General features: G+C 63.7%; 42 protein-coding genes, 1 tRNA gene and 4 pseudogenes. 14 read left to right on the top strand and 33 right to left on the bottom strand.

Going from position 1 to position 47,323, the window contains the following annotated elements:
- Positions 1-276: 276 nt before the first annotated feature.
- The 5 genes and pseudogenes from AC630_RS30815 to AC630_RS30795 all read right to left on the bottom strand — a co-directional run bounded on the left by AC630_RS30815 (position 277) and on the right by AC630_RS30795 (position 5,689).
- Positions 277-1,329: an ABC transporter ATP-binding protein gene (locus tag AC630_RS30815; RefSeq protein WP_074122237.1), complete on the bottom strand. Its 1,053-nt coding sequence runs from the start codon at positions 1,327-1,329 to the stop codon at positions 277-279.
- Positions 1,322-2,301: pseudogene (locus AC630_RS30810) on the bottom strand (ABC transporter ATP-binding protein). Before AC630_RS30810 ends, AC630_RS30815 begins: the two are co-directional and overlap by 8 nt.
- The gene (locus AC630_RS30805; protein WP_074122236.1) at positions 2,298-3,119 is read right to left on the bottom strand and encodes an ABC transporter permease; all 822 of its coding nucleotides are present in this window, start codon (positions 3,117-3,119) and stop codon (positions 2,298-2,300) included. The pseudogene AC630_RS30810 and the gene AC630_RS30805 overlap by 4 nt, the downstream one beginning before the upstream one ends.
- Positions 3,116-4,039, bottom strand: a complete 924-nt coding sequence (locus AC630_RS30800; RefSeq protein WP_074122235.1) for an ABC transporter permease — start codon at positions 4,037-4,039, stop codon at positions 3,116-3,118. Before AC630_RS30800 ends, AC630_RS30805 begins: the two co-directional genes overlap by 4 nt.
- A gap of 60 nt (positions 4,040-4,099) precedes the next feature.
- On the bottom strand, positions 4,100-5,689 hold the full coding sequence (locus AC630_RS30795; RefSeq protein WP_143198454.1) for an ABC transporter substrate-binding protein: 1,590 nt from the start codon (positions 5,687-5,689) through the stop codon (positions 4,100-4,102).
- Positions 5,690-6,057: 368 nt separating this feature from the next.
- On the opposite strand from AC630_RS30795, the pseudogene AC630_RS30790 reads away from it, so the two are divergent.
- Together AC630_RS30790 and AC630_RS30785 are read left to right on the top strand one after the other, a co-directional pair.
- Positions 6,058-6,312 (top strand): annotated as a pseudogene (locus AC630_RS30790) (substrate-binding domain-containing protein); the annotation flags it as partial.
- Between the two features lie 466 nt (positions 6,313-6,778).
- A complete protein-coding gene (locus AC630_RS30785) occupies positions 6,779-7,366 on the top strand; it encodes a hypothetical protein (protein ID WP_143198453.1) in 588 nt (195 codons plus the stop codon).
- A 698-nt stretch (positions 7,367-8,064) separates the two neighbouring features.
- Here the strand turns inward: AC630_RS30785 and AC630_RS30775 are convergent.
- The gene (locus tag AC630_RS30775) at positions 8,065-8,973 is read right to left on the bottom strand and encodes a LysR substrate-binding domain-containing protein (protein ID WP_074122231.1); all 909 of its coding nucleotides are present in this window, start codon (positions 8,971-8,973) and stop codon (positions 8,065-8,067) included.
- A 106-nt stretch (positions 8,974-9,079) separates the two neighbouring features.
- On the opposite strand from AC630_RS30775, the gene AC630_RS30770 reads away from it, so the two are divergent.
- Both AC630_RS30770 and AC630_RS30765 read left to right on the top strand, forming a co-directional pair.
- A complete protein-coding gene (locus AC630_RS30770; protein WP_074122230.1) occupies positions 9,080-10,456 on the top strand; it encodes an FAD-binding oxidoreductase in 1,377 nt (458 codons plus the stop codon).
- Positions 10,457-10,539: 83 nt separating this feature from the next.
- Positions 10,540-11,412 carry a GNAT family N-acetyltransferase gene (locus AC630_RS30765; protein ID WP_245330567.1) on the top strand — a complete coding sequence of 291 codons (873 nt, stop codon included), beginning with the start codon at positions 10,540-10,542 and terminating at the stop codon, positions 11,410-11,412.
- Positions 11,413-11,499: 87 nt separating this feature from the next.
- Here the strand turns inward: AC630_RS30765 and mtnK are convergent, their stop codons facing one another.
- The 26 genes and pseudogenes from mtnK to AC630_RS30640 form a co-directional block, all read right to left on the bottom strand.
- Entirely contained in the window at positions 11,500-12,786 is a 1,287-nt protein-coding gene (mtnK, locus tag AC630_RS30760; RefSeq protein ID WP_074122228.1) for an S-methyl-5-thioribose kinase, read from the bottom strand.
- Positions 12,787-12,906: 120 nt separating this feature from the next.
- On the bottom strand, positions 12,907-13,254 hold the full coding sequence (locus AC630_RS30755; protein ID WP_074122227.1) for a hypothetical protein: 348 nt from the start codon (positions 13,252-13,254) through the stop codon (positions 12,907-12,909).
- A gap of 47 nt (positions 13,255-13,301) precedes the next feature.
- Complete coding sequence (locus tag AC630_RS30750; RefSeq protein ID WP_074122226.1) at positions 13,302-13,577, bottom strand: DUF1467 family protein; 276 nt, start codon at positions 13,575-13,577, stop codon at positions 13,302-13,304.
- Between the two features lie 9 nt (positions 13,578-13,586).
- Positions 13,587-13,991, bottom strand: coding sequence for a methylmalonyl-CoA epimerase (gene mce / locus AC630_RS30745; protein ID WP_074122225.1), 405 nt, complete (start codon positions 13,989-13,991; stop codon positions 13,587-13,589).
- A 70-nt stretch (positions 13,992-14,061) separates the two neighbouring features.
- Positions 14,062-15,733 (bottom strand): annotated as a pseudogene (locus tag AC630_RS30740) (ribonuclease J).
- On the bottom strand, positions 15,733-16,539 hold the full coding sequence (locus AC630_RS30735; RefSeq protein ID WP_074122224.1) for a biotin--[acetyl-CoA-carboxylase] ligase: 807 nt from the start codon (positions 16,537-16,539) through the stop codon (positions 15,733-15,735). Before AC630_RS30735 ends, AC630_RS30740 begins: the two are co-directional and overlap by 1 nt.
- Position 16,540: 1 nt before the next feature.
- A complete protein-coding gene (gene nuoN, locus AC630_RS30730) occupies positions 16,541-17,977 on the bottom strand; it encodes an NADH-quinone oxidoreductase subunit NuoN (protein ID WP_074122223.1) in 1,437 nt (478 codons plus the stop codon).
- 22 nt (positions 17,978-17,999) lie between these two features.
- Positions 18,000-19,508: an NADH-quinone oxidoreductase subunit M gene (locus AC630_RS30725; RefSeq protein WP_074122222.1), complete on the bottom strand. Its 1,509-nt coding sequence runs from the start codon at positions 19,506-19,508 to the stop codon at positions 18,000-18,002.
- Positions 19,509-21,587: an NADH-quinone oxidoreductase subunit L gene (nuoL, locus tag AC630_RS30720; RefSeq protein WP_074122221.1), complete on the bottom strand. Its 2,079-nt coding sequence runs from the start codon at positions 21,585-21,587 to the stop codon at positions 19,509-19,511.
- An 8-nt stretch (positions 21,588-21,595) separates the two neighbouring features.
- Positions 21,596-21,904, bottom strand: coding sequence for an NADH-quinone oxidoreductase subunit NuoK (gene nuoK / locus AC630_RS30715; protein WP_074122220.1), 309 nt, complete (start codon positions 21,902-21,904; stop codon positions 21,596-21,598).
- Positions 21,901-22,539 carry an NADH-quinone oxidoreductase subunit J gene (locus AC630_RS30710; protein WP_074122219.1) on the bottom strand — a complete coding sequence of 213 codons (639 nt, stop codon included), beginning with the start codon at positions 22,537-22,539 and terminating at the stop codon, positions 21,901-21,903. Before AC630_RS30710 ends, nuoK begins: the two co-directional genes overlap by 4 nt.
- Positions 22,540-22,548: 9 nt before the next feature.
- A complete protein-coding gene (gene nuoI / locus AC630_RS30705; RefSeq protein ID WP_027529879.1) occupies positions 22,549-23,037 on the bottom strand; it encodes an NADH-quinone oxidoreductase subunit NuoI in 489 nt (162 codons plus the stop codon).
- A gap of 14 nt (positions 23,038-23,051) precedes the next feature.
- Complete coding sequence (gene nuoH, locus AC630_RS30700; RefSeq protein WP_143198452.1) at positions 23,052-24,119, bottom strand: NADH-quinone oxidoreductase subunit NuoH; 1,068 nt, start codon at positions 24,117-24,119, stop codon at positions 23,052-23,054.
- Positions 24,120-24,129: 10 nt separating this feature from the next.
- A complete protein-coding gene (nuoG, locus tag AC630_RS30695; protein ID WP_074122217.1) occupies positions 24,130-26,205 on the bottom strand; it encodes an NADH-quinone oxidoreductase subunit NuoG in 2,076 nt (691 codons plus the stop codon).
- Positions 26,206-26,210: 5 nt separating this feature from the next.
- Entirely contained in the window at positions 26,211-27,536 is a 1,326-nt protein-coding gene (gene nuoF / locus AC630_RS30690) for an NADH-quinone oxidoreductase subunit NuoF (protein WP_074122216.1), read from the bottom strand.
- 15 nt (positions 27,537-27,551) lie between these two features.
- On the bottom strand, positions 27,552-27,752 hold the full coding sequence (locus AC630_RS30685; protein WP_074122215.1) for a hypothetical protein: 201 nt from the start codon (positions 27,750-27,752) through the stop codon (positions 27,552-27,554).
- Positions 27,752-28,363, bottom strand: a complete 612-nt coding sequence (nuoE, locus tag AC630_RS30680; RefSeq protein WP_018320144.1) for an NADH-quinone oxidoreductase subunit NuoE — start codon at positions 28,361-28,363, stop codon at positions 27,752-27,754. Before nuoE ends, AC630_RS30685 begins: the two co-directional genes overlap by 1 nt.
- 10 nt (positions 28,364-28,373) lie before the next feature.
- Entirely contained in the window at positions 28,374-29,351 is a 978-nt protein-coding gene (locus AC630_RS30675) for an FkbM family methyltransferase (RefSeq protein ID WP_074122214.1), read from the bottom strand.
- A complete protein-coding gene (locus tag AC630_RS30670) occupies positions 29,351-30,547 on the bottom strand; it encodes an NADH-quinone oxidoreductase subunit D (protein ID WP_074122213.1) in 1,197 nt (398 codons plus the stop codon). The genes AC630_RS30675 and AC630_RS30670 overlap by 1 nt, the downstream gene beginning before the upstream one ends.
- A gap of 2 nt (positions 30,548-30,549) precedes the next feature.
- Complete coding sequence (locus AC630_RS30665) at positions 30,550-31,161, bottom strand: NADH-quinone oxidoreductase subunit C (protein WP_074122212.1); 612 nt, start codon at positions 31,159-31,161, stop codon at positions 30,550-30,552.
- A gap of 11 nt (positions 31,162-31,172) precedes the next feature.
- On the bottom strand, positions 31,173-31,760 hold the full coding sequence (locus tag AC630_RS30660; protein WP_074122211.1) for a NuoB/complex I 20 kDa subunit family protein: 588 nt from the start codon (positions 31,758-31,760) through the stop codon (positions 31,173-31,175).
- Positions 31,751-32,116, bottom strand: coding sequence for an NADH-quinone oxidoreductase subunit A (locus tag AC630_RS30655; RefSeq protein ID WP_008136158.1), 366 nt, complete (start codon positions 32,114-32,116; stop codon positions 31,751-31,753). The genes AC630_RS30660 and AC630_RS30655 overlap by 10 nt, the downstream gene beginning before the upstream one ends.
- A gap of 247 nt (positions 32,117-32,363) precedes the next feature.
- Positions 32,364-32,597 (bottom strand): hypothetical protein, encoded by a 234-nt coding sequence (locus AC630_RS44440; protein ID WP_143198449.1) that lies wholly within the window; start codon positions 32,595-32,597, stop codon positions 32,364-32,366.
- On the bottom strand, positions 32,594-33,730 hold the full coding sequence (locus AC630_RS30650) for a PepSY-associated TM helix domain-containing protein (protein WP_074122210.1): 1,137 nt from the start codon (positions 33,728-33,730) through the stop codon (positions 32,594-32,596). The genes AC630_RS44440 and AC630_RS30650 overlap by 4 nt, the downstream gene beginning before the upstream one ends.
- Positions 33,731-33,752: 22 nt before the next feature.
- Complete coding sequence (locus AC630_RS30645; RefSeq protein ID WP_074122209.1) at positions 33,753-36,008, bottom strand: TonB-dependent siderophore receptor; 2,256 nt, start codon at positions 36,006-36,008, stop codon at positions 33,753-33,755.
- A 186-nt stretch (positions 36,009-36,194) separates the two neighbouring features.
- The gene (locus tag AC630_RS30640) at positions 36,195-36,710 is read right to left on the bottom strand and encodes a MarR family winged helix-turn-helix transcriptional regulator (protein ID WP_074122208.1); all 516 of its coding nucleotides are present in this window, start codon (positions 36,708-36,710) and stop codon (positions 36,195-36,197) included.
- 144 nt (positions 36,711-36,854) lie between these two features.
- Between AC630_RS30640 and AC630_RS30635 the strand changes: the two genes are divergently transcribed.
- Together AC630_RS30635 and AC630_RS30630 are read left to right on the top strand one after the other, a co-directional pair.
- Positions 36,855-37,193 carry a hypothetical protein gene (locus AC630_RS30635; RefSeq protein ID WP_245330566.1) on the top strand — a complete coding sequence of 113 codons (339 nt, stop codon included), beginning with the start codon at positions 36,855-36,857 and terminating at the stop codon, positions 37,191-37,193.
- A 44-nt stretch (positions 37,194-37,237) separates the two neighbouring features.
- Positions 37,238-37,438 (top strand): hypothetical protein, encoded by a 201-nt coding sequence (locus tag AC630_RS30630; protein ID WP_074122207.1) that lies wholly within the window; start codon positions 37,238-37,240, stop codon positions 37,436-37,438.
- 127 nt (positions 37,439-37,565) lie between these two features.
- Here the strand turns inward: AC630_RS30630 and AC630_RS30625 are convergent.
- A tRNA-Asp gene (locus AC630_RS30625) sits at positions 37,566-37,642 on the bottom strand.
- Positions 37,643-37,878: 236 nt separating this feature from the next.
- Between AC630_RS30625 and AC630_RS30620 the strand changes: the two genes are divergently transcribed.
- From AC630_RS30620 to AC630_RS30585, 8 genes and pseudogenes are all read left to right on the top strand, one after another.
- Positions 37,879-38,178, top strand: a complete 300-nt coding sequence (locus AC630_RS30620; RefSeq protein WP_074122206.1) for an HU family DNA-binding protein — start codon at positions 37,879-37,881, stop codon at positions 38,176-38,178.
- Positions 38,179-38,279: 101 nt separating this feature from the next.
- Positions 38,280-39,530 carry a peptidase T gene (gene pepT, locus AC630_RS30615; RefSeq protein ID WP_074122205.1) on the top strand — a complete coding sequence of 417 codons (1,251 nt, stop codon included), beginning with the start codon at positions 38,280-38,282 and terminating at the stop codon, positions 39,528-39,530.
- A 310-nt stretch (positions 39,531-39,840) separates the two neighbouring features.
- Positions 39,841-40,071: a hypothetical protein gene (locus AC630_RS30610; protein WP_074122204.1), complete on the top strand. Its 231-nt coding sequence runs from the start codon at positions 39,841-39,843 to the stop codon at positions 40,069-40,071.
- Positions 40,072-40,191: 120 nt separating this feature from the next.
- The gene (locus AC630_RS30605; RefSeq protein ID WP_074122203.1) at positions 40,192-40,554 is read left to right on the top strand and encodes a hypothetical protein; all 363 of its coding nucleotides are present in this window, start codon (positions 40,192-40,194) and stop codon (positions 40,552-40,554) included.
- 55 nt (positions 40,555-40,609) lie between these two features.
- The gene (ihpA, locus tag AC630_RS30600) at positions 40,610-41,884 is read left to right on the top strand and encodes a divalent metal ion exporter subunit IhpA (protein WP_074122202.1); all 1,275 of its coding nucleotides are present in this window, start codon (positions 40,610-40,612) and stop codon (positions 41,882-41,884) included.
- On the top strand, positions 41,881-42,858 hold the full coding sequence (gene ihpB, locus AC630_RS30595; protein ID WP_074122201.1) for a divalent metal ion exporter adaptor subunit IhpB: 978 nt from the start codon (positions 41,881-41,883) through the stop codon (positions 42,856-42,858). Before ihpA ends, ihpB begins: the two co-directional genes overlap by 4 nt.
- A pseudogene (locus tag AC630_RS30590) lies at positions 42,851-46,061 on the top strand (efflux RND transporter permease subunit). The gene ihpB and the pseudogene AC630_RS30590 overlap by 8 nt, the downstream one beginning before the upstream one ends.
- Positions 46,062-46,063: 2 nt before the next feature.
- A complete protein-coding gene (locus AC630_RS30585; RefSeq protein WP_074122200.1) occupies positions 46,064-47,062 on the top strand; it encodes a cation diffusion facilitator family transporter in 999 nt (332 codons plus the stop codon).
- The last annotated feature ends 261 nt before the right edge of the window (positions 47,063-47,323 follow it).

Genomic DNA, 47,323 nt, shown 5'->3' with positions numbered 1-47,323 from the left:
AAACGGCTCGATTGGCCGGCCTCTAACACCTGCATTCGCCACAAGCGCTCTCCTCTACAGAGATTCGAGCCATCATATAATGTGACGAACTTGCGTTCCAGATGACTAGCACCCGACCTTGAATGTGAAGCAGCCGCAAATTGAGCTTACACTGTCGAACAAGACTGCGCTTTCCTAGACTGCCGCGGGGGATGGGTGGCAATTTGGCCAGAGCGGAGCCATTACGTTCCGTCAGAGCTTCGTCATCTATGCCCCACGCCCGATATGCCTTCCATCCTAGGGATGCCCGCCCTCGCTCGAAGCCAATGCCGCCTGACCGGCAATCTCGTCAGCGCGCCAGCACCGCACCGCGTGTCCGTCGGGACGCGTTTCGAGCGACGGTCCCGGCTCGCGACGACACACGGCTTCGGCGTAACGGCAGCGCGGGCTGAAGGCGCATCCGTTCGGCGGATTGAGCGGATTGGGAAGGTCGCCCCCTGTCGTAGCTAACGGTGCATGGCGCAAGGGATCGGGGATGGCGGAGATCAGGGCTTGCGTATACGGGTGCGCCGGCCGTTCGAAGATCTCGCGCCAGTCGCCATTCTCCACGATGCGGCCGAGATACATCACGGCGACCCTGTCGCTCATGTGCTCGACGACGCCAAGGTCGTGGCTGATCATGATGTAGGAGAGACCGAGCGTTTCCTTCAATTCCAGCAGCAGATTGATGATCTGGGCGCGGATCGAGACATCGAGCGCCGAAACGGGCTCGTCGCAGATGACGATCCTGGGATTGAGGATCAGCGCACGCGCAATGCCGATACGCTGTCGCTGGCCACCCGAGAACTCATGCGGGTAGCGGTCGGCCTGTTCGGGCCGCAAGCCCACATGCCGCAGCATCTTCGCAACGCGATCCTCGATCTCGCTTGCGGCGGTCACGCCATGCACACGCAGGGGATCTTCAAGCGTGCGACGAACGGTCTGGCGCGGATTGAGTGAGGCGTAGGGATCCTGAAAGACCATTTGCACGATGCGGGCCAACGCCTTCCGATCGCCGGATGGCCTGTTCGTCACGACCTGCCCGTCCAACACAATGCGGCCGCGCGTCGGCGCCAGGAGACCAAGGATTGAAAGTGCGACCGTCGACTTGCCGGAGCCGGACTCACCGACGAGGCCGAGGCATTCGCCTCGCTTCAGCTTGAGATCGACACCGTCGACGGCGCGCAACAGCCGCCGGCCGCGGCCCAGCAAGCCGCCGCCCAGCGGAAAATGAACCGCGAGATCCTCGATGCTGAGAATGAGATCGTCGTCCGGCCTGGCCTCACCCAACATGTTTCGCGGTTCATGCATGGTGGTGACACCTGACGAAACCGCCAGGTCCCAGCCATGTCGTGTCCGGCGCGGCGGTCCGGCAAATATCGGTCGCCTGCGTGCAACGCGGATTGAACCTGCAGCCATCAGGGAAACTCGTGATAGCTGGGACGACGCCCGCGATCTCCTTGAGCCGCGTGCGGCCAAGCGCAGCGCGACTGCCCAGCCGCGGCAACGAGGCGACCAGGCCTTGCGTATAGGGGTGCGAGGGCGTTCGAAAAATATCGGCCGAGCCGCGCTCTTCGACGATGCGGCCGGCGTACATCACAGCAACGCGGCGACAGACATTGGCGACCAGGCCGAGATCGTGGCTGATCATCAGGATTGCCGTTCCTCTCTCGGCGCATAGATTCCGCATCAGCTCGATGATTTCGGCCTGCACGGTCACGTCGAGCGCGGTTGTCGGCTCGTCGGCGATCAGAAGATCCGGACCGCATGCGAGTGCGATGGCAATCATCACGCGCTGACGCATGCCGCCCGAAAGCTGGTGCGGATAATCCTTCACGCGCCGCTCGGGCGCGGGGACACGGACACTCGCCAGAGCCTCGACCGCCAGTTGATTGGCTTCCCGCCAGCTTTTGCCCTGGTGCAGCACGAACATCTCGGCGATCTGCCGGCCGACGGGCGAGACCGGGTTCAGCGCCGTCATCGGCTCCTGGAAGATCATGGCGATGCGATTGCCGCGCAGCGCCCGCTGACCGCCGGCGGAAAGCCGCTGGATCTCCCGCCCTTCAAATCGGATGACGCCGCCGCCGATCGACAAGGGCTGCCGCAACAGGCCGATCAGGCGAGAGCCGTAATGCTCTTGCCGCAGCCGGATTCGCCGACCAGGCCGAACGTCTCGCCGCGATCGATGCGGAACGAAATGCCCTCGGCCGCCGCCACGCGCCTCGATCCGTCGTTGAGATCGATACGCAAGTCCTCGACTTCAATCAACGGCGAGCCCGTCATGTCCGCCGGCTCCGCGATTGTGGATCGAGAATGTCGCGCAGGCCGTCGCCGAGCAGGTTGAGGCCGAGCACCGTCAGGAAGATGGCGAGGCCCGGAAAGACCGAGAGCCACGGCGCCGTGGTGATCTGGTCGCGGGCATCCGACAACATGCTGCCCCAGCTTGGGAAGGGCGGGCGGACGCCGAGGCCAAGGAATGACAATGCGGCTTCGGACAAGACCGCACTGCCCATGCCGAGCGTGCCGATGACGACGATCGGTCCGAGCATGTTCGGCAGGAGCTGCGTGATCATGATCCGCAAATCTCCGTAGCCGAGCACGGTTGCCGCCTGCACATAGCCCTGGCTCTTGAGCGACAGCGCCGACGCCCGCGCGATCCGGCACGTGAAGGACCAGTTGGTCAGCCCGAGTGCGATGAGCAGGCTGGTCAGGCCAGGGCCAAGCACCGCCATGATGGCAAGCGCGAAGATCAGCGAGGGGATCGCGAGCATCAGGTTGGTCAACCCGTTGACGAAATCGTCCCACCAGCCGCCCCAATAGCCGGCGCTCAGGCCCAGCCCGACGCCGATGACGCTGTTGATGAGCTGCGAGACGATGCCGACCGTCAGCGAGATACGGGCGCCGTACACGACGCGGGAATAGATGTCGCGGCCCTGGTCGTCGGTCCCGAACCACCAGGTCCAGCTCGGGGCTTCTTCCGCGTTCAGCAGGTTGGCGTCCAGGACAGGATCCGTGTGCGCCAGCCAGGGCGCGAGCAGGCCCACCAGGATCGCGAGCGCGAACAAAGCGCCGCCGATGATGAGATTGGCGCGGAGCTTCATGCGTATCTGATCCTGGGATCGATCACGCCGTAGAGCACGTCGATCAGCAAGTTGATTGCGAAAAAGAACAGCACCACCACGAGAATGGAGCCCTGGACGGCCGGAATGTCGCGCTGCAAGACACTGTCGACCAGCAGCGAGCCGATGCCTGGCCAGGAGAACAATTTCTCGACGACGACCGCCTGCCCCATCAACGCGCCGAACTGCAGCCCAACGGTCGTGAGAATGATGACAAGCGCGTTGCGCATCACATGCCACTTCACGACCCGGGCCTCGCTCATGCCCTTCGAGCGCGCGGTGCGGACAAAATCAGCCGTCATGATCTCGAGGACAGCGGCGCGCGTCGTCCGGGCCAGCAACGCCATCGGGGAGACGCCGAGTGTCACGGCCGGCAGGATCAGGTACTTGCCCCCTCCTTCGCCATAGCCAAAACTTGGCAACCAGCCGAGCTTCAGCGCGAACAGATACATCAGCAGGAGTCCAAGCCAGAATTTGGCCATTGAAAGACCCGACACCGCCACGACCATCGAGGCCGTGTCGACGATACTGCCCGGCCGCAGTGCAGCGATGAAGCCGAGCGGCACGCCGACTACGATCGCAAATGTCATGGCTGCAAATATCAGTTGCAGCGTCGGTCCCATCCGCTTTGCGATCATGGTCGTGACCGGCTCGCGGGTCCGGAACGACGTCCCGAAATCACCGGTCGCAAGCTTTGCGATGTAGGAGCCGAAACGCAGGTAGACGGGATCGTCGAGGCCGAGCTGCTTCTTCATGCGCAGCTCGACCTGCGGATCGCTATCGTCGCTCATGCTCGAGACGATGCTGCCTGGAACGACGCTGAACAGTACAAAGACCAGCAGCACGACAGCGAGAACGGTCGGGATGGTTTGCAGGACTCGGCGGATCAGGAAGGGGAGCATCAGCACTTTTCCTCTCTCCCTCCATCATTTGCTGCGATGGAGGGAGCGCGAGAGCGCGTGTCACTTCGCAGGCGAGGTCTCGTCGACCCAGAGGTCTTCGACGTTTTGATGGGTCAGCTCCGTCGCATTGAGCTGAATTCCCTTGAGCCACGGCTGCACCGCCATGACCGCCTTGTTATAGTTGAAGAACCAGACCGGCGCCTCGTCATAGAGCAGCGCATTGGCCTTTTGCAGCAGTTGGGTACGCTTTGCAGCGTCGTCGGTCTGCCCGGCCTCATCCATCATCTTGTCGAAGTCGGCATTCTTGAAGTTCATGTAGTTGCAGGCTGGCTGTGGCGTCGACGAGTGGAAGCATTTGAGGGCGGCCTGGGGATCCGGGCCGGTCGCCTGAGAATAGATAAAGGCCTGGTAATCGCCGCTGCGTATCACCTCCGCCAGCACCGCGGTCTCGACCTGCTTGACCTTCGCCTTGATGCCGACCTTGTCCAGCATCGGGATGACGGCCGACACGATCGGCAAGCCCCAGCTTTCATTCTGGCTGGTGGTCCATTCGAATTCGAAGCCTGAGGGATAACCCGCTTCAGTGAGCAGCTGCTTGGCCTTGGCGGGATCGAACGCGTACGGCTTCATGGCCTTGTCGTAGGCGGGAGAGGTCAGCGGCAACCAGCTGGTGGCACGATAGGCCTTGCCTTTGACGAGCTTGTTGATGATCAGGTCGGTATCGATCGCGTAGTTGATCGCCTGCCGGACGCGCTTGTCGGCGAACGGCTTGAACGAGGGATTCATCCCCATGTAACGCGTGAAGACCTCCGCGACTTCGACGATGGTGCCCTTGAGGCCGGAGTCGGCCTGATAGGCAACATACTGCGCGGGCCCGAGCACCGACGTGTCGATCTCCTTGTTGCGGAAGGCGACATCGCGTGCCGCGGCCTCGGCCATGATCGACACGATGACCTTGTCGGCATAGGGCTTGCCGGGCTTGTAGAACCGGTCCCACCGCTCCAGAACGATGCGCGATCCCGGCACGTGCTCGACGAATTTGAATGGGCCAAGACCGATCGGATTCTGGATGAAGCTCTCCTTGGCGGCCTCGTCGGCGGGATAGATCGAGGTCAGCGCGGTGAAGAAGTAGAAGCCCGGATCGACTTTCTCGGTCAGCTTCATTTCGAGAGTGAAATCGTCGATCTTCTTCAGGCCGGAGATTTCCTTGGCCTGCCCCTTCTCTACCGCGGCCGCGCCCTCGATCACACGGACAAAGCGGGCACCGGGAAAGGCTTTGGTGCCATCCATGATGCGGTTGTAGGACCAGATGACGTCGTCGGCCGTCATCTTGCGGCCATTGTGAAAATAGGCATCGTCGCGCAGCTTGAAGGTGTGAACGAGACCTCCGCCCGAGACAACGTCCTCCTTGGCAAGCTCCAGAACCGGCTTGCCTTCTGCGGAATTCCAGATGTAGAGCGACCGATGCAGGGCCTTGGCGTATATCTCGTCCTGGGCGCGCTGCGTCGTATGAATGTCCAGGCTGGTGAAGCTCGAGCCGTAGGGCGCGGTCATGCGGATGGTTCCACCCTTGCGCTGCGTCTGGGCCTCCGCCGTGGCGGCGAGCGCCAGTCCCAAACCAGCGACGATCGCCACTATCCTGAACATCATGTTCCCTCCGACAATGCAGGCGTGTCCCGATCAGAGAGTTGACCATTCACGGCATGTCGAATGCAAGCTCCTTGAATAGCGCACGCGCCCTCGCCAGTTGCGAACTGCGGGCGCCAGTCGCGCAATTTTCGCGCTGCACCAGCGCCGCTTGCGCAATCGTTCATCGGAATGGTGGTTCGAGGGCGTCAGCCCAAGCCCGACATCAGCACAATGGATGCGATGCGCAGGACACTGCTCGCAGCCAAATCTATTGCCTATTCGGATAGTTCGAGCGGCATCTATCTTTCAACAATAGGCTTCAAGAAGCTCGGCGTGGCTGACCAACTCTCCGGTAAGACGCGCAAGGTGCGGGGCCCCCTTCGGGCGAGCCCGTGGCCGAAGTCGTCGCCCGTGGGGAGGCGGAAATCGGTTTCCAGCAGGTCCCCGAACTGATCCACGTATCTGGCGTCGATTTCGTGGGCACAGTGCCGTCTGAGGCTCAACCTCCGACTCCTTTTGTCGGCGCATTGCCCAAAATTTCACAACATCCCGATGCCGGGATCGACCTTTTGAAATTCCTTTCCTCTGCAGACGCCGCAGCCGTCATCGCGAAAGCCGGATTGAAGCCATTGCCGTCGCGTTGAAGTTGGCTCGCCCGGCCATCACAGCTTGAGCTTCCGGGTGATCCGGAAAATTGATATACAGGCCTCAACTTGAGGTTAACTGGCGCATTTCGATCTAACGCGGGTAGACTCGTGATCGATTGGGTACGACGTCTTGCCAGCTCTAGCTCCGCCCTGACACGACGGCTCGCCCGGAGCGCTGTCAAGAAGCCACCCCTCAAGTACTTGATCATCTCCTATCTGGTGTTGCGAGACGATCCTCCACAAGAATGGCATCGCAAAGTAAAAATCTATCGGTTTGCTTTTTGGGCCGTAGCACTTACCGCTGCGTTGGGCGCTCTTGATCCAAGAGGTTCAGCAGCATCCTGGACTGACGGATTCAAGTCGCTCTCGCCGGAACAAACCGATCAATTCATCCAAATCTTCGATCTTCGTGACGTAATGCAATACGATTCGTTTGCAAGCCGTCCTGGATATGTTCTGCGCTATGAAGATGCCATCGCGGAAATTCTGCTTCCTGGAAGCTCTTCCGCGGCAAAAAAAAATTCGACCCAAGGCAGGCTCGATCGACCCCTACCAAATTGGGGCTTACCTCGCGACGCAGAATGCTTCGCTTGGCAACGCCTTCATTGATGCGGTCGAACGCGATACCCGGACACAAAGCCTGTCAATCAAGCTGATTAATTTTGCCTCTCCGTTCATATTTCTCTTGGGTTTCCTCGTCGTGCATGGCCTTGTGGCTCCGAAGGGAGTGCCTCTCAAGGCAACGGCGCGACCATATCTCCTGGTCACGGGAGCGGCGGCCGCCCTCGTCTGGGGACCGTTCTGGTTCGGAATGGGCCTGGTGCATTACCTTCTTTCAACCGGTTCGGTTGCACTTCTTTACTTAGAACTAGCCTTGGGATGTTTCCTGCTACTGTTAATAGCCAAGAGGCAGTACGCCTATCTGGCGGTCGTGTACGAGAGATCGAAGACGCGCATCTATTCGGCGATTTTATTGTCCTATCTTGTCGTATACGTCGCGACGGTGCTGGTTGCGAATGGGCTGACCGAAGTCGTTCAAAGATTTTACTAGAGGCTTTCCACGATCAGTACCGCTCGCTTTGCCTTCGGCGCTGTCTCCGGGAAGCGCGGCCGAAAGTCGAGAAGACGATCGTGGTCATCAAGAAGCAGCCATAGGCGGCCAGCGCACCTAGTCTAGTGCGTCGATGAAATTCCGCTAAAGGTACGAATGTCCGCTCGTGTCCCCCACAGCGGACAATGCTCCGGCCTTCCGATGCGCACAGGTGGAAACTGCAAGAAAGTCGTGGACGACGCGCCTCGTACGCCGACCTAGCTTGGGTCAGTCCACGTGCGCCAGTGGGTCGGCTCGATGTCGGCGTGCCGTTGACCCGAGCGATCGACCCAATTGGTCCCGTCCTTGTGACAGGGATAAGGAATTGCATGGACAATACCGTCGAAATCCAATGCGCAGATTTCGAGATCTCGGTCACGCGGAGCTATCGAGGTGGGCTGCCATCCGGCTGTAGCTGCGTGCATGATCACCCTCCGCCAAGTACAGAAAGGCGAGCCACCATCCCTTTTGCGTGATCGCGAGCGGCAGTTGGCTGTGCCATTCCGCGGTAGGACTGGCCTACCTGTTTCCGGTCGTGTCTAGATTATAGAACCCAGACGTAACGTCGAGTGTGAACTGGATCGCATTTCCGCCGCCATAGCGTCGATCCAGGTGCCCCTTTTGTCGCACTGAGGCATTTCGAGGGCACGAGAGGTGGATCAAGTACTCGACTGCAACCACTCCGAGAAGGCCCGGATGGTTTTCTTGCGCGGATGGCTCGGCTTGCTCACCACATGGAAGCTATAGCCGGACAAGCTCAACTTGAACGCCTTCACCAGCGTGCCGGCGGCGAGCTCGTTTGCCACAAGCACATCACTGAAAATCCCGACTCCCTGCCCGGCGATCACCGCCTCGATGGCGTGCAGTTCCTCGTGGAAACTCAGGTGCTGCATGTCCTTGAATTCGGGCACTTCACGCCATCTGCGCTGCGCCGCGGCAAGCCATCTCTGCCATGTGGGCGGCTCACGATCGGCCGGTGACCAATAGGAGTGGATCAGAACGTGGTTTGCAAGATCGACCGGTCTCTTCAGGCGTCCCGCTGAAAGCAGGCGCGGACTGCAGACCGGCCAGAATGTATCGCTGAAGAGATCATCGACGATCCCGTCTGTCGGCAGTACCCGGCTGGTTGCGTAACGAATGGCGACATCGCCATCTCCGGCCTGCAGATCGAGCACTGTGTCCGTGCCAATGATCTCCAGCGGCACATCAGGATGCAACTTTCGCCACACGGGCAGACGGGGCACGAGCCAGCGGCTGGCGAAAGCGTTGGTTGTCGTCACCCGAAGCGGCTGCTGGTCGCGCTCCTGCTTGACGGCCGCAATTGCAGCGGCAAACATCTCAAGCCCGCCCCGAATGGCGGGGAATAGCTCCGCTCCGGCAGCGGTCAGCGAAAGAGGCCGCGGCCTGCGGCGGAACAGAGCGCGACCACAATACTGCTCGAGCAACCCGATCTGGTGGCTGATCGCAGTCGGCGTCACGCCGAGTTCTTCCGCTGCCTTTTTGAAGCTCAGATGGCGGGCGGCAGCTTCAAAAGCGCGAAGTTCGCTCAGGGGCGGCAGCTTGTGCATGCGGCCAGTCTAGGTGAAATTAATTCATCGTCACCTGAATTCTTCGGATTTGCCCCGAGCCAGCCCGCGATTGAGGATTGGCGGGTCGAACCGGGGAGACCTTGTCATGTCGTCCATCGCATCTGTCGCCAGCGCCGCCGCCGACCTTAGCGCCTCTTTTGGGGGACAGCTCCTCAAACCAACGGACGAGGGCTTTGAGGAGGCGAGAAAAGTCCACAACGGGCTGGTCGACAAACGACCGGCGTTGATTGCCCGATGCCGCAGTGTGGCCGACGTCGTGGACGCCGTCGCTCTTGCGACCAAGCTCGGCCTCGAGGTCGCGGTTCGTGGCGGCGGCCATAATGTGGCAGGACGCGCGACCATTGACGGCGGGATCATGATCGACCTGTCACCAATGAAAGGCGTCCACGTCGATGCTGCCCGCAAGACCGTACGGGCGCAGGGCGGGGTCACATGGGGCGAGGTCAATCGCGAGACGCAACTTCACGGACTTGCGGTCACCGGCGGCGTGGTCTCGACCACCGGGATCGCCGGACTGACCCTCGGCGGGGGACTGGGCTGGCTGATGGGCAAGTACGGCCTGGCACTGGACAATTTGCGGGCTGTCGAACTCGTCACCGCCGAAGGCAAGGTCTTGCGGGCCAGCAAGCAAGAGGAGCCCGATCTGTTCTGGGCCATTCGCGGCGGCGGCGGAAACTTCGGGATCGCAACCAGCCTCGAATACGACCTCCATCCAGTAGGGCCAATCATTACCGGCGGCCCAATCGTCCACCCCATCGAACGCTCCCGCGACCTGCTCGAATTCTTCCGGGCCAGTACGCAATCGTTAGCGGACGAGCACACGCTGTTCGCGACCCTGACGCATGCCCCCGACGGGTCCGGCACGGAGGTCGCTGCTCTTGTCACCTGTCACTGCGGCCCAGCGACGGATGCCGAACGAGCCGTACGGCCGCTGAAGCAGTTCGGGGCTCCGATCATGGACGCAGTCGGGCCGATGCCCTATTGCCAGCTCAACAGCATGCTCGACGCCAACTACCCCAGGGGCGCCCTCAACTACTGGAAATCGAACTTCCTCACGGAGCTGAGCGATGCTGCGATTGCGACCATGATCGAATGTTTCGCGCGCTGCCCGACTCCCATGGGCCAGCTGCTTCTTGAACACATCCACGGCGCGGCGGCCCGTGTTGGTCCAGGGGATACGGCATTTCCGCATCGGCGAGATGGCTACAACTTCCTGATACTCGCGCAATGGATGCAGCCTGGCGACACCAGCCGCTGCATCTCGTGGGCACGCGAAACCCACGAAAGCATGCGGCCCTTCTTCGCCTCCGGCCGGTATGTCAATTATCTCGATGACGACGAGGCGGGCGATCCTGTCGCTGCCGCGTATGGGCCGAACTACCGGCGTCTGCAGCGGATCAAGGCGAAATACGATCCGACGAACTTCTTTCGCATGAACCAGAACATCCGGCCGCTGGCCTGATCACCAGGTCATGCTGTCGTTGGTCCGGCATACCGATCCCGCAGGAGGACTCGAACATGGCTATCGTGTGCCGACCCGCTTGCATGGACGACTTGACGCGGGCCGATGAGCTCGTGGTCGCCAGCATCAATGAACTCACTGAACGGCGGGGCTTCGGAAAGATCGCATCCTCTCACCCTCCGAATTTTCAGGCCTTCTCGCTAAGGGACGATACCGAAGGTCTATGGGTAGCCGATGACGACGGAGAAGTTATCGGCTTCGCGTGGAGTTGGGTTTGCGGCGAACTTTGGTTTCTGGCACAGCTGTTCGTGGCACCTGACCGCCAGAGCGACGGCATCGGAAATCAACTTATCAGCAAGACGTTCGCTCACGCAGAAGCGCGCGGAGCATCCATCAAGGCGCTGATCACTTTCACGTTCAACAACGTGTCCCAGGGGCTCTACATCCGCCACGGACTATTCCCGCGCTTTCCGATCTACATGGTCAGCGCGCCTCGTGACTGCCTGGCGCCCCGATTGGCTGAGCCGCGGCTCCGTCTTGAATCTCTCACGGCCAAGACAGCCAGGTTCGACGAGCTGGCGCTCATGGATATCAGTGCCGTCGGCGTTTCCAGAGAGAAGCATCACCGATATCTCCTTGGCGACGGCACGACGAGCGGGTTCACCATCCACGCCGGCAGCGAGTGCGTAGGGTATGTCTATATCTCCGGAGGACACATTGGCCCGCTTGCAGTCCGTCGGCCGGATCTCGTGGGTCCAGCTTTCGCCAGTGCGTTGTCGTTTGCGGCACGGAGCAATTCTCCAAACATCTCGGCTTTCGTGCCGGGCGCGAGCGAGCCAGCGCTCAAGGCGGCGATGAACCACGGGATGCATCTAACGCTCCCGATGTTGCTGATGTCGAACCGGCAATTCGGAGATTGGGCCAGCTACCTCCCGCGAAATCCCGGATTCATGTAGCTCAATCCAGATGAGTTGAAGGGCAACGTCGTGGGGTAACCGCGCAATGACGGGGCGCGAAGACGCGCTCCTCACCATGAGGGTTGGTCAGTTGGATAATTCCGGCTGCCAGTCCCGCAACTTTCGCGCGGCAATCGTAACGTCGGCAATCGCCGGGAACGATCCCGTCTCCATCATCATCGCGCGCGCCAGCCGCACGGCGCGGGCTTCGCTGATCGCTCGCTTCCGCGGGTCTTCGATCAGTTCGAAATCGATGTTGTGGGCGAGGCCGAAGATACGGCGGATGGTTTTTGCCGCGGCAAAGCCGACCGTGTCGGCGAACAGCCGCCGCATGTAGGCTTGTCGCTCGGCCTCCAGGCGTGCGGCGCCCTTCTCGCCGGCGAAGAGCGAGACGGGATAGGCATCGCCAGCGGCTTCTGCACGCCAGAGATCGAGGAATTTTCGCGCGAACCCGTTCCAGACCTTATCGACGGTGTCCAGCACCCAGCCCTCGAACGCGCGGCGCTCGCCCGGCGATCGCTCGTGACCGGCGGAGGCGAAATAGGCCATCAGCAAATTGGCCAGCACTGCGCCAACGTCGAACCCCATCGGGCCATAGAACGCGAATTCGGGATCGATCACCCGCGTCTGGCTATCCGTGACCATGATCGAGCCGGTGTGGAGGTCGCCATGGAGCAGCGCTTCGGGGCTTGCCATGAACTTCAGCTTCAGCCGGGAGATCGCGACATGCAGCTCCATGTCGTCGCGCAGGGCTGCCGCCAGCCCATCGAGGTAGGGCGCGGTCCAGCGGTTCTGCTCGGCGATGCGATAGGGATCGGTGAAGATCAAATCCTCGGTGATCTTGCACAGCGCATGGTTGCCGGCGAAAGCCGCGATGCCTTCCTTCTTGTCCGCGGCGGTGAGCGCGAGGTCGGAGGTGAAGAACAGCGTCCGCGCCATGAAGGTGGTGATGTCGTCGACGAAACGCGGATATTGCGCACCCGCGACAAGCCCCTTGCGCATGATGATATGGGGCTCGAGGAGCTCCATCACCGTCAGCGCCAGCGTCTCGTTGTGATGCAGCAGCGCCGGCACGAGGCCCGGCGCGAGCTGGGCCTGCCGGGACAGAGCGAGATATTCGTAATGGGCCCGCGACAGCGGCAGCGGCCAGCTCTCGCCGACGAGACGGACGTAAGGCAGCGCCTGCTTCACGGCGATGCCGCCGCGCGCCCCCTTCACGATGAAGACGAGATTGAGGTTGCCGTCGCCGACCTCGGTGATCGCCCAGGAGGCCGGCTCGCCGCCGAGAATCGCCTTGAGGTCCGGCAGACCCGCGAGATAGTCCCGCAAGGCCGCCTCCTGCAGAATCCGGTAATCCCCCTGCCCCTGCGTCATGACGATCCCACCCCATGCTAAAGCGCGATGAGATCGCGCTTTAGATTGTTATTTGAGCATGATCTTCTCGGAAAACCGCTTCGCACTTTTCCGGATCATGCTCTTGGCAGGGCCGGATCGTTACTCCCGCTCCAGGAAGCTCGAGCCGATCTCGGCCTTTCTTTTGATGGGATCGTAATCACAATAGACGCTGTCCGCCACCAGCGTGTAGCTGGCGCTGACCGTGTATTTGTCGAGCTTCACCGAGTTCAGGCCGATGACCGAGGTGCTCTTGCCCCCGTTCCACTTGAATGGCGTCGAACTCTGCGCCCGCTCGCAGGCCGCGACCGCCTCATTGAAGACATAGCCCTCGACGAACGCCTTCAGCGTCCGCACCTGCACGGCCATCCGCCATTCGACATACCCGATGGCACCGAGACCGGCCACGATCAGCACCAGAAGCGCAACGACGATCCTTTGAAAAGTCATTCGTCCCCCCGAACAACGACCCAACCGAAAAGCTGTAGCAAGAACTCCTAGAACGGCATTCCCATCAGTTTCGACAAGCGTTCGATCGAAAGATAGCCGGCGTTATAGGCGGCCATTCCGATCCCGAAAATAATCGCCGAGATGATCGTGGTCCAGATCAGCTTGCGGCCCATCCGCGTCAGGATCGGCGCGCCGGGGTCGGTGCCTGGGGCACCCACGCCATCCTCGTGCTGGCTGCGCACGCCGAACGGCAGCGTCAGAAACAGCGCCACCCACCAGATGACGAAGTAGATCGCGAGCGCGGTTGATATCTGGACGGCCATGGGGCGGCCTTACGCCTGCTCGATCTCGACAAGCGCCCCGGAGAAATCCTTCGGGTGCAGGAACAGCACCGGCTTGCCGTGGGCGCCGATCTTCGGCACGCCGTCGCCGAGCACCCGCGCGCCCTCCTTCACCAGCGTGTCGCGCGAGGCGATGATGTCGACGACCTCGTAGCAGACGTGGTGGATGCCGCCGTCGGCATTACGCTCGAGGAATTTCGCGATCGGCGATCCCTCGCCATAGGGCTCGATGAACTCGATCTTGGTATTGGGCAGCGTCACGAACACGGTGGTGACGCCATGCTCCGGCAGCGCGACGGCCTCCGAGATCTGCGCTCCGAACGCCGCGCCGTAGATCTTGGCGGCCTTGATGGCGTCCTTGGTCGCGATCGCGACATGGTTGAGCCGGCCCAGCATGTTTCTCTCCCTCAGAGCATGATCCGGAAATGCGGTGAAGCGGCTTTCCGAAGAGATCATACTTTAACACTCAGACTGTCAGCACGTGTACCAGACAGAGGGGCTTTTTGCCCCAATGTTCGTTGATCACGGCCCGGACGGCGCGCCGCACCGACTCGCCCAAGGCGTCCGGATCGCGGCGGCGCGCCTTTGGCAACCCCTCGATCGTGGACATCACGGCGTCGAAGACAAGGTCGTCGAAGGTCTCGCCCGCTTTGTTCTTTTCGGGGATGCCGACGAGATCGACCTCGGGATCGTCAGCAAGTTCGCCCTGCGCGGTCATGGCGACGGCGACGAAAACGCAGCCGGAGAACGCCATCCGCCGCCGCTCGACCACGGCGCGGGACTTGGAGTCCTCCAAAATCGTTCCGTCCTTATAGAGGCGGCCCGAAGGTATCTCACCGACGATTCCGGGATCGCCGGGGCCGAGCTTGACGAGGTCGCCGTTGCGGCAGACCAGCACGCGGGGGCACGCCGGCGGCGCGCGCGAGCTTGGCGTGCTCGTGCAGGTGCAGGGCCTCGCCGTGCACCGGGATCAGGAGCTGCGGTTTGGTCCAGGCGATCAGGTCGCGCAACTCGTCGCGGCGGGGATGGCCGGAGACGTGGACCAGATGGTCGCGGTCGGTGATGATCTCGACACCCTGCAGGACCAGATTGTTCATGATCGAGCCGACGGCCTTCTCGTTGCCGGGAATGGTCCGCGAGGAGAAGATCACGCTGTCGCCGCGGTTGAGCGTGATCTCGGGATGGTCGTCATTGGCGATGCGCGCCAGCGCGGCGCGCGGCTCGCCCTGGCTGCCGGTGCATAACGCCAGCACCTTGTCCTGCGGAAGATGGCCGTACACCTCGGGCGAGCGGAAATTCTGGACGCCATCGAGATAGCCGGTCTCACGCGCGACCTGCACCACGCGCTCCATGGCGCGGCCGACCACGACGACCTCGCGGTCGGCGGCCCTGGCGGCGTCGGCCACAGCCTTGATGCGGGCGACGTTGGAGGCGAAGGTCGTCACCGCGACGCGGCCCTTGGCTGATTTGACCAAGTCGATGATGGTCCTGGCGACCTCCGCTTCCGACGGTGAGCGGCCATCGCGCACGGCGTTGGTGGAATCGCCGATCAGCGCGAGCAGGCCCTCCTCGCCCAGTTCGCGCAGCCGCTTCTCGTCGGTCGGGCTCCCCAGGGTCGGGGTCGGGTCGATCTTCCAGTCGCCGGTGTGCAGCACCGTGCCGGCCTCGGTGTGGATCGCCAGCGCGTGCGCTTCCGGGATCGAATGCGCGACGGGAATGAACTCGACGTTGAACGGGCCGACATCGACGCGGCCGCCGGACGGGACCACCGTGACCGGGATATCAGGCGCATTACGCTCGGCGGCGCATTTGGCCTCGAACAGTGCGGCGCTGAACTGGGTCGCATAGATCGGGCATTTCAGCTTCGGCCAGAGGTCGATGATGGCGCCGAAATGGTCCTCATGGGCGTGGGTCAGCACCAGGCCCATCAGGTTCTTGCGTTCCTTCTCCAGGAAGCTGATGTCGGGCATGATCAGGTCGATGCCCGGCAGATGCTCCTCGTCGCCGAAGGAGACACCGAGGTCGACCGCGAGCCAGGCGCGTTGTTGGCGGTTGCCGAGGCCGTAGACCGACAGGTTCATGCCGATCTCGCCGACGCCGCCGAGCGGCGCAAAGACCAGTTCGTCGGGCCTCGCCATCAGGCAGCTCCCACGGAGGCGGCCGAGCCGAAGAACACCTCGCCCGCGGCCACGGGCACACGCCGGCCCTCCGCGGTGCGTACGATCAGGCAGCCGGTGTCGTCGATGGTGTCAAAAATGCCTTCCAACGTCATCGTTCCCGTGTTGATTGCGACCCGCTCGCCGAGGCCGGCGGCGCGCTCCAGCCACAGCTTGCGGATCTCGGCAAAGCCGCGGCCATTGTCCCAGATGCCGCGGAATTCGACCCAGGCGTCGGACAATGCCAGGAACAGCTCCTCGGCGCTGATCTGGACGCCGAGCGCTGCGAGCGACACCGCGGGCGTCGGGGTGCCTTCCGGCGCTGCCACGACGTTGGTCCCCATGCCTGCGACGACGGCGAGGCGGTCGCCGACAACTTCAGCCTCGAGGGCGATGCCGACGAGCTTCTTGCCTCCGGCGAGCACGTCGTTCGGCCATTTCAAGGCGTAGCGGGGGCGGTCCGGGCCAAGGCGCAGCGCGGCTTCCAGGCTGACCTTCTCCAGCGCCGCCTCCTCCGCAAGGCCGGCCGCAAAGCCAAGCGTCGCGGCGACGGCGGGGGCGACGTCCAGGACTTCAAGAACGCTGGCTGCCAGATTGCCGCGCGGCGCGATCCAGGCGCGCTGGCGGCGACCGCGGCCGGCGGTCTGCTCGGATGTGACGAACCACATCGGGCCGCGTTCGCCGCGCCTGGCATGTTCGATCGCGTCGGTATTGGTCGAGCCGGTCCGTTCGAAAGCCGCGAGCCGATGGCCCGCGGACAATGCGCGAGGACCGAGCGCGAACCCCATCCTAGAACAGCGACTTTGCCGCGGCGGAGGCGACGCTCACCACCGGGCCCGCGAACAATGCAAACAGGATGTTGAACAGGCCCGCGACCGCCAGCACCGTCCGCACCTCGAAACGCACCGGGTCGACCTTGCCGGCCGGCTCGTCGAAGTACATCGTCTTGACGATGGCGAGGTAGTAGTAAGCGCCCACCACGCTGGTCAGCACGCCGATGACGGCAAGCGTGAACAGATTGGCCTTGATGGCGGCGACGAAGACGTACCACTTGGCGAAGAAGCCGGCGAGCGGCGGGATGCCTGCGAGCGAGAACAGCAGCATCGCGAACATGAAGGCGAGCAGCGGGTTGGTCCGCGACAGGCCGGCGAAATCGCTGATCTGCTCCACGGCCTGGCCGTTGCGCTTCATGGCGAGGATGACCGAGAACGAACCGAGCGTCATCGCGACATAGATCACGATGTACATCAGCACGCCCTGCGCGCCCTCGACCGTGCCAGAGGCAAGGCCGACCAGCGCGAAGCCCATGTGGCCGATCGAGGAATAGGCCATCAGGCGCTTGATGTTGGTCTGACCGATCGCGGCGAAGGAGCCGAGCGCCATCGAGGCGATCGCCACGAACACCAGGATCTGCTGCCACTGCGTGACGATGCCCGGGAATGCGGTGAGCGTGACGCGGGTGAAGACGGCGAGCGCGGCCACCTTCGGTGCCGAGGCGAAGAAGGTGGTCACCGGCGTCGGAGCGCCCTCGTACACGTCCGGCGTCCACATGTGGAACGGCACGGCCGAGACCTTGAAGCACAGGCCGGCGAGCAGGAAGACAAGACCGAACACCAGGCCGACATTCGAGACCGTCGCGACCGACGCGATGCCCGTGAAGCTGACCGTGCCGGTGAAGCCATAGACCAGCGAGGCGCCGTACAGCAGCATGCCCGATGACAGCGCGCCGAGCACGAAGTATTTCAGGCCGGCTTCGTTCGACTTGGTGTCGTCACGGTTCGAGGCCGCCACGACATAGAGCGCAAGCGACATCAGCTCAAGGCCGAGATAGAGCGAGATCAGGTCGCCGGCCGAGATCAGCACCATCATGCCGAGCGTCGAGAGCAGCACCAGGATCGCGTATTCGAAGATGCGCCGCGAGGGGTCGGACAGGAACTCGGTCGACAGAACCAGCGTCACCGCCGAGCCGATCAGGGTCAGGATCTTCATGAAGCGCGCAAAATCGTCGACGATGAAGCTGCCGCCGAAGGTCACCTGCTTGCCCGCGGGCTGCATGTACACGAGCGCGCCGACCACGATCAGCAGCACGACGGCAAGCGACGTGACCGTCCTTGTGGTCCCCTGCCCGCGGTAGGCCCCCAGCATCAAGAGCGCCATGGCGCCGATCGCGAGCACGATCTCGGGCAGCACTGGCGCCAGTTGATAACCTGCAGTCTCAAAGCTCATGGCAATATCCTGACCTGCCCGATCACTGGAGCAGTGCGGCGGCCTTCACGGCCGTCACAGCGGTGTTGTAATTGTTGACGAGTTGCTGGACCGAGGCGGCCGACATGTCGAGCACCGGCTTCGGATAGAAGCCGAACAGGATCGTCAGCGCGATCAGCGGGAACAGCGTCACGCATTCGCGCAAGGTGAGATCCTTGACGCTCATCAGCGAAGGCTTGACCAGCGCCCCGAACACGACCTTGCGATAGAGCCAGAGCGCATAGCAGGCCGACAGGATCACGCCGAAGGAGGCGAAGAACGCGGTCGGGATCGAGACCTTGAAGGTGCCGACCAGCGTCATGAACTCGCCGACGAAACCGCTCGTGCCGGGCAGACCGACATTGGCCATGGTGAAGACCATGAAGGTCAGCGCGTAGAGCGGCATCCGGTTGACGAGGCCGCCATAGGCCGCGATCTCGCGGGTGTGCATGCGGTCGTAGACGACGCCGACGCAGAGGAACAGCGCGCCGGAGACGATGCCGTGCGAGATCATCTGGAACACGCCGCCGGCAACGCCCTGCATGGTGCCGGCGAAGATGCCCATGGTGACGAAGCCCATATGCGCGACCGAGGAGTACGCGATCAGCTTCTTCATGTCCTCCTGCATCAGGGCCACCAGCGAGGTGTAGATGATGGCGATGGTCGAGAGCGTGAAGATCAGCGGCGCGAAGTCATGCGAGGCCAGCGGGAACATCGGCAGCGAGAAGCGCAGGAAGCCGTAGCCGCCCATCTTCAGCAGGATCGCGGCGAGGATCACCGAGCCCGCCGTCGGCGCCTCGACGTGCGCGTCGGGCAGCCAGGTGTGCACCGGCCACATCGGCATCTTCACCGCGAAGGAGGCGAAGAAGGCGAGCCAGGCCCAGGTCTGCAACGACCGCGGCACGGCGGTGTGCATCAGGGTCGGGATGTCGGTGGTGCCGCCGTTCCAGTACAGCGCCATGATGGCGAGCAGCATCAGGACCGAGCCGAGCAGCGTGTAGAGGAAGAACTTGAACGACGCATAGACCCGACGCGGACCGCCCCAGACGCCGATGATCAGGAACATCGGTATCAGGCCGCCTTCGAAGAACAGGTAGAACAGCAAGAGATCGAGCGCCGAGAAGGTGCCGATCATCAGCGTTTCCAGGATCAGGAACGCCATCATGTACTCGCGCACCCGGCTCTGGATCGCCGTCCAGCTCGCGATGATGCAGAACGGCATCAGGGCGGTGGTCAGGATCACGAAGGGCAGCGAGATGCCGTCCACACCCATGTGATAGGTGATGCCGGTGGCGAGCCAGTTCGCCTTCTCGACGAACTGGAAGTCGGCGACCGTGGGATCGAAGCGCATGACCAGGATCACCGACACCGCGAAGGTGATCAGCGTGGTCCAGAGCGCGATCCAGCGCGAATTGCGCTTGGCCGCCTCATCATCGCCGCGGCTGAGATAGACGATCAGCGCGCCGACCAGCGGCAGGAACGTCGTGACCGAAAGGATGGGCCAGGTTGTCATTTACTGGCCTCCAAAGCCGAACATGAACCAGGTGATCAGGCCAGCGGCGCCGATCAGCATGGCGAATGCATAGTGATAGAGATAGCCGGTCTGGATCTTCACGACATTGCGGGTGATGTCCAGGACGCGCGCGGAAACGCCGTCGGGCCCGAAGCCGTCGATGATGAAGCCGTCGCCCTTCTTCCAGAGCTGATAGCCAATCCACTTCGCCGGGCGGACGAAGATGACGTCGTAGAGCTCGTCGAAGTACCATTTGTTGAGCAGGAACTGGTACAGCATCGGCTGCGTTTTCGCGAGCTCGACCGGCAGGTAAGGCCGGCGGATGTAGAACAGGTACGACACGAGGAAGCCCAGCACCATCATCACCGTCGGCAGGAAGGCGATGGTCTCGGGGATGTGGTGCATCTCCTCGATGATGTGCGGATTCATCTTCACGGACTCGCGGAAGAACTCCTCGACGCCGTGACCGGCGAACAGCTCCTTGAACGGGAAGCCCGCGACGATCGAGCCGACCGCGAGCACGCCGATCGGGATCAGAATCCAGAGCGGCGCTTCATGCGCGGCCTCGTAGTGATGCTCGTCATGCGGCTCGCCGTGGAAGGTCTTGAAGATCAGGCGCCAGGAGTAGAACGAGGTCAGGCCGGCGGCGACGACCGTCATCAGGAAGCCGTACACCGCGAACGGATTGTGCGAGGCGTAGGCGGACTCGATGATCGCGTCCTTGGAGAAATAGCCGGCGGTAAGCGGGAAGCCGGTCAGCGCCAGCGTGCCGACCACCATCACCACGTAGGTGTAGGGGATCTTGCGCCAGAGGCCGCCCATGTTGCGGATGTCCTGCTCGTGGTGCATCGCGTAGATCACCGAGCCGGAGCCCAAGAACAACAGCGCCTTGAAGAAGGCGTGCGTGAACAGGTGGAACATGCCGACCGAATAGGCCCCTGCTCCCATCGCGACGAACATGTAGCCGAGCTGCGAACAGGTCGAGTACGCGACGATGCGCTTGATGTCGTTCTGGACGAGGCCGACGGTCGCGGCGAAGAACGCGGTGGTGGCGCCGAAGAACATCACGACGGCCTGGGCGGTCGGGGCGAGTTCGAACAGCGGCGACAGGCGCGCCACCATGAAGACGCCCGCGGTCACCATGGTCGCGGCGTGGATCAGCGCGGAGACCGGGGTCGGGCCTTCCATCGCGTCCGGCAACCAGGTGTGCAGCAGGAACTGCGCCGACTTGCCCATCGCGCCCATGAACAACAGGAGGCAGGTCAGTGTCAGCGCGTCGGCGTGCCAGCCGAGGAAGTTGACGGTCTTGCCGGTGAGGCCGGGCGCGGCGTGGAAGATCGTCTCGAAATCGGTCGAGCCGACGAGTGCGAAGATCGCGAAGATGCCGAGCGCGAAGCCGAAGTCGCCGACACGGTTGACCACGAAAGCCTTGATCGCCGCCGCGTTCGCCGACGGCTTCTGGTACCAGAATCCGATCAGGAGGTAGCTGGCCAGACCCACGCCTTCCCAGCCGAAGAACAGCTGCACCAAATTGTCCGCAGTCACCAGCATCAGCATGGCGAAGGTGAACAGCGAGAGATAGCCGAAGAAACGCGGCCGGTACGGGTCCTCGTCCATGTAACCGATGGAATAGAGGTGCACGAGCGAGGACACGGTCGTCACGACAACCAGCATCACGGCGGTGAGCGTGTCCACCCGCAGCGCCCACCAGACCTGGAGGTCGCCGGAGAATATCCAGGGCATGACCTGGATCCGGGCATCGTGGTGCATGAAGCCGACATCGACCAGCGTCATCCAGGACAACGCCGCCGACACGAAGAGGAGCGCGGTGGTGATCAGCTCGGCGCCGCGCGAGCCAGCCGCCGCCGGCTCGACCGGGCCGTGGCCGTGGTCGTCATGAGCGTGATCGTCGTGACCATCGCCGTCATGGGCGGCCGAGGCGTGAGCATCGCCGTGACCGTGGTCGTCGTGATGCTCGACCGTGTCGCCTGAGGGGTTGCGGCCGTGTGCGCCGACGATCGCGATCAGGCCGGCGAGAATGGCGCCCAGCAGAGGCAGAAATACAATTGCCTGAACCATGACTGAGCTCAGCCCTTCATCAGATTGACGTCCTCAACCGCGATCGAGCCGCGGTTGCGGAAATAGACCACCAGGATGGCGAGACCGATTGCGGCTTCTGCGGCCGCAACGGTCAGCACCAGCAGCGCGAAGACCTGGCCGACGATGTCGCCGAGGAAGGTCGAGAACGCCACGAGGTTGATGTTGACCGAGAGCAGGATCAGCTCGATCGACATCAGGATGACGATGATGTTCTTGCGGTTCAGGAAGATACCGAGAATCCCGAGCGTGAACAGGATCGCGCCGACGGCAAGATAGTGTCCGATCCCGATCGTCATTTCACCCACTCCGCCGCATCGGCATCCGAGAGCCCCTGCCCCGGCGCCACCTTGCGCATCGCCATCGCCATTTCGGGCGTGCGTGCGTTCTGAACGTTGATGTCCTGCCGCTTCACGCTCGCCTTGTGCCGCAGCGTCAGCACGATGGCGCCGATCATGGCGACCAGCAGCACCATGCCGGCGAGCTGGAAGTAGTGGATGTACTTCGTATAGAGCACGAGCCCGAGCGCCTCGGTGTTGCTGACATTGGTCGGGATCGGCGCCGTGATGGTCTTGGCGACGCCGGGGTTGATGACCCAGAAGCCGACGGTGAGCAGCAGCTCGAACAGGAAGATGCCCCCGATCACGAGGCCGACCGGCAGGTACTCGATGAAGCCTTCGCGCAGCTCGAGGAAGTCGACGTCGAGCATCATGATCACGAACAGGAACAGCACCGCGACTGCGCCGACATACACGACGATCAGGATCATCGCCAGGAATTCGGCGCCCATCAGCACGAACAGGCCGGAGGCGTTGACGAACGCCAGGATCAGGTACAGCACGGAGTGCACGGGATTGCGCGAGACAATCACCATCACCGCCGAGGCGACGCAGATGCCGGCGAACAGATAGAAGAAAAGCGCGGGAAGGATCATGCCCTCACCTCACCGGTACGGCGCGTCGAGCTCGATCGCTTTCGCGATCTCGCGTTCCCAGCGATCGCCGTTGGCGAGCAGCTTGGCCTTGTCATAGAACAGTTCCTCGCGGGTCTCGGTCGCGAACTCGAAGTTCGGACCTTCGACGATGGCGTCGACCGGACAGGCCTCCTGGCAGAGGCCGCAATAGATGCACTTCACCATGTCGATGTCGTAACGCACGGTGCGGCGGGTGCCGTCGTTGCGGCGCGGGCCGGCCTCGATGGTGATGGCCTGCGCCGGGCAGATCGCCTCGCACAGCTTGCAGGCGATGCAGCGCTCTTCGCCGTTCGGATAGCGGCGCAGCGCGTGCTCGCCGCGGAAGCGCGGTGAGATCGGCCCCTTCTCGAACGGATAGTTCAGCGTCGGCTTCGGCTGGAAGAAATAACGCATGGCGAGGAAGAACGCCGAGACGAATTCCGACAGCAGAAGCGAGCGTGCAGTGGCGTTGATGTTGATACCCATGACGGCCCTCACTTCGGCGCGATGCCGGCGAAATGCAGCACGCCGGCCACCACGATCACCATCGCCAGCGACAGCGGCAGGAACACCTTCCAGCCGAGGCGCATCAGTTGATCGTAGCGGTAGCGCGGCACGATCGCCTTCGCCATCGCGAACAGGAAGAACATGAAGAATAGCTTCAGCGAAAACCAGATGATCCCCGGCACCCAGTTGAAGGGCGGCAGATCGACCGGCGGCAGCCAGCCTCCGAGGAACAGGATCGTCGCCATCGCGCACATCGTGACGATCGCAACGTATTCGCCGAGCATGAACAGCAGGTACGGCGTCGAGCCGTATTCGACCATGAAGCCGGCGACGAGCTCGGATTCCGCTTCGACGAGGTCGAAGGGCGGACGGTTGGTTTCCGCCAGCGACGAGACGTAGAAGACGACGAACATCGGGAACAGCGGCCACACATACCAGTTCAGGATGGTGAGCTGCGGCAGCCCGATCAGGCTGGCGAGGCCGCGTGCATGCTGGGCCTCGACCACGGCCGTGAGGTTCAGCGTGCCGGCGCAGAGCAGCACCGTGATGATGACGAAGCCGATCGAGACTTCATAGGACACCATCTGCGCCGCCGAGCGCAGCGCGGCCAGGAACGGATACTTCGAGTTCGACGACCAGCCGGCCATGATGATGCCGTAGATCGACAGCGACGAGATCGCGAAGATGAACAGGATGCCGACATTGATGTCGGAGATCACCCAGCCGAGATTGGTCGGGATCACCGCCCAGGCGGCGAGTGCGAGCACGCACGACACCAGCGGCGCGAGCAGGAACACGCCCTTGTTGGAGCCGGACGGAATGATCGGCTCCTTCAGCACGAACTTCAGCAGGTCCGCGAAGGACTGCAGCAGGCCCCATGGGCCGACCACGTTCGGGCCGCGGCGGATCTGCACCGCCGCCCAGATCTTGCGGTCGGCGAGCAGGATGTAGGCGATCGCGACCAGGAGGACGACGAGCACCAAGACGCTCTCCGCGACCATGATGATCAGCGGCCAGAGGAAACCGGTCCAGAATGCGCTTTCGAAGAATTCCATCAGATCACGCTCACTCCGCTGCGGTCAGCATCTGCCCGGAGGCAAGCCGCGAGCATTCCGCCATCACGGCGGACGCACGCGCGATTGGGTTGGTCAGGTAGAAGTCCTCGACCAGCGGCTTGAACGGCGCCTTCTCCGGCGTGCCGCCCTTCCCCGCCAGCTTCTTGATCTGGTCGGCCGAGCCGGCCTCGATCTGGTCGAGACGGATCAGATGCGGCACGGCCTTGAAGATCGCCTGACGCAGGGCCGCGAGCGAGTCGTAGCCGAGCTTCTTGCCGAGCGCCTCCGACAGCGCACGAACGATCGCCCAGTCCTCGCGGGCCTCGCCCGGCGGGAACGCGGCGCGTCCGGTCATCTGCACGCGGCCTTCGGTGTTGACGTAGATCGCGGACTTCTCGGTGTAGGCGGCAGCCGGCAGGATCACGTCGGCGCGGTGCGCGCCGCGGTCACCGTGGGTGCCGATGTAAACGACGAAGGTGCCGTCCGGCGCCTTGATCTCGTCGGCGCCGAGCAGGAACAGCACGTCCAGCGTGCCGAACGTCGTCATCTGCGCCGCGTTCAGGCCCCCCTGACCGGCCGCAAAGCCGATATCGAGCGCACCGACGCGCGAAGCGGTCTCGTGCAGCACGGAAAAACCGTTCCAGCCGTCCTTCACCGCGCCGACATCGAGCGCGAGCTTGGCGGCGGCTGCGAGAATGGCGGCGCCGTCGTGGCGCGAGGCCGCGCCCGCGCCGACCAGGATGATCGGGTGTTTGGCGTGCTTCAGCACGTCCATGAAGGAGTGCTTGCCGGCCGCGAGCTCGCCGAGCGTCTCGGTGCCCGCACCGAGATGGTCATAGTCGTAGGTCAGATCGGCCTTGGCGCCGATCACGCCGACCTTGAAGCCGCCGCCGCGCCAGCGCTTGCGGATGCGGGCGTTGAACACGGCCGCCTCCTTGCGCGGATTGGCACCGATGATGAGCAGCGCGTCGGCCTGCTCGACGCCGACGAGCGTCGGATTGAAGATGTAGGAGCCGCGGCCGAGCGCAGGATCGAAGGCGTCGCCGCCCTGCACCGCCAGATTGCTCGAGCCGTACTTCGCCAGCAGATCCTTCAGCGCGAACATCTCCTCGACGCCGGCGAGATCGCCGGCGATCGCGCCGATGCGCTTGCCGTCGGTGCGCGCCGCCTTCGCGGCGATCGCTGCAAAAGCTTCCGTCCAGCTCGCTGCACGCAGCTTGCCGGCCTCACGGATATAGGGCCGGTCGAGGCGCTGGGTGCGCAGGCCGTCGACGATGTGGCGGGTCTTGTCGGAGATCCACTCCTCGTTCACGGCCTCGTTGATGCGCGGCAGCACGCGCATCACCTCGCGGCCGCGGGTGTCGACGCGGATCGCCGAGCCGATGCCGTCCATCACGTCGATCGACTGGGTCTTGCCGAGCTCCCACGGGCGCGCCGCAAAAGCATAGGGCTTCGAGGTCAGCGCACCGACCGGGCAGATATCGACGAGATTGCCCTGCAATTCCGACGTCAGCGCGTGCTCGAGATAGGTCGTGATCTCCATGTCCTCGCCGCGGCCGGTCGCGCCCATCTCGGGGGCGCCCGCGACTTCCGCCGAGAAGCGGACGCAGCGCGTGCACTGGATGCAGCGGTTCATCGAGGTCTTGACCAGCGCGCCGAGATACTTGTCCTCGACCGCGCGCTTGTTCTCGGCGAAGCGGCTGGTGTCGACGCCGTAGCCCATCGCCTGGTCCTGCAGATCGCACTCGCCGCCCTGGTCGCAGATCGGGCAGTCCAGCGGATGGTTGATCAGCAGGAACTCCATCACGCCTTCGCGCGCCTTCTTCACCATCGGCGAGCGGGTGGAGATCTCCGGCGGCTCGCCCTTGGGGCCCGGGCGGCAGTCGCGCACGCCCCAGGCGCAGCTCGCGACCGGCTTCGGGCCGCCCTTCACTTCGACGAGGCACATCCGGCAATTGCCGGCGATCGACAGGCGCTCGTGATAGCAGAAGCGCGGAATCTCGGCGCCCGCGGCTTCGCACGCCTGGAGCAGCGTGTACTCCGGCGGGACATCGATCTCTTTGCCGTCGATGATGAGCTTGGTCATTTCTCTTACTCCGCCGCGACCATGTTCACGGGATCGCGGACACCGGCATCGTCGATGTCGGCCTTGTGCGAATACTGGTCGATGCGCGCTTCGATCTCATGACGGAAATGCGCGATCAGGCCCTGGATCGGCCAGGCGGCCGCGTCGCCGAGCGCGCAGATGGTGTGGCCCTCGATCTGCTTGGTGACTTCGAGCAGCATGTCGATCTCGCGCTTGTGGGCGCGGCCCTCGGCCATGCGGGTCATCACCCGCCACATCCAGCCCGTGCCCTCGCGGCACGGCGTGCACTGGCCGCAGCTCTCGTGCTTGTAGAAATAGGAGATGCGGGCGATCGCGCGGATCAGGTCGGTCGACTTGTCCATCACGATCACGGCCGCGGTGCCGAGACCCGAGCGCAGCTTGCTCAAGCTGTCGAAGTCCATCGGCGTATCGATGATCTGCTCGGCCGGCACCATGCGCACCGACGAGCCGCCGGGGATCACGGCCTTGAGGTTGTCCCAGCCGCCACGGATGCCGCCGCAATGCTTCTCGATCAGCTCACGGAACGGAATGCCCATGGCTTCTTCGACGTTGCAGGGCCGCTCGACATGACCGGAGATGCAGAAGAGTTTCGTACCGACATTGTTCGGACGGCCGATGCCGGCGAACCAGGCCGCGCCACGCCGCAGGATGTCGGGCGCAACGGCGATCGACTCGACGTTGTTCACGGTGGTCGGGCAACCGAACAGGCCGACGTTCGCCGGGAACGGCGGCTTCAGGCGCGGCTGGCCCTTCTTGCCTTCGAGGCTTTCGAGCAGCGCGGTTTCCTCGCCGCAGATATAGGCGCCGGCGCCGTGCGCGACATAGATGTCGAACGGCCAGCCGTTGACGTTGTCCTTGCCGACCAGCTTGGCCTCATAGGCCTGGTCGATGGCGGCCTGGAGATGCTCGCGCTCGCGAATGAACTCGCCGCGGACATAGATGTAGCAGGTGTGCGCGTTCATCGCGCAGCTCGCGATCAGGCAGCCCTCGATCAGGAGATGCGGATCATGCCGCATGATCTCGCGATCCTTGCAGGTGCCGGGCTCGGACTCGTCGGCATTGACGACGAGATAGCTCGGCCGGCCGTCGGTCGATTCCTTCGGCATGAACGACCACTTGAGACCGGTCGGGAAGCCGGCGCCACCGCGGCCACGGAGGCCCGAGGCCTTCATCTCGTTGATGATCCAGTCGCGGCCCTTGTCGATGATGGCCTTGGTGCCATCCCAGGCGCCGCGGCGCCGCGCGCCCTCGAGCCCCCAGTCGTGGAGGCCGTAGAGGTTCTTGAAGATGCGGTCCTTGTCCTCGAGCATTTCAGTGCTTTCCGATCAACGGTTGGCCTGCTTGTAGGCAAGCCCGGCGGCACAGACGGCGAAGGTCAGCGCCCAGAGCAGACTGGATTCCTGCGAAGCGTTCATCATGAAACGCTGCAGCAGGAACATGAAGGTCGCCGCGACCGCGGCATGCATGGCGACGAAGCCCCATTTCTTCACGGCCTCGTTCCCTCCGGTTGCGCGGAGATCACGCATCAGGTGCTCTCCTTCAGCGTGGTCGGTCCGGTGATCGGCGCCGAGAACTGGCGGCCGTTCTGCGGACCGGGCTTTGGCGGATTGCCGGAGGCAAAGCCGTCAAGCACCTTGCCAAAACTTTCCTTGGTCAGGTCCTCATAGGTGTCCTTGCCGATCAGAACCATCGGCGCGTTCACGCAGGCGCCCAGGCACTCCACCTCTTCCCAGCTGAAGTTGCCGTCCTTGGAGAGATGGAAGGGCTCGTGATGGATCCGGTGCTCGCAAACGTGGATCAGGTCCTCGGCGCCGCGCAGGCGGCACGGCGTGGTGCCGCAGACCTGGACGTGGGCCTTCTTGCCCACGGGTGCGAGCTGGAACATCGTGTAGAAGGTCGCGACCTCAAGCACGCGGATATAGGGCATGTCGAGCATGTCGGCGATGACGCGGATCGCGGCTTCCGAGACCCAGCCGTCGTGCTGTTCCTGCGCGCGCCAGAGGATCGCAATGACGGCGGAGGCCTGGCGTCCGGCCGGATATTTCGCGATCTGCTGCTTGGCGAACGCGAGGTTCTCCTCCGTGAACGCGAAGCTCGCGGGCTGGACTTCCTTCGGTGCTAATCGACGGACGGACATCTCTTATCTCTCACTGCATACGGCGCGTGGTCTTCGCATTCAGGTTCTTGGCATTCAGGGCTTCGATCCTGTCCTGCCAGAATGCGCTTGCGGTGCCGAAAACGTTGTAGCCGACGTGGGTCGAGACCTTGATGCGGTCGAGGATCGACAGCTCGGTCACGGTCTCCATCCGGTTGCTGCGCGGATCGAACACGATCAGCTTCAGCGGGGTCTGTTCGAGGATGTAGCGCGACACGGAATGAGAACGGTCGCTTCCGTGCTCCTCGCACATGATCACGCTGTCGGCCTCGAGCAGCCGGGCGCCTCCCTTGATCGCTTCGATCTCGACGCCTTCGACGTCGAGCTTGATCAGGAACCGGCCCGTGCCCGCGACCATGCCGTCGTCGATGAGGTTGTCGAGCGCGATGACAGGCACCTCCTCGCCGCCCGCCGACGCATCACCAGCGATGCTGAAGGCCTCGTGCTTGGTACCGGACAGCCGCGCGGTGCCGCGGGCCGCGCCGATCGCGCATTTCATGGTCTCGAAGCGGTTGCCGTTGACGCGCGCATTGTTGGCGAGTTTCGGATAGTTCTGCCCCGACGGCTCGATCGCAATCGCCTTGTGCGATCCGAACGGCTTGCTCGAGACCAGCACCGACCAGTAGCCGTAATTGGCGCCGCAATCGAGCAGCGTGTAGTCGACATCGACGGAGTCGGCGAACAGGATCTCGAGTTCGTCTTCGTAATTGTAGGAGCGGTTGAGCAGCTTGCTCCAGTAGCCGTCGCCATACGGGAATTCGAACACCGCGTCGGGATTTAGCCTGATCGCGATGTTGCGCTCCGGTAGCGTTTTCCGCAGCAGGTTCGCGCAGGCGATGTAGCCCATATGCGAGAAGTGCGACGAGATCTTCGATCCCGTCACCAGCGCCAAGGCAGCCGTCCGCTCCCACAGGTTGGCCCCTTCAAGGGCCCCCGAGGCACGGTCAAACTGGATTGGCGCCTGCGCCATCACCGATCGACCTCTCCGAACACGATGTCGAGCGAGCCCAGAATCGCCGAGACGTCGGCAAGCAGATGACCCCGGCAGATGTGATCCATCGCCTGGAGATGGGCAAAGCCCGGCGCGCGGATCTTGCACTTGTAGGGCTTGTTGGTGCCGTCAGACACGAGATAGACGCCAAACTCGCCCTTCGGCGCCTCGACCGCGGCGTACACTTCGCCGGCCGGCACGCGAACACCTTCGGTGTAGAGCTTGAAGTGATGGATCAGCGCTTCCATCGAGCGCTTCATCTCGCCACGACGCGGCGGAGCGACCTTGTTGTCCTCGACGACGACGGGCCCCTTCCCGTCCGGCGCGTTCAACTTCTGGATGCACTGCCTCATGATGCGCACGGACTGGCGCATCTCTTCCATGCGGATCAGATAGCGATCGTAGCAGTCACCGTTCTTGCCGATCGGAATGTCGAAATCCATTTCAGCGTAGCACTCATAGGGCTGCGACTTGCGCAGGTCCCAGGCCGCGCCCGAGCCGCGCACCATCACGCCCGAGAAGCCCCACTCCCAGGCTTCCTTCAGCGGCACCACGCCGATGTCGACGTTGCGCTGCTTGAAGATGCGGTTGGCGGTGAGCAGGCGATCGAGGTCATCGACCACCTTCAGGAACGGATCGCACCAGGCGTCGATATCGTCCACCAGCTTTTGCGGCAGGTCCTGATGCACGCCGCCGACGCGGAAGAAGGCCGCGTGCATACGGCTGCCCGAGGCGCGCTCGTAAAACACCATCAGCTTCTCGCGCTCTTCGAAGCCCCACAGCGGCGGGGTGAGCGCTCCGACGTCCATCGCCTGCGTGGTGACGTTGAGCAGATGCGACAGGATGCGGCCGATCTCGCAATAGAGCACACGGATGAGCTGGCCGCGGCGCGGCACCTCGATGCCGAGCAGCTTTTCCGCCGCAAGGCAGAAAGCGTGCTCCTGGTTCATCGGCGCGACGTAGTCGAGCCGATCGAAATACGGGATCGCCTGGAGATAGGTCTTCTGCTCGATCAGCTTCTCGGTGCCGCGGTGAAGAAGGCCGATATGCGGGTCGACACGGGCGACGATTTCGCCGTCCAATTCGAGCACAAGACGCAACACACCATGGGCCGCCGGATGCTGCGGTCCAAAATTAATGGTGAAGTTGCGGAGATTTTCAGGTTGCTCGTTCATGATCAAGCCTTCGGTCCCGCCTTCTCGTCACCGGGCAGCGGATAGTCCGCCCCTTCCCACGGCGAGAGGAAATCGAACTTGCGGAATTCCTGGTTGAGCCTGACAGGCTCGTACACCACCCGCTTCTCCTGGTCGTCGTAGCGGACCTCGACGAACCCGGTGGTCGGGAAATCCTTGCGCAGCGGATGCCCCTCGAAACCGTAGTCGGTGAGAAGGCGGCGCATGTCGGGATGACCGACGAAGAACACGCCATAGAGGTCGTAGGCCTCGCGCTCGAACCAGTCGGCGCCGGGGAACACGTCGATCAGAGACGGCACCTGCGTGGTCTCGTCGGCGGCAACGCGCAGCCGGATCCGCGTGTTCAGGGTCGGTGACATGAAATGATAGATCACGTCGAAGCGCTTTTCGCGCGAGGGGTAATCGACCGCAGTCACGTCGGTGATGTTGACGAAGCGGCAGTTCGGATCGTCGCGGAGGTACTTGACCACCTCGACGATCTTGCTGGCCTCGACATCAACCGTGAGTTGGTTGAAGGCCACCGAATGACCGGTGGCGGCGCCCGGAAGCGCGCTAACGATCGTTTGCCCAAGGGCGTCGAGCTTGCCGTCGTCCATGACGTAAAACCTTAGCGTTCGATGGTGCCGGTGCGCCGGATCTTCTTCTGAAGCAGCAGCACGCCATACAGCAGCGCTTCCGCCGTGGGCGGGCAGCCCGGCACATAGATGTCGATCGGCACGATGCGGTCGCAGCCGCGCACGACCGAGTACGAATAGTGATAGTAGCCTCCGCCATTGGCGCAGGAACCCATCGAGATGACGTAGCGCGGCTCGGGCATCTGGTCGTAGACCTTGCGCAGCGCCGGGGCCATCTTGTTTGTCAGCGTGCCCGCGACGATCATCACGTCAGACTGGCGCGGCGAGGCACGCGGCGCGAAGCCGAAGCGCTCGACGTCGTAGCGCGGCATCGACACCTGCATCATCTCGACCGCGCAGCAGGCGAGACCGAAGGTCATCCACATCAGCGAGCCGGTGCGCGCCCAGGTGATGAGATCGTCGGTCGCGGCCACGAAGAAGCCCTTGTCGGACAGCTCGGAATTGACCTCGAGGAAGAACGGATCATTGGCCCCGACCGGCTTGCCGGTCGACGGATCCAGAATGCCCCTGGGGGCCGGCGCAACAACCGGACCTGTGGACGATGCAGGGTTCAATCCCATTCCAGTGCCCCTTTCTTCCATTCATAGGCGAACCCGACCGTCAGCACGGCGAGGAACACCACCATGGACCAGAAGCCGGTCGCGCCAAGCTTGCCGAACGCCACCGCCCAGGGAAACAGGAACGCCACCTCGAGGTCGAAGATGATGAAGAGGATGGCGACCAGATAGAAGCGGACGTCGAACTTCATTCGGGCGTCATCGAAGGCGTTGAAACCGCACTCGTACGCCGACAGCTTTTCCGGGTCCGGCTGCTGGAACGCCACGATGAAGGGCGCGATCAGCAGCACGAGGCCAATAAGGCCCGCTACACCTATAAAGACGACGAGTGGAAGATAGTTCTGCAGAATGCCGCTCATTGACGAGCCCTTTTTCCCATAGCCTCGGGGTAGCCACGGATTCGTCCGATTTGGAATTATTCTGAGCCTTAGCGCAGTGCACCAATGGGCGCAAGACACGCTGTTTTCAGGCCTTTGCCGCTCCCCGAACGGTGAAAATCCCGGAATCACCCCGCGGCTGGTATGGAGCAGATCGCCAACCCCAGCAAGGGCGGCCACAGTATTGCAGGGCAGCCGTTCTGAGATTGCGGCGCACGGGCCGAGGCAGCTATTTGCCGCGCACCGCCCGTGAAAATTGCTCGGTTTTCGTAGTGCGGCAGCGCATCCAAACCCAGGCGACGACCAGCACGGGGGCCCCGACCGTCACCCAGGCGACATATTGGCCAATTGTTCCCCAGACCAGCGCAGCCAGCAGGCCGGCCATGGTCGCGGCCGCGATCACGATAGGTGCAGCAAAGACACGTATCCACAGGCGCGAGCGGTCAGAGGAGCCATGCGTCACGACGGGACCGGGGCTCGTCTGGCGAATGCGTCGGCACGGCCGGGCGCGCGCTTGCGCCGCCGCGCCAGCCAGAGGTAGAGGCCGCTTCCGATCACAACGATCGTGAGCAGGTCGAGCGCGGCCCAGATCACCTTCAGCGGCATCCCGCCATAGTCGCCGAAATGCAGCGGCTGCGAGATCAGCAGCGCCTGAAGATAAACCGGCAACGCCCGGCTGTCTGCGACCTCCCCGGTTTCGCCGTCGAGCAGGACCGGCTTGAGGAGCCGCGCCGTCAGCGCCGTGTCGCCGCGCATGAACGCGGCGAAGTGATGCGACGAGGTGAATGGCGTGCCCGGGAAAGCAATGAAGGCGACCTCCATGCCGGGAGCCGTCTGTCTGGCGCGCGCGACGACGTCATCGAGCGAGGCGAGATGCGACGGCGGCGGCTTGCCGGCATAGGGCGCGACCATGCTGGCGAGCTCGGTCGCCTTCCACTGGTTGAGCATCAGCTCGGCCCAGGTGTTGACGACGCCGGTCAGCCCGACCACTAGCGCCCAGGCCACCGTCACGACACCGATCAGATTGTGCCAGTCCAGCCAGCGCACGCGGCGCGCGGCGTGATCGCGGATGGTGGCAAAGCGCAGGCGGCGGGTGAACGGCCAGTACAGCACCACGCCGGAGACGATGGCGATGGCGAACAACAGGCCCATCCCGCCGAGGAACAGTTTCCCGGGCTGACCGGCGAACATGTCGGTATGCAGCTTGAGCATGATCAGCATCGGCCCGATGCCGACCGGTCCGAGCAGCTTGGTCGACACCGCATCGAAGGCACGCACGGTCGTATCGTCCGGCAGCCCGTCGACGGCGCTGTTGGTGAACGCGGTCACGATCCCGGGCTCGTCCTTGTCCCAGGAGATATATTGCAGCACCCGCCCGGGATCGGCGGCGAGCGCGGCGTCGGCGACGGCTTGCGTCGTCGCACGCACCGCGCCCGCATGAGCTTCGGGCTGGGGGGCATAGCCCAGGAGCTCATCGATCTCGTGGTGGAAGATCAGCGGCAGGCCGGTGAGGCAGAGCAGCAGCAGGAAGACGGTCGAGATCAGGCTGGTCCAGGTATGGACCACCGACCACAGCCTGACCGTGCGCGCCTTCACGAGGCCCTCCCCTCGCCTGTGCTTACCACTTGTAGGAGACGCTGGCGGTGACACGCCGGCGGTCGCCGTAGAAGCAGGACGTATCCGACGCGCAGCTCGCGACGTAGATCTTGTCGGTCAAATTGATCACGTTGATGGCCGTGCGCCAGTTCTGCCATTCGTAATGGACCGCGAGATCGCCGAGCACGACCGAGGGAACCTCGAGGGTGTTGGCAGCATCGGCCCAGGACGAGCCGACATAGCGGACGCCGCCGCCGAAACCAAATCCCGCAAGCGGTCCGTCCTTGAAGGTGTAGTCCGCCCAGCCGGAGATCAGCGTCTGAGGCGTGTTGGTCGGCGTCTTGCCGATCAGCGCCGGATCGAGGTCCTTGCTGGTGAAGAGATGATAGGCGGTGAAGGAGCCGATCAGCTTCAACTCCTTCGTGGCATTGGCCGCCGCTTCGATCTCGATACCGCGCGAGGTCACCTCGCCGGTCTGGGTTTGCAAGACCGGCACGATAACAGGCGCAGTCGTCGGTACATTTTGACGGACCAGATCGAAGGCTGAGACCGTGAAATATCCATCGAATCCCTTTGGCGCGACCTTCAGACCGATTTCGGCCTGCTTGCCGGTCTCCGGCAGGAACAATTGGTTCGTCGCATTGAGGCCGATGATCGGATTGTAGCTCGTCGCATAGGCCACGTAGGGCGCGATGCCATTGTCGAAATTGTAGATCAACCCGGCACGCCCGCTGAACTTGCTGTCGTCGCGCTGGCCGACGACGGCACCGGTGTCACGGGCGGCCTGCGTCGTCTCGACCCAATCATTGCGGCCGCTCAGCACCAGCGTGAAGTTGCCGAGCTTCATCTGGTCCTGGAGATAGGTGCCGGCCTGCTTCTGCGTGATGAGGTAGTTTCGGAAAGGAGTGCTCGGCAGCGGAACCTCGGCGCCCCCGTAGACGGGATTGAGGACGTTGATCGGGGGAACGCCGAACCCGAAGGCTTGATAATCGTCGATCTGGTAACCCTTCAGGTCGATCCCGAACAGCATGGTGTGCTTCACCGGACCGGTGTTGAAGCGATACTCCAGCTGGTTGTCGAGGTCGGCCTGGTTGGCGGTGTCCTTCGCATACCAATTGTAACGGCCGAGCATGGCCGTGTTGATGTCGGACCAGCCGGAACCGACGTAGCCGCGATAGGTCAGGTCGACATGCGCAAAGCGCGCGTTCTGCCGGAATGTCAGGTCGTCCGTAAGATTGCGCTCGAACAGATAGCCGAGCATCTCCTGCTCGCGCGTGAACTTGTCGACGCTTGGATCCCCGGCGAAGAAACTGGTGGGGATCTTGCCGAACGGCGCGTTGGTCACCGTGCCCCGGTAAGGCAGGAAGTTGATGCCGCGGGTGTCCTGCTTCGACGCCGATGCAAGGACCGTGAAGGTCGTGTCGGCATCCGGCCTCCAGGTGAAGGACGGCGCGATAAAGTAGTTGTTGTCGGGCGTGAAGTTGACCTGCGTGCCGCCGTTCTGCACCTCGCCGACGACGCGGTAGAACAGCTTGCCGTTCTCGGGCTGTGTCGCGACCGGCCCGCCGACATCGAAGCCGACATAGGCGTTGCCGAAATTGTTGACGCCGGTCTCGATGTAGCGGATCGGTTCGACCGGCGGCATCTTGCTGATGACGTTGACGATGCCGCTCGGGCTCGATCCGCCATAGAGCACAGCCGACGGACCACGCAGCACTTCGACCCGCTCCATATTGAATGGCTGAAGCTTCCAGCTCGCATAGGCCGTGTAGTAAAGCTGCATGCCGTCGAGGAACAGTCCGATGTCGTCGGACTTGAAGCCGCGGATCAGCCACCAGTCGTTGCGCGTATCCGCGCCGAAGGTTCCGGCGCGCACGCCGGCGGTGTAGCGCAGCACCTCATCGAGCTTGTTCGGCTTCTGGTCGCGGATCTGCTCCGCGCCGATCACCGACACCGACTGTGGCGTCTCCATGATCGGCGTGTTGGTCTTGGTGCCCGAGGAACTGCGCTTGGCGACGTAGCCGTTGACCGGACCGAGCGGCGTCTCGACGAAGCCGACGTCGCGCTGCGGCTGCGGTTTACGGCTGGCGGCGGTCTGCACCGACGACCGCGGCGCGCGGCGCTGAGGAATCGCGGCAGCGCGGCGGCGCGCTTCCGGCGCAGCGACGGTCACCGACGGAATGTTCTGCGCGCCGGATTGCGCGGATGACTGTGCGAGCGATGCCTGCGGCACGAATACAAAAGCGGACGCGGTCGCCAATACGGCCGACCGCAGCATACGAAGACTGTTCAACGCGCCACCCCAAGAAGTCTATTTGCTGCGTCATGCCGTCGTTCCCCGTGCGGCATGCGTTGCGGTGACGCTTATGTGAGGGCGGGCGAATTCCCTAATTGAATGCATCTTAGAAGGACTCTTAGAGAGCCTCTTGGAAGCGATCCAATATCTCCGGAGATAGCCTGGAGATCAGCGCTGGACTTTCTCGGCTTCGAGCATCTTCTCGGCCGCCGCCGTGAGGCGATCGATCTGCGCCAGCAGCGTCTCGAATTCGTCCTTGCTCAATTGTTCCAGCAATTGCCGATTGCGCTGCTGCGCGCCGGCGACGATCGCATCATGCGCGGCGAGCCCAGCCGCGGTCAGCGACACCAGCACCTCGCGGCTGTCCTTCGGGTTCGCCGATTTCGCGATCAGCTTGCGCGAGACAAGTTCCGCGAGCGCGCGGCTGATCTGACCCTTATCCTGGCCGACGGATTCGGCGAGCCGCGCCACGCTCATCGGCGGTCGGCGGCCGAGCGAAGCGACGAGGCCGAACTCGACCGAGGACAATCCGGCGAGGCGCTTGTAGCGCAGGATGGCGCCGCGCTTGAGCAGGTTGGCCAGCACCATCAGCCGCGACGACAGCATCACGGTAATCGGCGCCGGCGAGTGACTGTCGTCCGCGTCGGACGACGTGCGCCCGCCCCTGCTCGATGTCTGGCTCATGGTCCACCTGTGCCAAGAAAGCCGGGGCGCGCCAAGTTCGAGCCTCGCAACCTCCCCAACCTCATCCAAATGCTAATATAGGAGGCATTTTGGAATATCGCTGACATTGTCATCGAATTATTTTTCATTAGGATACGGCAGACGGTGGCGAAGCCGAGCATGCGGGCGCTGGCGTCCGCGCTCATCGCGCTGACCGCGACCTGCTTCGGCCAGGGCGTCGGCCCGCTTGCGGTCGGCGTGGTCAACGACGCCCTGAGGGGCAGCTATGGCACTGACGCCGTCCGCTATTCCCTGCTCTCGGCGGCGATCACGACCACACTGGGAGCCCTCCTGTTCGTCTGGGCCGCCCGATCCGGGACGACACGGGCCGGGCCGCCGCCTGAGGCCGGCTCCCCGGCCCTGCCGCCCGGCGAAACCTGTCAGGCGGGAGATGAAACCATTTTGCGGAACCCGCGAAACGATCCCGAAACAGATCGCCCTTAGAAGAAGAGCCCATAAACGGCGGCAAAGCCCGTCGGGAGGCTCAGATGAACCATTCAATTCATTCCGTTGATCGTGCGACCCACCTGAAGATCGTGGTGGTGGCACTGGTTGCCGGCATCATCGTGGCCGGCTTCGGGATCGCAGCGCGCAGCGCCAATTTCAGCCAGACCGCCCAGTCGACTCACGTCATCAAGGCTGGCAAGCCGGTGGTGATCACGAGCGCGGGCTCGTCCGAGATTCGCTGACAACCAAAAAGGTCCGATTTGACACCAAACGACCGCCTACGGGCGGTCTTTTGATTCAAGGCGCGCACGAGAGTGCCCCGCCAAGCCGTTGATTTTAAAGAGATCGAGGGGTGCATCCGCCATGAAATGGCGCGAGAGACGGGGCTCGAACCCGCGACCTCCGGCGTGACAGGCCGGCGCTCTAACCAACTGAGCTACTCCCGCGTGACGCGTAGATGTCTGCGGAACGAGGGGGGACTTAAAGGCCGGACCAAGTGAAGTCAAGGACGTTGGTATCCATATCTGGAATACTCCCCGCCTCGCGTCGGTCGCGCGCGCGAACGGGCTCCTCCAGCCCCGCGGCGTAGTCGGTTCGGTCGCGAATCGTCTACGCCTTCCGTAACTTGCGTGGTTCCGAGGCCCTCGCCCCGTGACCCCGGCAAGAATCGAGGAGGCCAGACATGGCGAAGAAGTCAGCCGCTCCCGCCACCATCACGCTCAAGCACCTCGCCGCTGATATCGCGGAGAGCCAGGACCTCTCGAAAAAGCACGCCGAAGCCGTGCTCACCGACATGGTCGACCTGATCACCAAGCACCTGAAGAAGGGCGACCGCGTCCGCATCGTCGGGCTCGGCATTCTCCAGGTCCGCAAGCGCGCCGCCCGCACCGGCCGCAATCCCGCAACCGGCGAGCCGATCCACATCAAGGCCAGCAAGAAGGTCGGCTTCCGTCCGGTCAAGGAACTCAAGGAAGCGATCTGAAGCTACCTTTCGTTAAGCCTGATCCGGCCTCGTCCGGCCGCAACGCGGCCCGCTTTTCTGATATACCGCCTGCTTCCCCTCACCCGGCGGTTTGACCAGAAATGTCCTCCCTCACCTTTTCGCATACCGTGACCGAGCGCTTCCTGCGCTACGTCACCATCGACACCCAGTCCGATCCGGAATCCCCGGCCTCGCCCTCGACCGAGAAGCAGAAGGATCTCGGCCGCGTGCTCGTCACCGAGCTGAAGGCCATGGGCGTCGCCGACGCGCATCTCGATGACTACGGCTATGTCTATGCGACGATCCCGGCGAACACCGACAAGAAGGTGCCGGTGATCTGCTTCTGCTCGCACATGGACACCTCGCCCGACGTCACCGGCAAGGACGTCAAGCCGCAAGTCGTGAAGAACTATCGCGGCGGCGACATCACGCTGCCGGGCGATCACAGCCAGGTGATCCGCTTCGCCGAGCACCCCGCGCTGAAGAACCAGATCGGCAACGACATCGTCACCACCGACGGCACCACGCTGCTCGGCGCCGACAACAAGGCCGGCGTCGCCGAGATCATGGATGCCGCGCATTTCTTCATCAACAATCCCGATGTGAAGCACGGCACCATCAAGATCCTGTTCACGCCCGACGAGGAGATCGGCCGCGGCGTCGACAATGTCGATCTGAAGAAGCTTGGCGCCGATTTCGGCTACACCATGGATGGCGAGAGCGCGGGCAGCGTCGAGGACGAGACGTTCTCCGCCGACGGCGCGACCATCACCATCAACGGCGTCAGTGTCCATCCCGGCTATGCCAAGGGCAAGATGGAGCACGCGATCAAGATCGCAGCCGCCATCGTCGAGCGCCTGCCCAAGGAAGGCTGCTCGCCGGAAACGACCTCGGGCAAGCAGGGCTTCCTGCATCCGATCGGCATCGACGGCGCGCTGGAGCAGGCGACGCTCTCCTTCATCGTGCGCGACTTCACCGAGGAAGGGCTGAAGGAGAAGGAGGCCCTGCTCGAGGGCGTCGTCAAGGACGTGATGAAGGACTATCCGCGCTCGACCTACAAGTTCGAGGTGAAGGAGCAGTACCGCAACATGAAGCAGGTGATCGATCGTCACCCGCACATCCTCGAATACGCCATCGAGGCGATCCGCCGGGCCGGGCTGCGTCCGATGCGCACCGCGATCCGCGGTGGCACCGACGGCTCGCGCCTGTCCTTCATGGGCCTGCCCTGCCCCAACATCTTTGCCGGCGAGCACGCGTTCCACTCGCGCCTCGAATGGGTCAGCCGGCAGGACATGGAGAAGGCCGCGCAGACCATCGTGCATCTCGCGATGATCTGGGAGGAAAAAGCGTAGCCTCTCGGCACAACAATGGCCGGGCGTGCTCCCGGCCATCATGGTCCCATCCTCCTCAAACGCTCCCGGTCGCTAATGAGGGACCTGACGAATGTTCCTAATTTCGCCAGCCGACGGGAACGAACCAGCAAGATGCGGGTTGTCCGCACAAGTCCCAAAGGATGAAGATTGTGAGCACAGAAGGCCTCTGCCGGTGAGCCCCGGGCTGGGGCCTTCCCGTTTTTGAGACTTCCTGTCCTATGTTAACGACGCCGGCGCCGGGCTCATCAAACATGCGATCGGGGCGGAACCTCGAGATCGGGAGCACCGCGTGGACCGCAGAACGGCGTGCCTGCATCAGGCCAATGCATTCCGGGAGAAGGCCATCGCCGATCCCGAGCACCACGACCAATGGATCGATGAAGCCATCAAATGGCTGGAGCAGGCCATGGAAGCGAGTTGTCGTGCCGCCATCACGGTGGAAGCCGACGACACGCACCATGTTCGCGCAGCGGCAACTGACACCTTCGCCTCACATCCGCGCGTGATTACTCGCCAATGAGAAGCACTCACAACGCACTCGCTACTGCGGCGATTAATCCAGGGACGTAACAATGTTGCGGGTCGACACTGTTCCCGCCGCCATGCTAGGCCGAGCGCAGACCGCAACGAGAGTGAAATCGTGCTCGCCTGCCGCCAGCCCTCAGGATTTAGCCGCCCGCGCAACTGGCGTGCGCTGCTGTCTGTCCTGATAGCAGCCGTCTATCTGCTTGCGGGCGCGCTGCACGGCCTGCACGACATCGACGTCACCACGCCCGCCGGCGGCCCGGAGATCGCTGCGGTCCTCGATGGCTCCAGTGACCACAGCGATCACAAGGCCCTCGGCGGCCATCATTGCCATGGCTGCTTCTCGGTGACGATGGCGCAGCCGGCGCCGTCGGCCGCATCGATCGCGCTTGCGTCTACCTCGCACCCGCAGCCCGAGTCCCGCCTCGTGGGTATCGTCCCAGACACCGACTCCCCGCCTCCCAAGCATCTGAGCTGAACGGATCAGCCGGACGCTGCGCGCGCCCATCGAATCTCCCTCACAGGTCCTATTCATGTTTTGCAGGCGAACGGCCGCGCGCATGGCGTGCGCGACGGCTATTCTCATCAGCCCATTCCTGGTGCTGCCTTCCGACGCCCAGACCTTGACCATGCGCGCGGCGCTCTCGCGCGCGCTCGCCGCAAGCCCGCGCCTGACCGCGGCGCAGCGCGACGTCGGCATTGCCACGGGCCAGCGCATCCAGGCAGGAGCCCTCCTCAATCCGGAACTGTCCTATGAACAGGACAATTCGTTCGGCTCCGGCATCTATCGCGGCACCAAATCAGCCGAGACCACGCTTCAGATCAGCCAGGCCTTCGAACTGTTCGGCAAGCGCGATGCGCGGATCGCAGCCGGCGCGGCCGGCGTCGAGGTCGCTGCGATCCAGCGCAAGGCTGTCAGGTTAGAGGTGCTGTCGGAGACCGCGATCGCCTTTCTCAGCGTGCTCGGGGCGCAGAGGCGGATCCAGATCCTCGACGAGCAGATCACCGCGATCGACCGGCTGACGCCGCTCCTGCGCCGCCGCGTCGAGGCCGGCGCCTCCTCACCGGCCGAGACCGGCCGCGCTGAAGTCGCCTCCGCCCTGGTGAAGGCCGACCGCGAGCGCTTGAAGGCCACGCTCGCCAGCGCCCGCCGCGAGCTTGCGGTTCTGATGGGCGATCCCGCGGCGAAGTTCGGTGAGGTCTCCGGTCGGCTGGACACCATGGGACGGCCCCCCTCGTTCCAGTCGGTCGTTGCCGCCATCGATGCCAATCCGCAGCTGGTGCGCTGGACCGCGGTTTATGCGCAGCGAAATTCAGAACTATTGCTGGCTCGGCTCAGGCCTTATCCCGACGTGCGGATCGCCGCGGGCTGGCGCCATTTCAACGAGACCAATGACGATGCGGTACGCCTGACCGTTTCGGTGCCGATCCCAGTGTTCGACCAGAACCAGGGCAACATCCTGTCGGCGCAGGAAAGCCTCGCCAAGACCAAAGCCGAGCGCGAAGCCAACCGCAACACGCTGATCGTGATCGCCGGCCGCGCCTATGACTCGCTTCAGGGCTCGCTGCGCGAGCTCGCCGTGTTGCGCGAGACCGCGATTCCCAAGGCGACCGAAGCTGCGGAGGCGATCTCGCAGGGCTACGGCCAGGGCCGCTTCACCCTGCTCGAAGTGCTCGACGCCCAGGCGAGCGTTGCCCAGGCGCGGCTGCGCGAGCAGGAGGCGCTGCAGAATTTCCACGCCGGCGTCGCGACCATTGAAGGCCTCGTCGGCAATCCCTTTGCGCTGGCCCGGGAGAGCGCACGATGAAGACATCCTCCACCATCCTCGTCGCCGTCGTAGCCGCCGCGCTGGGCGCCTGGGGCTATTCCCTGCTCACCCCGGCCAAGGTTGCGCCCACCGAACATGCCGCGGACAACAAGCCGGAGAAGCCGAACGACCATGTCGAGCAGGACGAGCACGGCGCAGACCGCATCCGCATCTCCGACGTCAAGCTCGCGGCCGCCGGCGTGACACTGGCGGAGGCCGCGGGCGCCACGCTGACCGATACGCTCGCCTTCAACGGCATCCTGCGCGCCAACCAGGAAGCCGTCGTGCAGGTGACGCCGCGCTTTCCGGGCGTCGCCAAATCGATCCTGAAGCGCATCGGCGACAAGGTCGCCAAGGACGACCTGCTCGCCACGATCGAGAGCAACCAGAGCCTTACCGTCTACGAGCTCAGGGCGCCCATTGCCGGCACCATCATCGAGCGGCAGATCTCGCTCGGCGAATACGCCTCCGAACAGAAGCCGGCCTTCGTCGTCGCCGACCTCTCCACCATCTGGGTCGATCTGTCGATCTACCGGCAGGACCTCCGGCGCGTTCGCCTCAACGACGAAGTGCTGATCGATCCCGACGACGGCCGCGGCGAGATCAAGGGCACGATCACCTACATGGCGCCGATCGGCAGCAGCGAGACCCAGACGGCGCTCGCGCGCGTTGTGCTGCAAAATCCGGAAGGCCGGCTCCGGCCCGGCCTGTTCGTCACGGCGCGGCTGATCCTCGCTGCCCGCAACGTCGCGGTCGCCGTGCGCCGAAGCGCGATCCAGACGCTGGAGAACCGGACCATCGTGTTCGTCCGCGAGGACGGCGACAAGATCGAGGCGCGCCCCGTGGAAACAGGCGATTCCGATCCGAAGTTCGTCGAAATCCGCGCCGGCCTTTCCATCGGCGAGCGCTATGTCGCCGAGAACAGCTTTGTCGTGAAGGCGGAGATGGGCAAGGGAGAGGCCGACCATGATTGACGCCCTGCTCACCTTCTCGGTCCGCCAGCGCTGGCTGGTGGTTCTGATCGCACTTGCCGCCGGCGCCTTCGGCGCCTGGAATTTCACGCGCCTGCCGATCGACGCGGTCCCTGATGTCACCAACGTTCAGGTCCAGATCAACACGCGCGCGCCGGGCCTGTCGCCGCTCGAAGCCGAGCAGCGCATCACCTTCCCGATCGAGACCGCGATGGGGGGGCCTGCCGAAGCTCGACTACACCCGCTCGATCTCGCGCTATGGCCTGAGCCAGGTCACCGTCGTGTTCCAGGACGGCACCGACATCTATTTCGCGCGACAGTTGGTCAACGAGCGCATCCAGCAGGCGAAAGACCAGCTTCCGGCCGGCACCGAGGTTGCGATGGGGCCGATCTCGACCGGACTCGGCGAAATCTATGTCTACTCCGTCGAGGCCAGGGCCGGCGCGAAATCGCCCGCAGGCGCCGAGTTCACGCCGACGGAGCTGCGCACCATCCAGGATTGGATCATCAAGCCGCAACTGCGCACCATTCCCGGCGTCATCGAGGTCAACTCGATCGGCGGTTATGAGCGGCAATTCCACGTACTGCCGATCCCCGGCCGGCTGATGGCCTACCGTCTCGGCTTCCGCGACATCATGACGGCGCTCGCCGCCAACAACGCCAATGTCGGCGCCGGCTATATCGAGCGCAACGGCGAGCAATATCTGGTCCGCACCCCCGGCCAGGTCGCTGATATCGCCGAGATCCGCGACATCGTGATCGGCTCGCGCGGCGGCGTGCCCGTGCGCATCGGCGACGTCGCCGAGGTCCAGGAGGGCCAGGACCTGCGCACCGGCGCGGCGACGGCGAACGGCAGCGAGACCGTGCTCGGCACCGCCATGCTGCTCATCGGCGAGAACAGCCGCACCGTGGCCCAGCGCGTGTCGGCGCGCCTCAAGGATATCGCAAAATCGCTGCCCGACGGTGTGATCGCGCGCGCGGTCTACGACCGCACGCATCTGGTCGAAGCGACCATCCAGACCGTCGAGAAGAACCTCGTCGAGGGCGCGGCGCTGGTGATCGCGGTGCTGTTCCTGATCCTCGGCAATATCCGCGCCGCACTGATCACCGCCTGCGTCATCCCGCTGTCGATGCTGTTCGCGATAACGGGCATGGTCGAGAGCAAGGTCAGCGCCAATTTGATGAGTCTCGGCGCAATCGACTTTGGCATCATCGTCGACGGCGCGGTCATCATCGTCGAGAACTGCCTGCGGCTCCTCGCCGTGGCGCAGCACAGGCGCGGCCGGCTTCTGACACTGGACGAACGCCTCCAGACGGTCCGCGACGGCAGCAGCGAGGTCATCAAGCCGAGCCTGTTCGGCACGCTGATCATTGCCGTGGTCTATCTGCCGGTTCTCACCCTGACCGGAACCGAGGGCAAGATGTTCACGCCGATGGCGCTGACCGTGCTGATGGCGCTCGCGGGCGCGGCGCTGCTGTCGGTCACCTTCGTTCCGGCCGCTATCGCGATTTTCGTCACCGGAAAGGTCTCGGAGAAGGAGAACGTCTTTATGCGGGCGGCCATGCGGTTCTATGTTCCGCTGCTCGACCGTACCATCCGATATCGCCGCAGCGTCGCGCTCAGTGCCGTGCTGATCGTCGCCGGCAGCCTGTTTGCCGCAACGCGGATGGGCGGCGAGTTCATTCCGAGCCTCGACGAGGGCGACATCACCATCGAGACCATCCGGATTCCCGGCACCAGCCTGACCCAGAGCGTCGACATGCAGATCCGTCTGGAGAAGGCGGTCAAGCAGGTGCCGGAGGTGGCGACCATCTTCTCCAAAATCGGCACCGCCGAGATCGCCAACGACCCGATGCCGCCGAACGTCGCCGACACCTATGTCACGCTGAAGCCGCGCTACGAATGGCCCGATCCCGCCAAGCCGAAGGACGAGGTGGTCGCCGAGCTCGAACGCGCCGCCAACACCCTGCCAGGCTCCGCCTATAGCATGACCCAGCCGATCCAGATGCGCTTCAACGAACTCATCGCCGGCATCCGCAGCGACGTCGGCGTCAAGATCTTTGGCGACGATCTCGACGTGCTCGCGGGAATCGCCCAGCAGGTCAACGGCGTGATCCGTGGCATCGAGGGCGCGGCCGACGTGAAGACAGAGCAGATCGCGGGCCTGCCGATCCTCACCGTCAAGCTCGACCGCCAGGCGCTGTCGCGCTACGGCCTCAGTCTCAGCGAGGTGCAAAGCCTCGTCGAGATCGCGGTTGGCGGCAAGCCGGTCGGAAAGCTGTTCGAGGGCGATCGCCGCTTCGACATCGTGGTCCGCCTGCCCGAAAGCCTGCGGGCCGATCCGGACGCGATCAAATCGCTGCCGATCCCGCTGCCGCCGGGCGAGGACATGGCGGCCATTACGAAAACCGCGTGGCCGGGTGGAAGTACGGCGCTGCGCTACGTGCCCCTCTCCTCCGTTGCAGCGATCGAGATTGCGCCGGGGCCGAACCAGATCAGCCGCGAGAACGGCAAGCGCCGGGTTGTGGTGATGGCCAACGTCAGGGGGCGCGATTTGCGGTCCTTCGTCGCCGAGGCCGAAGCGGCGGTTGCCGAGAAGATCAAGCTGCCGCCGGGCTACTGGATCGGCTGGGGCGGACAGTTCGAGCAACTGGTCTCGGCCACCAAGCGGCTGACGATTGTCGTGCCGGTCGCGCTGTTGCTGGTGTTCGTGCTGCTGTTCATGGGCATGGGATCGGCGGCGGATGCGGCCCTCGTGTTCTCCGGCGTGCCGCTGGCATTGACCGGCGGCGTCGCGGCGCTCTTGCTGCGCGGCATTCCGCTGTCGATCAGCGCCGGCGTCGGCTTCATCGCGCTGTCGGGCGTCGCCGTGCTCAACGGCCTCGTCATCATCGCCTTCATCGAGCGGCTGCGCAGCGAGGGCCGCCCCATTGCGGATGCCGTGCGCGAGGGCGCACTGACCCGCCTGCGTCCAGTGCTGATGACCGCGCTGGTCGCCTCCCTCGGCTTCGTGCCGATGGCGCTGGCGACCGGCGCCGGCGCCGAAGTGCAGCGGCCGCTTGCCACCGTGGTGATCGGCGGCATCATCTCCTCGACCGTGCTGACGCTCCTGGTGCTGCCGGCGCTCTATGTGCTGTTCCGTCGTGACGCAGCAAGCGAAACGCCTACAATGGCGCCTGATTTGGCAACTTCCGAGGGGCGATAGACGTGGGCAACCACGACCATCACGGTCATCACCAACATGACCGTAGCGGGCACGACAATGGTCATGGTCATGACCACAGTCATGCTCATGGCCATGATCATGGTCTTGGCAACGCGCATGTCCATGCGCCCGCCAATTTCGGCAAAGCATTCGCGATCGGCATTACGCTCAACACGGCGCTGGTCGTGGCCGAAGCGGTCTATGGCTATATCGGCAACTCCACCGCCCTGCTCGCGGACGCCGGCCACAATCTCGGCGATGTGCTCGGCCTGGTCGTGGCCTGGGGCGCCTCGGTCGCAGCCCGGCGGGCGCCGAGCGGTCGCTTCACCTACGGCCTGCGCGCCTCCACCATCCTGGCGGCGCTCGCGAACGCGGTGTTCCTGCTGGTCGCGACCGGCGCGATCGGCTGGGAGGCGATCCTGCGCCTGCGCGAGCCAGAGCCGATCGCGGGTGTGACCGTGATGGTGGTCGCCGGCATCGGCATCCTCATCAACGGTTTCACCGCCATGCTGTTCGCGAGCGGACGCAAGGACGACATCAACATCGAAGGCGCCTATCTGCACATGGCCGCCGACGCCGCGGTCTCGCTCGGCGTCGTCGTCTCGGCCGCGCTGATCATCTGGACCGGCTGGCTCTGGCTCGATCCCGTGACCGGCCTCGTCATCTGCGCCGCCATCCTCTGGAGCACGACCAGCCTGCTCCGCAGCTCCATCGACATGTCGATGGCGGCAGCGCCAAGGGGCACCGACCTCGCCGCGATCAGGGCGTTCCTGCTGGCACGGCCGGGTGTCGCTGCGATCCACGATCTCCACGTCTGGCCGATCTCGACCACCGAGACGGCGCTGACCTGCCATCTCGTCATGCCCGCTGGCGCGGTCGATGCGTTCCTGATGGAGACGGCGCAGCTGCTCAAGACGTCATTCCGCATCGGCCACACCACCCTTCAGGTCGAGACGCATCCCGACAATGGATGCGCGCTGGCGCCGGATGATGTGGTTTAGACGAGCTACGTGGCGGCTCCAATCTCCGGTGTCGTCCCGGACAAGCGCAGCGAAGCGGAGCGCTGATCCGGGACCCATAACCACAGGGAGTAGTTTTGCGAAGACTCGGAGTTGGCAGCACGCGCCACCACTCCTCCCTGTGGTTGATGGGGTGGACGGCCCCCTACGGCATCAGTGTGCCAGAATGAGGTTGTCAGAAACTCATTCACAGGAGCCGTCCGTGAGCCAGATTATCCGCATTGGGATGGATACGTCGAAGTA

The sequence above is a fragment of the Bradyrhizobium sp. AS23.2 genome, assembly GCF_001908185.1.
In the GTDB taxonomy this organism is placed as follows: domain Bacteria; phylum Pseudomonadota; class Alphaproteobacteria; order Rhizobiales; family Xanthobacteraceae; genus Bradyrhizobium.
The sequence above is the reverse complement of the archived record's forward strand: the minus strand, read 5'-3'. Positions and strand labels throughout refer to the sequence as shown.

Excerpts from the sequence above, each read along its gene's own strand:
- mtnK (WP_074122228.1), bottom strand. The coding sequence starts at position 12,786 with ATGACGCAGGGGCAGGGGGATTACCGGATTCTGCAGGAGGCGGCCTTG.
- AC630_RS30805 (WP_074122236.1), bottom strand. The coding sequence starts at position 3,119 with ATGAAGCTCCGCGCCAATCTCATCATCGGCGGCGCTTTGTTCGCGCTC.
- AC630_RS30655 (WP_008136158.1), bottom strand. The coding sequence starts at position 32,116 with ATGAGCGGCATTCTGCAGAACTATCTTCCACTCGTCGTCTTTATAGGT.
- AC630_RS30800 (WP_074122235.1), bottom strand. The coding sequence starts at position 4,039 with ATGCTCCCCTTCCTGATCCGCCGAGTCCTGCAAACCATCCCGACCGTT.
- mce (WP_074122225.1), bottom strand. The coding sequence starts at position 13,991 with ATGCTGGGCCGGCTCAACCATGTCGCGATCGCGACCAAGGACGCCATC.
- AC630_RS30710 (WP_074122219.1), bottom strand. The coding sequence starts at position 22,539 with ATGATCCTTCCCGCGCTTTTCTTCTATCTGTTCGCCGGCATCTGCGTC.
- AC630_RS30665 (WP_074122212.1), bottom strand. The coding sequence starts at position 31,161 with ATGGACGACGGCAAGCTCGACGCCCTTGGGCAAACGATCGTTAGCGCG.
- AC630_RS30660 (WP_074122211.1), bottom strand. The coding sequence starts at position 31,760 with ATGGGATTGAACCCTGCATCGTCCACAGGTCCGGTTGTTGCGCCGGCC.
- AC630_RS30640 (WP_074122208.1), bottom strand. The coding sequence starts at position 36,710 with ATGAGCCAGACATCGAGCAGGGGCGGGCGCACGTCGTCCGACGCGGAC.
- ihpB (WP_074122201.1), top strand. The coding sequence starts at position 41,881 with ATGAAGACATCCTCCACCATCCTCGTCGCCGTCGTAGCCGCCGCGCTG.
- AC630_RS30775 (WP_074122231.1), bottom strand. The coding sequence starts at position 8,973 with ATGCACAAGCTGCCGCCCCTGAGCGAACTTCGCGCTTTTGAAGCTGCC.
- AC630_RS30670 (WP_074122213.1), bottom strand. The coding sequence starts at position 30,547 with ATGAACGAGCAACCTGAAAATCTCCGCAACTTCACCATTAATTTTGGA.
- nuoH (WP_143198452.1), bottom strand. The coding sequence starts at position 24,119 with ATGGAATTCTTCGAAAGCGCATTCTGGACCGGTTTCCTCTGGCCGCTG.
- AC630_RS30735 (WP_074122224.1), bottom strand. The coding sequence starts at position 16,539 with ATGGGGTTCGCGCTCGGTCCTCGCGCATTGTCCGCGGGCCATCGGCTC.
- AC630_RS30645 (WP_074122209.1), bottom strand. The coding sequence starts at position 36,008 with ATGCTGCGGTCGGCCGTATTGGCGACCGCGTCCGCTTTTGTATTCGTG.
- AC630_RS30770 (WP_074122230.1), top strand. The coding sequence starts at position 9,080 with ATGTCGTCCATCGCATCTGTCGCCAGCGCCGCCGCCGACCTTAGCGCC.
- AC630_RS30815 (WP_074122237.1), bottom strand. The coding sequence starts at position 1,329 with ATGCATGAACCGCGAAACATGTTGGGTGAGGCCAGGCCGGACGACGAT.
- ihpA (WP_074122202.1), top strand. The coding sequence starts at position 40,610 with ATGTTTTGCAGGCGAACGGCCGCGCGCATGGCGTGCGCGACGGCTATT.
- nuoL (WP_074122221.1), bottom strand. The coding sequence starts at position 21,587 with ATGGTTCAGGCAATTGTATTTCTGCCTCTGCTGGGCGCCATTCTCGCC.
- nuoG (WP_074122217.1), bottom strand. The coding sequence starts at position 26,205 with ATGACCAAGCTCATCATCGACGGCAAAGAGATCGATGTCCCGCCGGAG.
- AC630_RS30675 (WP_074122214.1), bottom strand. The coding sequence starts at position 29,351 with ATGGCGCAGGCGCCAATCCAGTTTGACCGTGCCTCGGGGGCCCTTGAA.
- AC630_RS30750 (WP_074122226.1), bottom strand. The coding sequence starts at position 13,577 with ATGGCCGTCCAGATATCAACCGCGCTCGCGATCTACTTCGTCATCTGG.
- AC630_RS30755 (WP_074122227.1), bottom strand. The coding sequence starts at position 13,254 with ATGACTTTTCAAAGGATCGTCGTTGCGCTTCTGGTGCTGATCGTGGCC.
- pepT (WP_074122205.1), top strand. The coding sequence starts at position 38,280 with ATGTCCTCCCTCACCTTTTCGCATACCGTGACCGAGCGCTTCCTGCGC.
- nuoK (WP_074122220.1), bottom strand. The coding sequence starts at position 21,904 with ATGACGATCGGGATCGGACACTATCTTGCCGTCGGCGCGATCCTGTTC.
- AC630_RS30630 (WP_074122207.1), top strand. The coding sequence starts at position 37,238 with ATGAACCATTCAATTCATTCCGTTGATCGTGCGACCCACCTGAAGATC.
- AC630_RS30785 (WP_143198453.1), top strand. The coding sequence starts at position 6,779 with ATGAAGATGCCATCGCGGAAATTCTGCTTCCTGGAAGCTCTTCCGCGG.
- AC630_RS30725 (WP_074122222.1), bottom strand. The coding sequence starts at position 19,508 with ATGACAACCTGGCCCATCCTTTCGGTCACGACGTTCCTGCCGCTGGTC.
- AC630_RS30620 (WP_074122206.1), top strand. The coding sequence starts at position 37,879 with ATGGCGAAGAAGTCAGCCGCTCCCGCCACCATCACGCTCAAGCACCTC.
- nuoF (WP_074122216.1), bottom strand. The coding sequence starts at position 27,536 with ATGCTCGAGGACAAGGACCGCATCTTCAAGAACCTCTACGGCCTCCAC.
- AC630_RS30765 (WP_245330567.1), top strand. The coding sequence starts at position 10,540 with ATGGACGACTTGACGCGGGCCGATGAGCTCGTGGTCGCCAGCATCAAT.
- AC630_RS30795 (WP_143198454.1), bottom strand. The coding sequence starts at position 5,689 with ATGATGTTCAGGATAGTGGCGATCGTCGCTGGTTTGGGACTGGCGCTC.
- nuoE (WP_018320144.1), bottom strand. The coding sequence starts at position 28,363 with ATGTCCGTCCGTCGATTAGCACCGAAGGAAGTCCAGCCCGCGAGCTTC.
- AC630_RS30685 (WP_074122215.1), bottom strand. The coding sequence starts at position 27,752 with ATGCGTGATCTCCGCGCAACCGGAGGGAACGAGGCCGTGAAGAAATGG.
- nuoN (WP_074122223.1), bottom strand. The coding sequence starts at position 17,977 with ATGAGCTTTGAGACTGCAGGTTATCAACTGGCGCCAGTGCTGCCCGAG.